Source organism: Burkholderia sp. 10_S31 (assembly GCF_056930375.1).
Window position 1 is genome coordinate 3388084 of record NZ_JBXOWK010000003.1, and the last position, 57417, is coordinate 3445500.

The 57417-nt window shown below is 66.4% G+C and carries 51 protein-coding genes and 2 tRNA genes (2 of these 53 cut by a window edge); 23 read left to right on the plus strand and 30 right to left on the minus strand.

All coding sequences use genetic code 11. From position 1 onward, the window contains the following. From mreD to rodA, 3 genes are all read left to right on the plus strand, one after another. Nucleotides 1–457: the 3' portion of a rod shape-determining protein MreD gene (gene mreD, locus AC1Z3W_RS35955; RefSeq protein WP_009687274.1), read on the plus strand. Its footprint begins 56 nt before the window's first position; the window shows 457 of its 513 coding nt (coding positions 57–513); its start codon lies beyond the left edge, outside the window; the stop codon is at nt 455–457. Nucleotides 458–837: 380 nt separating this feature from the next. Continuing rightward, complete coding sequence (mrdA, locus tag AC1Z3W_RS35960) at nt 838–3114, plus strand: penicillin-binding protein 2 (RefSeq protein WP_057924627.1); 2277 nt, start codon at nt 838–840, stop codon at nt 3112–3114. Between the two features lie 11 nt (nt 3115–3125). Next, on the plus strand, nt 3126–4274 hold the full coding sequence (gene rodA, locus AC1Z3W_RS35965) for a rod shape-determining protein RodA (protein ID WP_057924628.1): 1149 nt from the start codon (nt 3126–3128) through the stop codon (nt 4272–4274). Nucleotides 4275–4378: 104 nt separating this feature from the next. On the opposite strand, the gene AC1Z3W_RS35970 is transcribed toward rodA, so the two are convergent. From AC1Z3W_RS35970 to def, 14 genes are all read right to left on the minus strand, one after another. Then, the gene (locus tag AC1Z3W_RS35970) at nt 4379–5164 is read right to left on the minus strand and encodes a tetratricopeptide repeat protein (protein WP_057924629.1); all 786 of its coding nucleotides are present in this window, start codon (nt 5162–5164) and stop codon (nt 4379–4381) included. After that, nucleotides 5161–5946 carry an HpcH/HpaI aldolase family protein gene (locus AC1Z3W_RS35975; RefSeq protein WP_124833750.1) on the minus strand — a complete coding sequence of 262 codons (786 nt, stop codon included), beginning with the start codon at nt 5944–5946 and terminating at the stop codon, nt 5161–5163. Before AC1Z3W_RS35975 ends, AC1Z3W_RS35970 begins: the two co-directional genes overlap by 4 nt. Nucleotides 5947–6257: 311 nt before the next feature. Further along, entirely contained in the window at nt 6258–6710 is a 453-nt protein-coding gene (queD, locus tag AC1Z3W_RS35980) for a 6-carboxytetrahydropterin synthase QueD (RefSeq protein WP_057924631.1), read from the minus strand. Nucleotides 6711–6728: 18 nt separating this feature from the next. Next, nucleotides 6729–7361: a 7-carboxy-7-deazaguanine synthase gene (queE, locus tag AC1Z3W_RS35985; protein ID WP_057924632.1), complete on the minus strand. Its 633-nt coding sequence runs from the start codon at nt 7359–7361 to the stop codon at nt 6729–6731. A gap of 75 nt (nt 7362–7436) precedes the next feature. Next, nucleotides 7437–8171, minus strand: a complete 735-nt coding sequence (gene queC / locus AC1Z3W_RS35990) for a 7-cyano-7-deazaguanine synthase QueC (protein ID WP_057924633.1) — start codon at nt 8169–8171, stop codon at nt 7437–7439. Nucleotides 8172–8518: 347 nt separating this feature from the next. Further along, nucleotides 8519–8594, minus strand: a tRNA-Phe gene (locus AC1Z3W_RS35995). A 61-nt stretch (nt 8595–8655) separates the two neighbouring features. Continuing rightward, nucleotides 8656–9357 carry a response regulator transcription factor EsaR gene (gene esaR, locus AC1Z3W_RS36000; protein WP_057924634.1) on the minus strand — a complete coding sequence of 234 codons (702 nt, stop codon included), beginning with the start codon at nt 9355–9357 and terminating at the stop codon, nt 8656–8658. Next, on the minus strand, nt 9358–11772 hold the full coding sequence (esaS, locus tag AC1Z3W_RS36005; RefSeq protein ID WP_483509462.1) for a sensor histidine kinase EsaS: 2415 nt from the start codon (nt 11770–11772) through the stop codon (nt 9358–9360). Continuing rightward, the gene (locus AC1Z3W_RS36010; protein ID WP_057924636.1) at nt 11762–12352 is read right to left on the minus strand and encodes a DUF4390 domain-containing protein; all 591 of its coding nucleotides are present in this window, start codon (nt 12350–12352) and stop codon (nt 11762–11764) included. The genes esaS and AC1Z3W_RS36010 overlap by 11 nt, the downstream gene beginning before the upstream one ends. Further along, nucleotides 12349–13737 (minus strand): 16S rRNA (cytosine(967)-C(5))-methyltransferase RsmB, encoded by a 1389-nt coding sequence (rsmB, locus tag AC1Z3W_RS36015; protein ID WP_483509463.1) that lies wholly within the window; start codon nt 13735–13737, stop codon nt 12349–12351. The genes AC1Z3W_RS36010 and rsmB overlap by 4 nt, the downstream gene beginning before the upstream one ends. Nucleotides 13738–13912: 175 nt before the next feature. Further along, on the minus strand, nt 13913–14770 hold the full coding sequence (gene htpX / locus AC1Z3W_RS36020; protein WP_006485774.1) for a zinc metalloprotease HtpX: 858 nt from the start codon (nt 14768–14770) through the stop codon (nt 13913–13915). Nucleotides 14771–14870: 100 nt separating this feature from the next. Further along, complete coding sequence (locus tag AC1Z3W_RS36025) at nt 14871–15512, minus strand: LysE family translocator (protein WP_124833748.1); 642 nt, start codon at nt 15510–15512, stop codon at nt 14871–14873. Between the two features lie 110 nt (nt 15513–15622). After that, entirely contained in the window at nt 15623–16606 is a 984-nt protein-coding gene (fmt, locus tag AC1Z3W_RS36030) for a methionyl-tRNA formyltransferase (RefSeq protein ID WP_124833747.1), read from the minus strand. A 34-nt stretch (nt 16607–16640) separates the two neighbouring features. Further along, nucleotides 16641–17144: a peptide deformylase gene (def, locus tag AC1Z3W_RS36035; protein WP_057924826.1), complete on the minus strand. Its 504-nt coding sequence runs from the start codon at nt 17142–17144 to the stop codon at nt 16641–16643. 185 nt (nt 17145–17329) lie between these two features. Here def and dprA point away from each other — a divergent pair, with 185 nt between their 5' ends. From dprA to AC1Z3W_RS36050, 3 genes are all read left to right on the plus strand, one after another. After that, a complete protein-coding gene (gene dprA / locus AC1Z3W_RS36040; RefSeq protein ID WP_175825856.1) occupies nt 17330–18652 on the plus strand; it encodes a DNA-processing protein DprA in 1323 nt (440 codons plus the stop codon). Nucleotides 18653–18688: 36 nt separating this feature from the next. Continuing rightward, entirely contained in the window at nt 18689–19069 is a 381-nt protein-coding gene (locus tag AC1Z3W_RS36045; RefSeq protein WP_124833745.1) for a thioredoxin family protein, read from the plus strand. 191 nt (nt 19070–19260) lie between these two features. Continuing rightward, entirely contained in the window at nt 19261–21858 is a 2598-nt protein-coding gene (locus AC1Z3W_RS36050; protein ID WP_124833744.1) for a DNA topoisomerase III, read from the plus strand. Nucleotides 21859–21987: 129 nt separating this feature from the next. Here AC1Z3W_RS36050 and AC1Z3W_RS36055 read toward each other — a convergent pair whose 3' ends face one another. Continuing rightward, nucleotides 21988–23037, minus strand: coding sequence for a LysR family transcriptional regulator (locus AC1Z3W_RS36055; RefSeq protein WP_124833743.1), 1050 nt, complete (start codon nt 23035–23037; stop codon nt 21988–21990). Nucleotides 23038–23463: 426 nt separating this feature from the next. Between AC1Z3W_RS36055 and AC1Z3W_RS36060 the strand changes: the two genes are divergently transcribed. Continuing rightward, nucleotides 23464–24477, plus strand: a complete 1014-nt coding sequence (locus tag AC1Z3W_RS36060; RefSeq protein WP_124833742.1) for a D-2-hydroxyacid dehydrogenase family protein — start codon at nt 23464–23466, stop codon at nt 24475–24477. 39 nt (nt 24478–24516) lie between these two features. Here the strand turns inward: AC1Z3W_RS36060 and AC1Z3W_RS36065 are convergent, their stop codons facing one another. Continuing rightward, nucleotides 24517–25383, minus strand: a complete 867-nt coding sequence (locus AC1Z3W_RS36065; protein WP_057924644.1) for a patatin-like phospholipase family protein — start codon at nt 25381–25383, stop codon at nt 24517–24519. Nucleotides 25384–25391: 8 nt separating this feature from the next. Next, on the minus strand, nt 25392–25796 hold the full coding sequence (locus AC1Z3W_RS36070; RefSeq protein ID WP_057924645.1) for a PaaI family thioesterase: 405 nt from the start codon (nt 25794–25796) through the stop codon (nt 25392–25394). 191 nt (nt 25797–25987) lie between these two features. Between AC1Z3W_RS36070 and AC1Z3W_RS36075 the strand changes: the two genes are divergently transcribed. Together AC1Z3W_RS36075 and AC1Z3W_RS36080 are read left to right on the plus strand one after the other, a co-directional pair. Beyond that, nucleotides 25988–26063, plus strand: a tRNA-Lys gene (locus tag AC1Z3W_RS36075). Between the two features lie 204 nt (nt 26064–26267). Beyond that, entirely contained in the window at nt 26268–27317 is a 1050-nt protein-coding gene (locus tag AC1Z3W_RS36080) for a DUF3592 domain-containing protein (protein WP_124833740.1), read from the plus strand. 38 nt (nt 27318–27355) lie between these two features. Here the strand turns inward: AC1Z3W_RS36080 and AC1Z3W_RS36085 are convergent, their stop codons facing one another. Further along, on the minus strand, nt 27356–27970 hold the full coding sequence (locus tag AC1Z3W_RS36085; RefSeq protein WP_124833739.1) for a CGNR zinc finger domain-containing protein: 615 nt from the start codon (nt 27968–27970) through the stop codon (nt 27356–27358). 81 nt (nt 27971–28051) lie between these two features. On the opposite strand from AC1Z3W_RS36085, the gene AC1Z3W_RS36090 reads away from it, so the two are divergent. After that, the gene (locus AC1Z3W_RS36090; protein ID WP_124833738.1) at nt 28052–28855 is read left to right on the plus strand and encodes an alpha/beta fold hydrolase; all 804 of its coding nucleotides are present in this window, start codon (nt 28052–28054) and stop codon (nt 28853–28855) included. A 33-nt stretch (nt 28856–28888) separates the two neighbouring features. Here AC1Z3W_RS36090 and phnY read toward each other — a convergent pair whose 3' ends face one another. Together phnY and phnA are read right to left on the minus strand one after the other, a co-directional pair. Beyond that, nucleotides 28889–30343, minus strand: coding sequence for a phosphonoacetaldehyde dehydrogenase (phnY, locus tag AC1Z3W_RS36095; RefSeq protein WP_124833737.1), 1455 nt, complete (start codon nt 30341–30343; stop codon nt 28889–28891). 28 nt (nt 30344–30371) lie between these two features. Further along, the gene (gene phnA / locus AC1Z3W_RS36100) at nt 30372–31610 is read right to left on the minus strand and encodes a phosphonoacetate hydrolase (protein ID WP_483509464.1); all 1239 of its coding nucleotides are present in this window, start codon (nt 31608–31610) and stop codon (nt 30372–30374) included. 218 nt (nt 31611–31828) lie between these two features. Between phnA and AC1Z3W_RS36105 the strand changes: the two genes are divergently transcribed. The 7 genes from AC1Z3W_RS36105 to AC1Z3W_RS36135 all read left to right on the plus strand — a co-directional run bounded on the left by AC1Z3W_RS36105 (nt 31829) and on the right by AC1Z3W_RS36135 (nt 39554). Next, nucleotides 31829–32884: a putative 2-aminoethylphosphonate ABC transporter substrate-binding protein gene (locus AC1Z3W_RS36105; protein WP_057924651.1), complete on the plus strand. Its 1056-nt coding sequence runs from the start codon at nt 31829–31831 to the stop codon at nt 32882–32884. A gap of 111 nt (nt 32885–32995) precedes the next feature. Next, a complete protein-coding gene (locus tag AC1Z3W_RS36110) occupies nt 32996–34087 on the plus strand; it encodes a putative 2-aminoethylphosphonate ABC transporter ATP-binding protein (protein WP_057924827.1) in 1092 nt (363 codons plus the stop codon). Then, nucleotides 34084–35811 carry a putative 2-aminoethylphosphonate ABC transporter permease subunit gene (locus tag AC1Z3W_RS36115; RefSeq protein WP_057924652.1) on the plus strand — a complete coding sequence of 576 codons (1728 nt, stop codon included), beginning with the start codon at nt 34084–34086 and terminating at the stop codon, nt 35809–35811. The genes AC1Z3W_RS36110 and AC1Z3W_RS36115 overlap by 4 nt, the downstream gene beginning before the upstream one ends. A 48-nt stretch (nt 35812–35859) precedes the next feature. Then, the gene (locus tag AC1Z3W_RS36120) at nt 35860–36990 is read left to right on the plus strand and encodes a 2-aminoethylphosphonate--pyruvate transaminase (RefSeq protein WP_057924653.1); all 1131 of its coding nucleotides are present in this window, start codon (nt 35860–35862) and stop codon (nt 36988–36990) included. A 124-nt stretch (nt 36991–37114) separates the two neighbouring features. Further along, nucleotides 37115–38503, plus strand: coding sequence for an FAD-dependent oxidoreductase (locus AC1Z3W_RS36125; RefSeq protein WP_175825851.1), 1389 nt, complete (start codon nt 37115–37117; stop codon nt 38501–38503). A 476-nt stretch (nt 38504–38979) separates the two neighbouring features. Next, on the plus strand, nt 38980–39285 hold the full coding sequence (locus AC1Z3W_RS36130) for a hypothetical protein (protein WP_124833734.1): 306 nt from the start codon (nt 38980–38982) through the stop codon (nt 39283–39285). Next, nucleotides 39282–39554 carry a hypothetical protein gene (locus AC1Z3W_RS36135; RefSeq protein ID WP_124833733.1) on the plus strand — a complete coding sequence of 91 codons (273 nt, stop codon included), beginning with the start codon at nt 39282–39284 and terminating at the stop codon, nt 39552–39554. Before AC1Z3W_RS36130 ends, AC1Z3W_RS36135 begins: the two co-directional genes overlap by 4 nt. A 63-nt stretch (nt 39555–39617) precedes the next feature. On the opposite strand, the gene AC1Z3W_RS36140 is transcribed toward AC1Z3W_RS36135, so the two are convergent. Together AC1Z3W_RS36140 and AC1Z3W_RS36145 are read right to left on the minus strand one after the other, a co-directional pair. Further along, on the minus strand, nt 39618–40343 hold the full coding sequence (locus AC1Z3W_RS36140; protein WP_057924657.1) for a phosphonate utilization associated transcriptional regulator: 726 nt from the start codon (nt 40341–40343) through the stop codon (nt 39618–39620). Between the two features lie 275 nt (nt 40344–40618). Beyond that, a complete protein-coding gene (locus AC1Z3W_RS36145) occupies nt 40619–42259 on the minus strand; it encodes an L-lactate permease (RefSeq protein WP_057924658.1) in 1641 nt (546 codons plus the stop codon). 521 nt (nt 42260–42780) lie between these two features. On the opposite strand from AC1Z3W_RS36145, the gene AC1Z3W_RS36150 reads away from it, so the two are divergent. Beyond that, complete coding sequence (locus AC1Z3W_RS36150) at nt 42781–43092, plus strand: DUF4148 domain-containing protein (protein ID WP_175825849.1); 312 nt, start codon at nt 42781–42783, stop codon at nt 43090–43092. Between the two features lie 86 nt (nt 43093–43178). On the opposite strand, the gene gshA is transcribed toward AC1Z3W_RS36150, so the two are convergent. The 3 genes from gshA to ada all read right to left on the minus strand — a co-directional run bounded on the left by gshA (nt 43179) and on the right by ada (nt 47334). Next, entirely contained in the window at nt 43179–44792 is a 1614-nt protein-coding gene (gene gshA / locus AC1Z3W_RS36155; protein ID WP_483509465.1) for a glutamate--cysteine ligase, read from the minus strand. 479 nt (nt 44793–45271) lie between these two features. Then, complete coding sequence (locus AC1Z3W_RS36160) at nt 45272–46246, minus strand: DNA-3-methyladenine glycosylase family protein (RefSeq protein ID WP_057924661.1); 975 nt, start codon at nt 46244–46246, stop codon at nt 45272–45274. Further along, nucleotides 46243–47334, minus strand: coding sequence for a bifunctional DNA-binding transcriptional regulator/O6-methylguanine-DNA methyltransferase Ada (gene ada / locus AC1Z3W_RS36165; protein WP_057924662.1), 1092 nt, complete (start codon nt 47332–47334; stop codon nt 46243–46245). Before ada ends, AC1Z3W_RS36160 begins: the two co-directional genes overlap by 4 nt. 441 nt (nt 47335–47775) lie before the next feature. Between ada and AC1Z3W_RS36170 the strand changes: the two genes are divergently transcribed. Continuing rightward, nucleotides 47776–48189, plus strand: coding sequence for a VOC family protein (locus tag AC1Z3W_RS36170; RefSeq protein WP_034179392.1), 414 nt, complete (start codon nt 47776–47778; stop codon nt 48187–48189). Nucleotides 48190–48199: 10 nt separating this feature from the next. Here AC1Z3W_RS36170 and AC1Z3W_RS36175 read toward each other — a convergent pair whose 3' ends face one another. The 3 genes from AC1Z3W_RS36175 to speG all read right to left on the minus strand — a co-directional run bounded on the left by AC1Z3W_RS36175 (nt 48200) and on the right by speG (nt 50310). Then, nucleotides 48200–48754: a YaeQ family protein gene (locus AC1Z3W_RS36175; RefSeq protein WP_057924663.1), complete on the minus strand. Its 555-nt coding sequence runs from the start codon at nt 48752–48754 to the stop codon at nt 48200–48202. Between the two features lie 176 nt (nt 48755–48930). After that, on the minus strand, nt 48931–49278 hold the full coding sequence (sap1, locus tag AC1Z3W_RS36180; protein ID WP_057924664.1) for a surface attachment protein Sap1: 348 nt from the start codon (nt 49276–49278) through the stop codon (nt 48931–48933). Nucleotides 49279–49767: 489 nt separating this feature from the next. Beyond that, on the minus strand, nt 49768–50310 hold the full coding sequence (speG, locus tag AC1Z3W_RS36185; RefSeq protein ID WP_057924828.1) for a spermidine N1-acetyltransferase: 543 nt from the start codon (nt 50308–50310) through the stop codon (nt 49768–49770). 152 nt (nt 50311–50462) lie between these two features. On the opposite strand from speG, the gene AC1Z3W_RS36190 reads away from it, so the two are divergent. From AC1Z3W_RS36190 to AC1Z3W_RS36205, 4 genes are all read left to right on the plus strand, one after another. Then, complete coding sequence (locus AC1Z3W_RS36190; protein WP_162840546.1) at nt 50463–50633, plus strand: hypothetical protein; 171 nt, start codon at nt 50463–50465, stop codon at nt 50631–50633. A gap of 103 nt (nt 50634–50736) precedes the next feature. Further along, complete coding sequence (locus AC1Z3W_RS36195; RefSeq protein ID WP_057924665.1) at nt 50737–50985, plus strand: DUF2795 domain-containing protein; 249 nt, start codon at nt 50737–50739, stop codon at nt 50983–50985. Nucleotides 50986–51095: 110 nt separating this feature from the next. Continuing rightward, nucleotides 51096–52454, plus strand: a complete 1359-nt coding sequence (locus AC1Z3W_RS36200) for a GGDEF domain-containing protein (protein WP_124833729.1) — start codon at nt 51096–51098, stop codon at nt 52452–52454. A 149-nt stretch (nt 52455–52603) separates the two neighbouring features. Next, nucleotides 52604–52729 (plus strand): hypothetical protein, encoded by a 126-nt coding sequence (locus AC1Z3W_RS36205; RefSeq protein ID WP_260428269.1) that lies wholly within the window; start codon nt 52604–52606, stop codon nt 52727–52729. A 133-nt stretch (nt 52730–52862) separates the two neighbouring features. On the opposite strand, the gene AC1Z3W_RS36210 is transcribed toward AC1Z3W_RS36205, so the two are convergent. Then, entirely contained in the window at nt 52863–55205 is a 2343-nt protein-coding gene (locus tag AC1Z3W_RS36210; RefSeq protein ID WP_175825845.1) for a DUF5010 domain-containing protein, read from the minus strand. 841 nt (nt 55206–56046) lie between these two features. After that, on the minus strand, nt 56047–57417 hold the 3' portion of the coding sequence (gene mnmE / locus AC1Z3W_RS36215) for a tRNA uridine-5-carboxymethylaminomethyl(34) synthesis GTPase MnmE (protein ID WP_057924669.1). 24 nt of this gene lie beyond the right edge of the window; the window shows 1371 of its 1395 coding nt (coding positions 25–1395); the start codon falls outside the window, past its right edge — the gene reads right to left on this strand; its stop codon occupies nt 56047–56049.

A 57417-nucleotide genomic window follows, 5' to 3' on the forward strand; every position in this document is an offset into this window, starting at 1 on the left:
CCTCGCCGCCGCGTTCCTGCTGAACCTGATGCCGTGGGGCCGCCTGCCCGGCGTGCCCGACTTCGTCGCGCTCGTGCTGCTGTTCTGGAACATCCACCAGCCGCGCAAGGTCGGGATGGGCGTCGCGTTCGCGCTCGGCATCCTGATGGACGTGCATGATGCGGGGCTGCTCGGCGAGCACGCGCTCGCCTATACGCTGCTGTCGTACGGCGCGATCACGATCCATCGCCGCGTGCTGTGGATGCCGATCGGCGTGCAGGTGCTGTATGTCACGCCGCTGCTCGTCGTCGCGCAACTGGTGCCGTTCGTGATCCGCCTCGTGATGGGCGCCGCGTTTCCCGGCTGGCGCTATCTGGTGGACGGCTTCGTCGAGGCCGCGCTCTGGCCGATCGCGAGCCACCTGCTGCTGATGCCGCAACGCCGCCCGGTCGACCCGGACGATACGCGCCCCATCTGAGCCGCACCAGGACCGACCTTGAATACCCGCCGCCCCCACGCCCGCCGCGCGCTGCGCTCCGGGGCGGCCCCTCGCCCGCGCGCGTGCGACGCGCACGGGTCAGACCGACCCTAGGGTCTATTTACATATGGAACGTACATGCGAATGCCCGAAATCGCTCGTAGGGCAAGAAGTGAGGAGCGCCGTTTGGCCGAGCCAAACAAGTGACGAGCGACGCCGCCATACGGGCGATTTCGGGCATTCCCCTGGAATGAACTTTAAATTTGGGGTTGCCACGAGAACGGCCGCTCGCCGCGTTGCGCTCCTTGCGAATACGTCCAGCGAGCGGCCGTTCTCGTGGCAACGCATGCACGTTCCATATGTAAATAGACCCTAGCCGCATGACCGAATTCAACGACACCCAACAGCAGCTCTCGAAGTTCCGCCTGCGCGTCGCGGCGGCGGGCGTGTTCGTGTTCGTCTGCTTCGGGCTGCTCGCGAGCCGTTTCTTCTACCTGCAGCTGATGCAGCACGGCAAATACGCGCTGCAGGCCGAGGAAAACCGCATCTCGGTCGCGCCGATCGTGCCGAACCGCGGGATCATCACCGACCGCAACGGCGTGGTCCTCGCGAAGAACTATTCGGCGTACACGCTCGAGATCACGCCATCGAAGCTCGATGACACGCTCGACAACACGATCGACAAGCTGTCCGAGATCATCCCGATCGACGCGCGTGACCGCCGCCGTTTCAAGAAGCTGCAGGAAGACTCGAAGAACTTCGAGAGCCTGCCGATCCGCACGCGCCTCACCGACGCGGAAGTCGCGCGCTTCACCGCGCAGCGCTTCCGCTTCCCCGGCGTCGACGTGCGTGCGCGGCTGTTCCGCCAGTACCCGCTCGGCATGACGGCCGCGCACGTGATCGGCTACATCGGCCGGATCTCGAAGCGCGACCAGGATCGCATCGACGCGATGAGCGACGACAACGACAGCGACCAGGAGCACTACGATCCGCGCCGCGACGCGAACAACTACAAGGGCACCGACTACATCGGCAAGATCGGCGTCGAGCAGAGCTACGAAACCGAGCTGCATGGCCTCACGGGCTTCGAGGAAGTCGAGGTGACGGCCGGCGGCCGGCCCGTGCGCACGCTGTCGCGCACGCAGGCGACGCCCGGCAACAACCTGGTGCTGTCGCTCGACATCGGGCTGCAGCAGGTCGCCGAGCAGGCGTTCGCCGGCAAGCGCGGCGCGCTCGTCGCGATCGAGCCGAAGACGGGCGACGTGCTCGCGTTCGTGTCGTCGCCGAGCTTCGACCCGAATTCGTTCGTCGACGGCATCGACCAGCAGACCTGGGACGAGCTGAACAACTCGACCGACAAGCCGCTGCTGAACCGCCCGTTGCACGGCACCTACCCGCCCGGCTCGACGTACAAGCCGTTCATGGCGCTCGCCGGTCTGACGCTCGGCAAGCGCACGCCCGGCTGGGGCTTCCAGGATCCCGGCTACTTCACGTTTGGCGGCCACACGTTCCGCAACGACGTGCGCTCGGGCCAGGGCTGGGTCGACATGAACAAGGCGATCATGGTGTCGAACGACACCTACTTCTACATGCTCGCGCGCGACCTCGGCGTGAACGCGATCGCGAACTTCATGAAGCCGTTCGGTTTCGGCCAGATCACCGGCATCGACATCCTGGGCGAGGCGCGCGGGATCCTGCCGTCGACCGACTGGAAGAAGAAGGCGTTCAAGAAGGCCGCGCAGCAGAAGTGGTTCGACGGCGAGACGATCAGCCTCGGGATCGGCCAGGGCTACAACTCGTTCACGATCCTGCAGCTCGCGCATGCCACCGCGACGCTCGCGAACAACGGCGTCGTGATGAAGCCCCACCTCGTGAAGGAAGTCGAGGATCCGATCTCGCGCGCGCGCCATCTGACGGTGCCGAAGGAAAGCGAAGTGATCCCGCTCAAGCAGGCCGACATCGACGTCGTGAAGCGCGGGATGGAAAACGTGATCGAGAACCCGTCCGGCACCGCGTACAAGGTGTTCCGCGGCGCGTCGTACCTCGCGGCCGGCAAGACCGGTACCGCGCAGGTGTTCTCGCTGCAGGGCTCGAACTACAAGGGCCACCTGCTCGCCGAGCACCTGCGCGACCACGCGCTGTTCATTGCGTACGCGCCGGTCGACCATCCGCAGATCGCGCTCGCGCTGGTCGTCGAGAACGGCGGTTGGGGCGCGCAGGCCGCGGGTCCGATCGCCCGTCGCGTGCTCGACTATTACCTCGTCGAGCGCCAGAACCCGCAGAACGAGGCCGCGGCCGTGGCCGCCGCCGCATCGGCGACCGAGCCGGTGAGCGCGCCCGTGATCGGCGATACCTCGAAGCCCGCCGCCGTCGCGGCCGGCTTCACCGCGCTGCCGCAGCCGGTCGTGCCGATTGCAGCCAGTGCGGCAAACGACGCATCGGCACCCGATGCGTCGAGCGCAGCCGGCGCGAGCGCGGTGCAAGCGTCCGACGCGAGCGCCGCAGCGCCGAGGGCCGCGAGCCTGCCGCCGATCCGACGCCCGCACCGGCCACGCCGGCCCGCCAGTGACGCGCAGCCGCTCGCCGCGGCGCCACGCGACGACAACTTCCGTGCCACGGCCGCCGCGAAAACGGCCAATGCCGGCACCGCTCATTAACGGAGAAAGGCATGCAATTCGACAAGCGCGCCTGGCTCGACAAGATCAAGCAGATGTTCGCGGGCTTCGACCGCCCGCTCGCCCTCATCGTGTTTTTGCTGCTATGTGTCGGCATCGTCACGCTGTACAGCGCGGCGATCGACATGCCGGGCCGCGTCGAGGATCAGTTGCGCAACATCCTGCTGACGTTCGTGCTGATGTGGGTGATCGCCAACATCCCGCCGACGACGCTGATGCGCTTCGCGGTCCCGCTTTATACGTTCGGGGTCGCGCTGCTGGTCGCGGTCGCGCTGTTCGGGATGACCAAGAAGGGCGCGAAGCGCTGGCTGAACGTCGGCGTCGTGATCCAGCCGTCGGAGATCCTCAAGATCGCGACCCCGCTGATGCTCGCGTGGTACTACCAGCGCCGCGAAGGCGGGCTGCGCTGGTACGACTTCGTCGCCGCGTTCGGGATCCTGCTGGTCCCGGTCGGCCTGATCGCAAAGCAGCCCGACCTCGGCACCGGCCTGCTCGTGTTCGCGGCAGGCTTCTTCGTGATCTACCTCGCCGGCCTGTCGTTCAAGCTGATCGTGCCGGTGCTCGTCGCGGGCGTGATCGCGGTCGGCTCGATTGCCGTGTTCGAAGAGCGCATCTGCCAGCCCGAAGTGCAGTGGCCGCTGATGCACGACTACCAGAAGCACCGCGTGTGCACGCTGCTCGACCCGACCTCCGACCCGCTCGGCAAGGGCTTCCACACGATCCAGGCCGTGATCGCGATCGGCTCGGGCGGCGTGCTCGGCAAGGGCTACCTGAAGGGCACGCAGGCCCATCTCGAATTCATTCCGGAGAAGCACACCGACTTCATCTTCGCGGTGTTCTCGGAAGAATGGGGGCTCGTCGGCGGCCTCGTGCTACTGACGCTGTACATGGCGCTGATCGCGCGCGGGCTCTACATCGCCGCGCAGGGCGCGACGCTGTTCGGCCGGTTGCTCGCGGGCTCGCTCACGCTCGCGTTCTTCGTCTATGCGTTCGTCAACATCGGGATGGTGAGCGGCGTGCTGCCCGTCGTCGGCGTGCCGTTGCCGTTCATGAGCTACGGCGGCACCGCGCTCGCGACGCTCGGCATCGCGATCGGGATGATCATGAGCGTCGGGCGACAGCGGCGGCTGATGAAGAGCTGACGGCGCGGCACGGCACATGGCCGCAAGCAGTCGCAACAACGAAAAACGGCGCGTCGGGCGCCGTTTTTCGTTGGGCAAGGCCGAATGCAGCGCGTACCGCCCGCTCACTGCGGCGTCGCGCGCGGGCTCCCGTGGTCTGCACCGGCACCCGACGCCGGCTCCTGCGTCTTCAGCCGCGCGCTCAACTCCTTGAATTTCAGCTCGGCCGTCTCGTCGCCCTGCGCGGCCGCGGCCGCGTAATACGCACGTGCGATGTTCAGGTTCTGCGTGACGCCATCGCCGCCACGCTCGTAGAACGACGCGGTCACGTACTGCGCGGTCGGCTCGCCCGCGTCGGCCGCCTGCTTGTACCACGCGAACGCCTGCCGGTTGTCACGCGGCGTGCCGCGCCCGTCGAGGAACTGGTTCGCGAGCGACAACTCGGCCTGCACATGCCCCTGCTTCGCCGCGCGCAGGAACCAGCGGTGCGCTTCGGCCGGGTTGCGTGCGACGAACTCGCCGTCGTCGAACATCCGCCCGTACACGTACTGCGCATGCGACATATTCGCGTCGGCCGCCCGCTTGAGCCAGCGCAGCCCTTCGTCGACGTTCGCAGTCACGCCGACGCCGGTGAGCAGCATCATCGCGTAATTGAACTGCGCGAGCCGGTCGCCGCGTTCGGCCGCGTCGTGGAACTGCACCAGCGCCGCACGATAGTCACCGGCGTTGTAGTCGGCTACCGCCGATTGCGTCTCGTGCGCCGGGTCCGGTTTCTCGTGCGACGCGCCCTGCGCGGCCGCGGCAACGCACACGGCCCAGATGCCGAGCATCGCGCCGATCCGCCCACCTGCACCGGCCATACCGATCGCACGTCGCGTGCGTGCGCGGCCCGCGCCATTGCCACCGTTCATGACCGCACCTCCTGCAGCGCCTGCCGCGTCGCGCGCAGCAGCCAGCTCACATCCGCCGACAGTGTGATCATCCGGTAGCCGGCCTCGCGATACTGGCGTGCGGTCGCCGTATCGCTCGCGAAGATGCCGACCGCGACGCCAGCCTGTTTGCCGGCGGCAAGCACGCGCGCCATCGCGGTCTCGACGTCCGGGTGGCGGCTGTCGCCGAGATGCCCGAGGCTCGCCGCCAGATCGGCCGGGCCGACGAACAGGCAATCGACACCCGGCGTCGCGGCGATCCGCTCGACTTCGTCGATGCCGCGCGCCGATTCGATCTGCACGATCACCGCGACCTGTGCGTTGGCCGTCTGCAGGTAATCGCGGCGCATGCCGAACGCCGCCGCGCGCACCATCCCGGCCACGCCGCGCAGCCCGTCCGGGGAATCCGGCGACGGGAAGCGCGTGAGCCGCACCGCGTGCGCGGCCTCGTCGGGCGTCTCGATGCACGGGAACATCAGCGTGCGTGCGCCCGCATCGAGCGCGCGCTTCACGAGCCACGGCTCGCGCCCCGGCACGCGCACGACGGGCTCGCTCGGCAGGTGCGCGGCAGCCAGCGCGCGCAGTTGCGACGCGACGTCACGGCTGTCGTTCGGCGCGTGCTCCATGTCGATGCAGAGCCAGTCGTAGCCGGCGTGCGCGAGCGCTTCCGCGGCCGAATCGCAGCCGAGCGACAGCCACAGGCCGTACAGCGGCTCGTCGCCGTCATGCAGACGTTGTTTGAGGGAATTGGTGAGCGTGCTCATCGATACGGCCTCCTGGACGGAACGGCAATCGAACGGGACAAGCAACGGGCGAAGCGGGGCGCGACACGCCGGGCAATCGAATCACGGCGGTGGCGTCCAAGCGGACCCTCGACGTTAGTCGGCCGCGGGCGGCCGATCTGACAGCGCGAGCCGGCCGACGGCACACGGGCGCGTTTTCCGGTGCCACGCAACGATCATAGCGCGGCGTTGCGCGGAATGTGGGAACAGGCAGGGGACAGCGCCGGCGCGAGGCCGCGGGACGCGATGGCACGCAGCCCGCGCCGGCCGGCGGGGCTGCCGCGAAGGCAGGATCAGTTGCCGGGCTGGCGCTCGACGTCGGCCCAGCAGTTCGGCGTTTCGTACAGGCGCACGCGCTCCAGGCGCAGGTTCACGCCATAGTGCGCGTCGTACACGTTCGCGAGGATGTCGAACGCGATTGCCGCGAGGTTCTCGACGGTCGGGATCCGGTCGATCACGACGGTCTTGTGGTCGGCCATCTGCTCGAGAAACGAGCGCACGACTTCGTCGCGCGCGTAGACCAGGAACGCGTGGTCCCACTTGTTGACGAGGTGCTCGACCGCGAGCGCCTTCACGTCGGCGAAATCCATCACCATGCCGCGGTCGGGCGCCCCCTCGGTATCGACGAGATCGCCGCGCAGCGTGACTTCGAGCACGTAGCGATGGCCGTGCAGGTTCCTGCACTGGCTGCGGTGATCGGGAATGCGGTGGCCCGCGTCGAATTCGAGTTTTCGGGTAATCAGCACGATGTCAAAAGCCGTGGCTCAGGGAATGTTCAGATATTTGTGGGTCTGCATCGACAGCCGCCACTGCGGATGCCGCTTGCACCAGTCGATCGCGAGCTTCGTGTTGATGTCGCGCGACGGGCCGTCCATCGGCTGCACGAGAAAATACTCGAAATCGAGCTTCGCGTAGTCGGCAAGCCGCTGGTTGTCCTGCGGGATCACGACCTTCAGTTCGTTGCCCTTCGTGACGACGAGCGGCGCGTCGGCCTTCGGGCTCACGCAGATCCAGTCGATCGTCTCGAGCACCGGCAGCGAGCCGTTGGTCTCGATCGCGATCTCGAAACCCGCCGCATGCAGCGCGTCGACGAGCGGCTGGTCGAGCTGCAGCATCGGCTCGCCGCCCGTGCAGACGACGAAGCGGTGCGCTTCGCCGTCCGGCCACAGGCCGGCGATCGTCGCGACGAGCGCTTCGGCGTCCTTGAACTTGCCGCCGTTCTCGCCGTCGGTGCCGACGAAGTCCGTATCGCAGAAGCGGCACACGGCGTCCGCACGATCCTCTTCGCGGCCCGACCACAGATTGCAGCCGGCGAACCGGCAGAACACGGCCGGACGGCCCGCATTCGCGCCCTCGCCCTGCAACGTGTAGAAAATTTCCTTGACCGCGTAAGTCATCGTGCTTCGTCCGGCTCGCGCCGCTCGTTGTCGATCAGAATCCGTTGTCCATCAAGCGCTGCCGGCGCACCCGCGTCACAGCGGCGCTTCGGTCACCCGCTCGCCCTTCAGGTAGGCCTCGTAGCCGCGCTTGCGCAGCTTGCAGGCCGGGCATTCGCCGCAGCCAAAGCCCCAGTCGTGCAGTTCCGCGCGCTCGCCCACGTAGCACGTGTGCGTCTCGACGCGGATCAGTTCGACGAGCGCCTCGCCGCCGAGCTGCTCGGCGAGTTGCCAGGTCTGCGCCTTGTCGAGCCACATCAGCGGCGTCTCGAGCACGACGCGCGTGTCCATCCCGAGGTTCAGCGCGACCTGCAGCGCCTTCATCGTGTCGTCGCGGCAGTCGGGGTAGCCCGAGAAATCGGTCTCGCACATCCCGCCGACCAGCACGCGCAGTCCGCGGCGATAGGCAATCGCGGCCGCGATCGTCATGAACAGCAGGTTGCGGCCCGGCACGAACGTGTTCGGCAAGCCGCTCGCCGAGGTCTCGATCTCGATCGTGCGCGTCATCGCGGTATCGCTGATCGCGCCGAGCACCGACAGGTCGATCATGTGATCGTCGCCGAGACGGTCGGCCCAGGCGGGAAACTGATGCTTCAATGCGTCGCGCACGCCTTCGCGACATTCGAGTTCGACGCGGTGGCGCTGGCCGTAATCGAAGCCGAGCGTCTCGACCGTCTGGTAGCGTTCCAGGGCCCAGGCCACGCACGTGGCCGAATCCTGCCCGCCGGAAAACAACACGAGCGCGCCGTCTTTAGCGTCTGTCCGAATCACCGTGATACTCCGTGAATGTGTAGGCTCGCGTCGCGCTGCGCCCCGGGGCCGGCTGCCGCCGGGCGGCCCGACGCGTGCCGGCCTGCGCCGGCTCGACCAGTATAGGCAGCGCGGTCGGCCGCGAACGCGGCGGCGCGCTTATACCGCGCATCCCGCGGCATCGTTGCCGCGCGCCACGGCGGCGCCTGCGGGCAGCCAGCCGTGCGTATGAAGCGATGCGCTAAGTCATTGAGCGGGCACGGATTTTATCACGCCCCGCCGAATGCTGCCCGGCGCGCCGCCGATGCCGCGAATCCACCACAAACGAAAAACCCCAAGAACCTTCCGATTCTTGGGGTTGGAACTGCTGGTGGCCTGGGACGGAATCGAACCATCGACACGCGGATTTTCAATCCGCTGCTCTACCAACTGAGCTACCGGGCCAACGAAGAAGGGAAAGTATATCCAGCCCTCTTCACTTACGCAAGTGTTTTCGCGAAATATTTTATACGGCGCCTTCCGACGGCTTCTTGCCGAGCTCGACGCCCAGCTGCTTGAGCTTGCGATACAGGTGCGTGCGCTCGAGGCCCGTCTTCTCAGCGACGCGCGTCATGCTGCCGTTCTCGCGCGCGAGGTGATATTCGAAGTACGCGCGCTCGAACGCGTCGCGCGCTTCGCGCAACGGGATGTCGAACGGAATCGCGGCCGTCTGGCCCGCGAGGCCGAGCGCCGCTGCCATGTCGTCGCCGAGCGTCGGCAGCGCGGCGGCGGACGCGACCGCCGCCGGGCCCGAGGCCTGGCCGGCGCCGGCCTTCGCCGCCGCGTTGACGGACACCGGTGCCGCGCCGCGCGCGAGACCGTGCTCGACCGACTTCAGCAGCTTCTGCAGCGCGATCGGCTTCTCGAGGAAATCGAGCGCGCCGATCTTCGTCGCCTCGACGGCCGTGTCGATCGTCGCGTGCCCGGACATCATGATCACGGGCATCGTCAACAAGCCTTGCGCCGCCCATTCCTTGAGCAGCGTGACGCCGTCGGTATCGGGCATCCAGATATCGAGCAGCACGAGATCGGGCGCCTGATTCAGTCGGTATTCCCGCGCGGCCTGCGCGTTCTCCGCCGCCTCGACGACATGTCCTTCGTCGCTGAGGATCTCCGAGAGCAATTCCCGGATGCCCATTTCATCATCTACCACCAGGATGGTTGCCATTTACGCTGCCTTTGTCTGCACACTTGCTTTTGTCTTGGCGGGAGCCGCCCCACCCTGCGCGCCGGGTTCGGCGCCTGGCGTATCGCTCGCCATCTGCAGGAACAGGATCGACACCTGCGCACCCTCGACGGTCTCGCCGTGCATGCGATTGCGCAGATCGATCCGCGCGCCGTGCTCGTCGACGATTTTCTTGACCGTGGCCAACCCGAGCCCCGTGCCCTTCGCCTTCGTGGTCACGTAAGGCTCGAACGCACGGGTCAGGATGCGTGCCGGAAAACCGGGCCCGTTGTCGGACACGGTAAGACGTACCGCGACGCGCGTTTTGCCCTCGGCGTCGGGGTCGCCATATTCTACTGTCTTGGTTTCGATCAACACACGCGGATGCGCGACTTCCGCGACCGAATCCTGCGCGTTCTGCAGCAGGTTGTGAATCACCTGGCGCAGTTGCGTCGCGTCGCCGCGGATCACCGGCAGCGACGGCGCGAGTTCGGCGACGATGGCGCTCTTGCCTTCACCGACACCGTACAGCCCGAGCACCTCGCTCGCCAGTTCGTTCAGTTGCAGGTTCCCAAGCACCGCCGGCGGCGTGCGCGCATATTCGCGGAAGTCGTCGACCATCCGCTTCATCGCGGCCACCTGGTTGACGATCATCGTCGAGCCGCGCTTGAGCACGTCCGCGTCGTGCGGCGCGAGCTTGTCGGACAGCTTCATCTGCAGCCGTTCGGCCGACAGCTGGATCGGTGTCAGCGGGTTCTTGATCTCGTGTGCGAGCCGCCGCGCGACCTCGCCCCATGCGACCGAACGCTGCGCGGAAATCACGTCGGAGATGTCGTCGAACACGACGACGTAGCCGGACGTCTGCGGATCGTCGGCCTGCCCCTCGACCGTCGACACAAGGCGCGTGCCGCGCACGAGCAAGGTCAGCGGATCGGCTTCGCCCGGCACTTCGATCGCAAACTGCTGCTGCCAGTGGCCGCGATCGCCGCTGCCGCCGTCGGAAGCCGCTTCGCGATCGGCGAACGCCTTGCGCACCATCGCGCCGAATTCCGCCACGACGCCGATCCGGTCGAGCGCCGTGCCGATCATCGAGCTGAACGGCTGCCGGAAGATCCGCTCGGCGCCGCGGTTGGCTGTCGTCAGCCGGAACTGGCGGTCGAGCACGAACACGCCGGCGGTCAGGTTCGCGAGGATGCTCTCGAGATACGTCTTCGAATGCTCGAGCGCGACCCGGTTCTTCTCGACCGCGAGCCGCGCCTCGGACAGCTGGCGCGTCATCGCGTTGAACGACTGCGTGAGAAAGCCGAGCTCGTCGCGCGACTTGATCTCGCGCTTCGGCGTGTAGTCGCCCTCGGTGATTTCCTTCGTGCCCTGCGCGAGCAGGAACAGCGGCCGCGCGAGCTGCTGGCCGAGCGCGAGCGCGAGCATCATCGCGATGAAGGTGGCGAGGAACAGCGCGAGCGTCAGCGTGCCGATGTACATCTTGCGCAGCCCGGTGCGGCCGAGCGACTTTTCCTGGTACTCGCGATACGCGCGCTGCACCGCGTCGGCGTTGTGCGCGAGCGTGGGCGGCACCGGCTGCGTGAGCTGCAGGAACCGCTCCGCCGGCTGCAGCAGCGACGTGGTCGCGTCGGGAATCGGCCGCACGACGCGCAGCCGCAACGCGCCCTTCGCGCCGTGCGCGCGCGGGTCGCCGTCGACTTCGCCCTCGATCGCCGCATATGCGCCGTGTTCGCGCGCCTGGCTCAGCATCAGCGGCGTCGGCAGGTCGTCCGGAATCAGCGCGGCGAAATTGCCCGACGCCTGCGCGACGATGTGCAGGTCGGGCGCCGCACCCGAGCCGCCGCGGCTCGGCTCGACGATCGTCGCGTCCTGCACGCCGAACTGGTCGCGCAGGCGCAAGAGCGTGAGCGTCGTGCCGTTCGTGTTCGCATCGACGCTCGCGAGCTGGTCGGACATCAGCCGCGCCTTCGTCTGCAGGTCGGACAGCGACGCATCGAGCATCCCGCGGCCGAGGTTCAGGCCGGCCGTCAGCGCGGTCTCGACGTTCACGTCGAACCACGACTCGATACTGCGCGACACGAACTGGTACGACACGATGTAGATGATCCCGCCCGGCAGCACGCCGACGAGCGCGAAGAACACCGCGAGCTTCGCGAGCAGCCGCGTGCCGAACTTGCCCTTCCTCAGACGCGCGACGATCATCCCGATCAGCCCGAGCACCACCAGCAGGAACACGAGCGCGACGATGATGTTCATCGCGTACAGCCACGAGTAGTAGCGGTCGAAGAACTCGGTGTTCGCGCTCGCGGCCGCAAGCAGCACGAGCAGCAGCAGCGCGGTGAGCGCGACGGTCGAAACGATCACGCGAATGAGGATGCTCTTCCCGCTGGCCGCGCGGCGCACTCTATTTAGCACGTTCGGTCACCGTGAAGTTGAAGCGCTTCCAGTCCGAGCCGAGCGTCCAGTCGCGATTGTTCACCGCGTCGACCTGGAACGGCTTCGGCATCAGCGCCGTATCGAGCTGCATGCGCACCGAGGCCATGTAGGTTTCGCCGGCACGCACCTGGTTGCGGTCGATCACGTGCCACGACGTGATGTGCCGGACGACCGCGAGCGCGTCCTTCAGCGACGGAAAGCCGAGTTGCAGCCCGCCCGTCGACACGCGGTACTCGCGCGTGAGCGGCTGGAACGACAGGCGGATCGTCTGCGACACCGACACCGGCTGCTCGTCGAACCAGTACCAGCGCGCGCGGCTCAGTTCGAAGTCGGTCGTGAAGTAAAGCGGGATGCCCTTGTTGACGGCATCCTCGAGGTTCGGATTCAGCTCGAAATCGAAGCGGGCATCGAGGCTCCAGCCGCTTCCGTCAGCCTGCAGCGATGCGCGCTGCACGGCGATCGACTCGGCGCGCGCCGGCCGAACGACAGTCAGGCACAGCGCCAGCGCGACCAGCAGGACGGCCGCGAGCCGAAGTGGAAAAAGGTGTTTGATCGTCACCGTTTCTGAAACCGCGCGTAGAAAAATCCGTCGTGATCGGTGTTCTGGTCGAGTGCGGCGGCCGCCCCGCCGTGTACGCCGCCCGGCAGCAGTTGGCCGGGCGCGTCCAATCGTACCGCATCTTCACAGGCCGCTTCAAACCAGCGGGCCTGCAATTCTCCTTCTTCGGGAAAGATCGAACAGGTCACGTAGAGCAGTTCGCCGCCCGGCTTCACGAGCGGCCACAACGCCGTCAGGATGCGGCGCTGTTCCGCGACGAGCGCTGCGATGTCGGCTTCGCGGCGCAGCCAGCGGATGTCGGGATGACGGCGCACGATGCCGGACGCCGAGCACGGCACGTCGGCGAGGATGCGGTCGAACAGACGGCCGTCGTACCACGCGTGCGGCGCGCCTGCATCGCCGACGCGCACATCCGCCGCGAGCGACAGGCGCGCGAGGTTCTCGCCGATGCGCGCCGCGCGGGTCGCGTCGCTTTCGAGCGCGACGACGTCCGCATCGGCCAGCTCGAGGATATGGCCGGTCTTGCCGCCCGGTGCCGCGCATGCATCGAGCACGCGCATGCCGTCACGCGCGCCGAGCCATTCGGCCGCGAGCTGCGCGCCGGCATCCTGTACCGACACGACGCCGTCGACGAAGCCCGGAATGCGATCGACCGGCAACGCCGACGCGAGTCGCACCGCATGGCGCCCGATCGCGCTCGCGTCGATTCCGTTCGCGCGCAGCGTGTCGAGATATGCGTCGACGCTCGCGCGGCGCGCGTTCACGCGCAGCGTCAGCGGCCCCTGGCGCTCGCCGGCCGCGAGGATCGCCTGCCATGCGTCTGGCCACGCGCGCTTCACCGCATCGATCCACCACGGACGGTAGTTCCAGCGGGCGACCGGATCGTCCTGCAGCGCCGCGACGAGCACGTCGCGCTCACGCTGGAAACGGCGTAGTACCGCGTTGACCAGCCCCTTCGCGAACGCATATTCACGCCGTGCGCCGATCACGGTCACGGCCTGGTCGACGATCGTGAACGCCGGATACGCGGCCGTCTCTTCTGGATCGAGCAGCAGCGCAAGCGCGCCGGCGAGCACCGCCTGCACGTACGCGGGCGGCGCCTTGCTGACGAGCCGGCCGATCAGCCAGTCCGTGCTGCCGAGGCGACGCATCGTGCGGTACGCGACGTCCTGCGTCGCGCCGCGCGCCAGCGCCTGCGCACCGGCCGGCATCTGCGCGAACACCGCGGCCAGTGCCGCCGGCAGCGCGGTGCCGCGCCGGACCGCATCGACTGCCTGCGCGGCCGCGTCGAGCGCGAAGCCCAGCGAATCGGGCGCGAGATGCAGCGCGGACAGGCGCGCAGGACGGCCGGAGGAAGACGGAGCGGAGGAACGGGTTCGTGTCATCGGAGCAAAATCGGCAAACGGGCGCCGCGAGCGGCGGGAACCCTGCGGCCGCGTGGCCGCCGCGATTCCAAACCGCGCATTGTAGCGTGAGGCCATGCGGCCCCTTTACGGGGCGCACAAATGAAACACCCCGCAGCGCGGGGCGTGCGGGGCGATGTGTCGAGTGCGACGCGACTTAGTCGAAGCGGCCGGTACGCGCCATCTCCATCAGGCGGGCGATGCGCTCCTCGGTCGCCGGGTGCGTGGAGAACAGGTTCTGCAGACCGCCGCCGTGCAGCGGGTTCATGATCATCATCTGCGCGGTGGCCGGATGCGCTTCCGCCGCCTGGAACGGGATACCGGCCGCATAGCGATGGATCTTGTCGAGCGCGGTGGCGAGCGACTGCGGATCGCCGGAGATCTGCGCGCCGCCGCGGTCAGCCTCGAACTCGCGCGCCCGCGAGATCGCCATCTGGATCAAGGCGCCGGCGATCGGCGCGAGCAGCGCGACCGCAATCCCCGCAATCGGGTTGGCCGGACGGCCGTTTTCGTCGCGGCCGCCGAAGAACATCGCGAAGTTGGCCAGCGCCGAAATCGCGCCCGCCATCGTCGCGGTGATCGTCGAGATCAGGATGTCGCGGTGCTTCACGTGCGCGAGCTCGTGCGCCATCACGCCGCGCATCTCGCGCTCGGACAGCACGCGCAGGATGCCCGTCGTCGCGGCGACCGCCGCGTGTTCCGGGTTGCGGCCCGTGGCAAACGCGTTCGGCGCGTCCTCGTTGATCAGGTAGACGCGCGGCATCGGCAGGTTTGCGCGCGTGGCAAGCTCGCGCACCATCCGGTAGAACTGCGGCGCCGTGTTCTCGTCGACTTCCTGCGCGTTATACATGCGCAGCACCATCTTGTCGGAGAACCAGTACGAAAAGAAATTCATGCCGAGCGCGAACAGCAGCGCGATCGTCATGCCGCGCGAGCCGCCGATCATGCCGCCGATCACGATGAACAGGGCCGTGATCGCGGCCATCAGCATCGCCGTTTTGACCCAATTGAACATACCCACTCCTTATCCGTCAGGGGACCCGCCACACATCACCGCGCGCGGCAGAAAATTGTAAGTGATTTGTTAGATAAGGTCTTGCCGGAAAAATTCAATTTCAGCGTTGCGCCGCCGCGAGCCGCAGCCCGAGGCCGACGAACGCACTGCCGACCGTGCGGTCGAGCCATTTCTTGACGCCCGGCTTGCCGGAAAAGCGCTGTGTGACGCTGCCCGCGACCCACGCGACGATGCAGGTCCAGATCGTGCTCATCACGACGAACACCGAACCGAGGGCCAGGAACGCCAGCGCCTTGTGCGGGCTGTCGGCCAACACGAACTGCGGGAAAAACGACACAAAGAACAGCACGACCTTCGGGTTCAGCACGTTGGTCCAGAAACCCTGCATGAACAGCTGGCGCAGCGGCTTCGCGGCCGTGGCCTGCGCCGCCTCGGCGCCTGCCGATGCCGCGGCCTGCTTCACGAGGATCATGCGCACGCCGAGGTAAATCAGGTAAGCGGCACCGACCAGCTTGATGACCGTGAACGCGGCGGCCGACGCCGCGAGCAGCGCGGTCAGGCCGAATGCGCATGCAAGCGCGTGCACGCAGCAGCCGGTCGAGATGCCGAGCGCCGACATCAGCCCCGCGCCACGGCCCTGCGCGACGCTGCGGCCGACAATGTACGCCGTATCCGGGCCGGGCGTGACGTTCAGCAGGAAAACCGCGAGCACGAAGAAGCCGAAATGGGTGATGCCAAGCATGAAAACCTCGAAACCGGAAAGCGCAGGGAAATTCTACGCGCGCCTGCCGCGCCGCGCGACTCGGCCGTCCGGCCGATTGCGCGCGGCCGGCGTGCCGTGTCGAATGACGCTCAGGCCGCGTCGGGCAACGCGAAGCACTGGCCCGCGGCGAGCGGCGAGCCGGCCAGGAATTCGCGCGCCGGCAGCCGCTTGCCGCCCGGCTTCTGCAGTTGCGTGATGCGCAGCGCGCCGCTGCCGCACGCGACGATCACGCCTTCCGGCGCAGCCTCCACGATCGTGCCGGGCGCGGTGTCGCCGTGCGCCGCCACGGGCTCGGCCGCCCACAGCTTGATTGCCGCGCCGTCGAGCGTCGCGACGCCGCCCGGGAACGGGTCGAACGCACGCACCTGACGCGCGAGCACGTCGGCCGGCTTGCGCCAGTCGAGCGCCGCCTCGTGCTTGCCGATCTTTTCCGCATAGGTCACGCCGTCGGCCGGCTGCGGGGTCGCGGTCAGCATGCCGTCGCGCTCGAGCCGCACCAGCGCGTCGACGATCAGCCGCGCGCCGTCAGCGGCCAGCCGGTCGTGCAGCGTGGCGGTCGTATCGTCGGGCGCGATCGCGAGACGCGCCTCCTCGATCATCGCGCCGGTGTCGAGGCCGACGTCCATCTGCATCAGCGTGACGCCCGTCTCGGCGTCACCAGCCTCGATCGCGCGGTGGATCGGCGCGGCGCCGCGCCAGCGCGGCAGCAGCGACGCGTGGATGTTGATGCAGCCGGCGCGCGGAATGTCGAGCACTTCCTGCGGCAGCAGCAGACCGTACGCGGCGACCACCATCACGTCGTGCGGGGTCGTGCGCAGAAGCTCGATCGCATCGGCCGCCTCCGCCGGGTACTTGCCCGCGCGGCGCAGCGACGGCGGCTGCGCGACGGGCATCCCGTGCTCGACGGCATAGCGCTTTACCGCGCTCGCCTGCAGTTTCATCCCGCGCCCGGCGGGGCGGTCGGGCTGGGTAAGCACGAGCGGCACCGAAAAACCGGCCTCGTGAATCGCGGCGAGTGCGGCCGCGGCAAATTCCGGCGTGCCGGCAAAAATCACGCGCAACGTATGGGTCATGACAGCGTTCGAAATCGGGCTTGGCGAACGCGCGTCACATCGCGCGTTCGAGTTTCTTCATCTTCGTCTTGATGCGGGTCTGCTTCAGCGGCGACAGGTATTCGACGAACACGCGCCCCATCAGGTGATCCATCTCGTGCTGCACGCACACGGCCAGGAGGCCCTCGCAATCGAGCTCGAAGGTCTCGCCGTGCTCGTTGAGCGCACGCACGCGCACGTGGTCCGGACGCTCGACCTCGTCGTAGATCCCGGGCACCGACAGGCAACCCTCCTCGTAGACCTGCTTCACGTCGCTCGACCAGATGATCTCGGGGTTGATGAACGCGCGCAGCTCGTTCTTCTCCTCGGAAACGTCGATCACGATCACGCGCTCATGCACGTCGACCTGCGTCGCCGCGAGGCCGATGCCGGGTGCGGCGTACATGGTCTCGGCCATGTCGGCGACGAGCTTGCGGATCCGGTCGTCGACCTTGTCGACGGGCTTGGCGACCTTGTGCAGCCGCTTGTCGGGGTAATGAAGAATGTTCAGCAAAGCCATGGTGTTCGGTATTTCGGTGGAGCGGCGTGCCGCATCGGCCATCCGGCCGGCTGGCGCCATTGCCGGGATGCAATGAAGATGAGGCGGACACGCGGCATATCAACGCCGCAGGTCATGCCTCCTGCAATTGGCCGGACGCCGTGCGCGCGGCCCTGTCGAGTATTTCGGATGATGAAAATTTTATCATGGCGCCACGCCGTCCGCTGGCCACCTCATTCGAGGGGAACCTCATGTCGCCGCAAGCGCTGACCACCTCCGCGCTGCGCGCGTGGCTGCAGCTCGCGCATGCACCGGGCCTCTCGCCCGCCGTGCTGCACGCGCTGCTCGATGCATTCGGCTCGCCGGCAGCGCTGCTGCGCGCATCCGACCAGGCCATCGGCGCGGCGAGCAGCGCGGCCGCCGCGCGGGCGGTGCGCGCGAGCGAACGGGACGACCTCGACGCGCGCACCGACGCCGCGCTCGCGTGGCTCGACGCACCGGGCAACGCGATCGTCGCGCTCAACGACCCTGTCTATCCGCCCCGGCTGCGCGACCTGCATGATCCGCCGGCGCTGCTATATGTAAAGGGCAGGCTCGACCTGTTGCACGCCCGTGGGCTCGCCGTAGTCGGCAGCCGCCACGCGACGCCTCAAGGGCTCGCCGATGCGACACGCTTCGCGCATGCGCTGTCCGATGCGGGGCTCGCGATCGTCTCCGGCCTCGCGCTCGGCATCGACGGCGCCGCACATCGCGGCGGGCTCGACGGCCGCGCCAGCACGATCGCGGTGATCGCGACGGGCGCCGATCTCGTCTATCCGGCGCGGCACCGCACGCTCGCGCACGAGATCGCCGCACGCGGCGCGATCGTGTCCGAATGGCCGCTCGGCACGCCTGCGCGGGCGTCGCATTTCCCGCAGCGCAACCGGCTGATCGCCGCGCTCGCGCTCGGCGCGCTCGTCGTCGAAGCCGCACCGCGCTCCGGCTCGCTGATCACCGCGCGGCTCGCGAACGAGCTGGGCCGCGACGTGTTCGCGATGCCGGGCTCGATCCACGCGCCGCTCGCGCAGGGCTGCCATGCGCTGATCCGCGACGGCGCGAAGCTCACTTCGACGCCGCTCGACGTGCTGGAGGAATACGGATTGGGCGAACCGGGTGCTCAAGCCATCCACGCCACGGCGAGTTCAGGTTCGCGCCCCGATAACGACGAAGCAGCCGGCACGGCCGGTCACCGTGCGAGCGGGCACGTCGCGAAAGCGGACGCCGCCGGTGCAGCCGCCGCATCCGGCGGAATCGAACGCGCGCCGCCCGACAACCCGGCCGAGCAAGCCGTGCTCGCCGCACTGGGATACGGCCCCGTTACCTACGAGTGGCTCGCCGAGCACAGCGGCCTGTCCGACGACGTACTGCATCGCGCGTTGCTCGCGCTCGAACTGACCGGCCGCGTCGCGACCGTGCCCGGCGGACGCTTCGCGCGACTTGACGCAGCGCCCACCCCGCCTCGGTCCGGCGTGCTACATTCCCCCGCATAGGGGCGGCCGTGCCGCCGACGATACCCAAGGAATTCCATGCCCGCGCTGAATCTCGACACCGATGCCGATCGGATCGCCGAGCGCCTCGCCGATCCCGACACGCTGCTGGTCGCCTGCCTGTGCGCCGAGTGGTGCGGCACCTGCCGCGACTACCGGACGGCCTTCGAGCAGCTCGCCGATGCCCATCCCGACGCCTGCTTCGCGTGGATCGACATCGAAACCCATGCCGACCGGCTCGACGATCTCGACGTCGAGAATTTCCCTACGATCCTGATCGAGGACGCGAACACCGCGCGTTTCTTCGGCACGGTGCTGCCGCACGCGGCGATCGTCGAACGGATGCTGTCCGACCTGAGCGCGGTACCCGGCACGCCGCACGCACCGAAATTGCGCAACATCCTGAACGTCGAGGCGTAAGCCGCGCACCGGCCGGGCGGCTCGTCGCACCGTTGCGCGCGCCGCCGCGCCGGGCGCTTGCCGCCGTTGCGCCCCCCCTCTATGATGAGCCGCTTTTTGCACGCCGAGCCGCCGTCGCCGCGGCGTGTGCTATAAAGCCGTCGTAAAAGGGACCCACACCGGCGAACCCGGTCTACCAACACACACCTGTCATGTCCAAAGCTCTGATCATTGCGGAAAAGCCTTCTGTCGCGAACGACATCGCGCGCGCTTTGGGCGGCTTTACCAAGCATGACGAATACTTCGAGAGCGACGAATTCGTCCTTTCGTCCGCAGTCGGCCACCTGCTGGAAATCGCCGCCCCGGAAGAGTACGAGGTCAAGCGCGGGAAATGGAGCTTCGCCCATCTGCCCGTCATCCCCCCGCATTTCGACCTGAACCCGATCGCAAAAAGCGAGTCGCGCCTGAAGGTCCTTACCAAGCTGATGAAGCGCAAGGACGTCGATCGCCTGATCAACGCATGTGACGCGGGGCGCGAGGGCGAGCTGATTTTCCGCCTGATCGTGCAGCACGCGAAGGCGAAGCAGCCGGTCCAGCGTCTGTGGCTGCAGTCGATGACGCCGCAAGCGATCCGCGACGGTTTCGCGCACCTGCGCAGCGACACCGACATGCAGCCGCTCGCCGACGCCGCACGCTGCCGCTCGGAAGCCGACTGGCTCGTCGGGATCAACGGCACGCGCGCGATGACTGCGTTCAACAGCAAGGGCGGCGGCTTCTTCCTGACGACCGTTGGCCGCGTTCAGACGCCAACGCTATCGATCGTCGTCGAACGTGAAGAGAAAATCCGCCGATTCATCCCGCGCGACTACTGGGAAGTGAAGGCCGAGTTCGCATGCGCAGGCGGCTTCTACGAAGGCAAGTGGTTCGACCCGAAATTCAAGCGCGACGAATTCGATCCGGAAAAACGCGACTCCCGCCTGTGGAGCCTGCCGGCCGCCGAAACCATCGTCGCCGCGTGCCGCGACCAGGTCGGCACGGTCTCGGAGGAGTCGAAACCGTCGACGCAACTGTCGCCGCTGCTGTTCGACCTGACGAGCCTGCAGCGCGAGGCGAACAGCCGCTTCGGCTTCTCCGCGAAGAACACGCTCGGCCTCGCGCAGGCGCTGTATGAAAAGCACAAGGTGCTGACCTACCCGCGTACCGACGCGCGCGCGCTGCCCGAAGACTACATTTCGACGGTGCAGTCCACGCTCGAGATGCTCAAGGAGAGCCACAACTACCTGCCGCATGCGAAGCGGGTGCTCGACAAGGGCTGGGTGAAGCCGAACAAGCGAATCTTCGACAATTCGAAGATCAGCGACCACTTCGCAATCATCCCGACGCTACAGGCGCCGAAGTCGCTGTCCGAGCCGGAGCAGAAGCTGTACGACATGGTCGTGAAGCGCTTCCTCGCCGTGTTCTTCCCGGCCGCCGAATTCCGTGTCACGACGCGGATCACCGAAGTCGCCGGCCATCACTTCAAGACCGAAGGCAAGGTGCTCGTCGAGCCGGGCTGGCTGCAGGTGTACGGCCGCGACGCCGAAGGCGCGGATGCGAACCTCGTGCCGGTGCAGAAGGACGAGAAGGTGAAGACGGACGAAATCGCCGCCGTCGCGCTCGTCACGAAGCCGCCCGCACGCTACTCGGAAGCAACGCTGCTGTCCGCGATGGAAGGCGCTGGCAAGCTCGTCGAGGACGACGAGCTGCGCGAGGCGATGGCCGCGAAGGGCCTCGGCACGCCGGCCACGCGCGCGGCGATCATCGAAGGCCTGCTGGGCGAGAAGTACCTCGTGCGCGAAGGCCGCGAACTGATCCCGACCGCGAAGGCATTTCAGCTGATGACGCTGCTGCGCGGGCTCGGCGTGAAGGAACTGACCGCGCCCGAGCTCACCGGCGAATGGGAATACAAGCTGTCGCAGATGGAGCGCGGCAACCTCGGGCGCGACGCGTTCATGCAGGAAATTGCCCGCATGACGCAGCAGATCGTCAAGCGCGCGAAGGAATACGATTCCGACACGATCCCCGGCGATTACGCGACGCTCGAGACGCCGTGCCCGAACTGCGGTGGCCAGGTGAAGGAAAACTATCGCCGCTTCGCGTGCACGAAGTGCGAGTTCTCGATCTCGAAGATCCCGGGCAGCCGGCAGTTCGAAATCGCGGAAGTCGAGGAGTTGCTGCGGGAGAAGACCATCGGCCCGCTGTCCGGCTTCCGCAGCAAGATGGGCCGCCCGTTCTCGGCGATCCTCAAGCTGTCCTTCGACGACGAGACGAAGAACTACAAGCTCGAGTTCGACTTCGGTCAGGACCAGGGCGGCGAGGAAGGCGAGGCGCCCGACTTTTCCGCGCAGGAACCGGTCGGCGCGTGCCCGAAATGCAAGGGCCGCGTGTTCGAGCACGGGATGAGCTACGTGTGCGAACACTCGGTGGCCAACCCGAAGACCTGCGACTTCCGTTCGGGCAAGGTGATCCTGCAGCAGGAAATCACCCGCGAGCAGATGGCCAAGCTGCTCGCCGACGGCCGCACGGATCTACTGCCGAACTTCAAGTCGTCGCGCACGGGCCGCAACTTCAAGGCGTTCCTCGTGAAGCAGCCGGACGGCAAGATCGGTTTCGAGTTCGAAAAGAAGGAGCCGAAGGCCGCTGCCGCGAAGAAGACGGCAAAATCGGCGACGAAGGATGCCGAAACCGTGACGGAAGGCGCCGACGAGAAACCGGCACCGGCTCGCAAGACTGCCGCCCGCAAGACGACGGCGCGCAAGACGGGCTCGTAACAACCCGGCCGCCGGGGGTTTCCCCGGCGCATTGCACGCCGGTCAAACGGCAATAAAAAACGCGGATCGATCGCTCGATCCGCGTTTTTTCTTTGGTGCCGGCCGCCTCAATACGCGGCCGCCGCGCCGTTACAGCGGAGACGGCACCGCAACGCGCGCGCGCGGCGCACGCGCGAGACGCGGCTGCAGGTTCGGGTCGGTCGACTCGGCCGGCTCGGCACGCATCTCGACGCCGATCGGCGCAGGCGCCGCACCCTGTGCAACCCACTGTTCGCCCATCATCGCGTCGGTCGAGTGGCTGAAATACTCGACGAGGTGGTCGATGAACGTGCGCACCTTCGCGGGCAGGTGGCGCCGGCTCGGATACGCGATGTTGATCTCGACCTGCGGCAGCCGGAAATCCGGCAGCAGCCGCACCAGCGCACCGCGCGCGATGTCGCTGCCGATCAGGTAGCTCGGCAGGATCGCAACACCCATCCCGAGCAGCGCGAACTGGCGCAGCATCGCGGTGTTGTTCGCGACGATCACGTTGGTCGGGCGCACGCGCACTTCGCCATCCGGCCCCGTGAACACGCGCTCGTCGCCCCAGTATTCGGTCGGCAGGCTCAGCGCCGGATGCTCGGCGAGCTGTTCTGGGTGGGTCGGCACGCCGTGTTTTTCCAGGTAGCTCGGCGTCGCGCACACGGTCATGCAGCCCGTGGTCAGCCGCCGCGTGACGATGCTCGCGCTGCGCATCTGGCGCGTGACGACGATGCCGACGTCGAAACCTTCCTCGACGAGATCGACCTGGCGGTCGACCAGCGTCAGATCCGGCACCACTTTCGGGAAATTCTCCGTGTACGACTGCAGGACAGGAGCAAGGTTGTGCAGGCCGAACACGACCGGCGCGACGATGCGCAACGTGCCGACCGGCTCGTGATTGCGCGCGACGACCATCTGCTCGACATCTTCGAGCTCATCGAGAATCTGGCGCGCCCGCTCCAGATAGACCTGGCCCGACTCCGTCAGTGAAAGGCTGCGCGTGGTGCGGTTCAGCAACCGCGTGCCGAGCCGGCCTTCCAGATCGGCAACGTGACGCGTCGCGACCGCGTTGGAGATATCCATTGCACTCGCGGCCCGCGCGAAACTGCCGAGATCCGCAACCTTGACGAACACGCGCATCGACTGCAAATGATCCATAAACGACTCCTGCCGCTGTTACAACTTCAAAAAGTTGAAGCAAATGCGTAATTCTCCTACGACAGCGGAAATGATGCAGAGTTGCTCAACAACGCCGCGGTTGACGATAAAAATAGTCAAAAATCCTCACTCATCGCGAATGGATGATCCAATTATTCTGATTGGAGCAACAATTGGGTGAACCTCGTCGGGTAAACGGCCGAATCAGGAAGGACGTGTTTGATGCGACACAGCAGCGCACCCCGCCGCCCCGTACGAGAGCGCCGCGGAGTCAGGCCGGCGCCGATTGCGGCGGAGCGTAACAACCTGTTAAAAAGACACCACGATGTGCGCCGACGTAGCATCATGTCGGCCCCGGCCGGGCGGGACGGGTGCGCGACGTGCGCCGCCGCCACCGCCGCTTTCAACGCGCGACTCCCGCTGATCATGAAAATTGCCATCCTCGACGACTACCAGGACGCCGTCCGCAAGCTGAACTGCTTCGAGATGCTTGCCGAGCACGACGTGAAGGTCTTCAACAATACGGTGCGCGGCCTGGGGCAACTCGCGAGCCGTCTCGCGGAAGTCGAGGCGCTCGTGCTGATTCGCGAACGCACGCCGATTTCGTCGCAACTGCTCGCCAAGCTGCCGAACCTGCGCATGATCAGCCAGACCGGCCGTATCTCGAGCCACATCGACCTCGAAGCGTGTACCGACCGCGGCATCGCGGTGCTCGAAGGCACGGGTTCGCCGGTCGCGCCGGCCGAACTGACCTGGGCGCTCGTGATGGCCGCCCAGCGCCGCATTCCGCAGTACGTCGCGAACCTCAAGCAGGGTGCCTGGCAGCAGTCGGGCCTGAAGACGTCGGCAATGCCGCCGAACTTCGGCCTCGGCCAGGTACTGCGCGGCCAGACGCTCGGCATCTGGGGCTACGGCAAGATCGGCCGGCTGGTCGCCGGCTATGGCAAGGCGTTCGGGATGAACGTGCTGATCTGGGGTCGCGAGCATTCGCTCGAAGCCGCACGCGCCGACGGCTACACGGCCGCCGAAAGCCGCGAGGCGCTGTTCGAGCAGAGCGACGTGCTGTCGCTGCACCTGCGCATGCACGATGACACGCGCGGAATCGTCAAGCAGGAAGACCTGATGCGGATGAAGCCGACGTCGCTGCTCGTCAACACGAGCCGCGCGGAGCTGCTCGAGGAAAACGCGCTCGTCAACGCGCTGTCGCACAACCGCCCGGGGATGGTCGCGATCGACGTGTTCGAAAGCGAGCCGATCCTGCAGGGCTACAGCCTGCTGCGGATGGAAAACGTGATCTGCACGCCGCACATCGGCTACGTCGAACGCGAAAGCTACGAACTCTATTTCAGCGCGGCGTTCCGGAACATCCTTGCGTTCGACCAGGGCGACCTGTCGAGCGTCGTCAACCCGGAAGCGCTGACGCCGCGCCGCGTGCGTTGACCAGTGCGGGCCGCGCGCGCCGCGGCCCCGCTCCCGCCTTCAGGCCGTCACACGGCCGCCCGTCCTCGCGTCGACGCGCGTGAGGAAATGCTCGCCGTCGCGCCGCCCGAGGTCGTATGCATGCCGCATCTGCGACGGACTCGTGTAATCCCAGCTCGAAATCGGCACCTTGCTCGACGGTTGTACGTATAGCCGCCGCTGGTCGCCATGCGCAACCGTGAACATCTGCGGGCGCGGATACAGCCGCGTGACGAGCACCAGCACGTCGCCCGGCGACGGGTCGAGCGCGTCGACCGGCACGTTGTCGACCATCCCGCCGTCGAGCACCGGCCGGCCGCCGCGCCGCAGCACCGGCGTGAACGGCGGCGTGCACGACGACTGCAGGATCAGGTCGGCGAGTTCGTCAACGCTCGTGCAGGCCTGCGCGCGCACGAACTCGGGCCGGAAGCCGAGCGTGCGCCCGAGCGTCGGGTGCAGCGTCTTGCGCACGTACTTTTCGATGTTGTACGCGACGAGGCCCGCGGCGACCGCGCTGCGTGCGCCGAGCCAGCGCGGCACGTGCGACACGCCGATGCGGATCTCCGGTGCGCCGGCGAGCTGCGCGAACGGCTCGCCGTAGATGTCGAGCAGCGCCTGGCGGTAGATCCGGTAATGCGGGAACACGGGCTCGCGCCCGAACAGGTTGCCCCAGTACGCGTTCTTGCGGTTGTGGCGCAGCGCTTCCTCGTAATAGCGCATCACCCACGCGGCGTCGCGCGTATACAGCATGCAGGCCGTCGCCGCGCCGGCCGAGATGCCGGCAATCACGCGCGGGCGCAAGCCGAGCGCCGGCTGCGCGACGTCCCAGAAGCCGGCCTGCCACCAGCAGCGATTGCCGCCTCCCGCGAAGACGATCTGGTCGAACATCGCGCGGCTCAGCCGACGAGCGCGTAGGTCGACGTCGCGTGAACGGCCATCTTGCCGTCCTCGTCGAACAGCTCGACTTCGCCGAATACCAGGTTGCGGCCCATCCGCAGCACGCGCGCGGTGACGAGCACGTCGCCCTTGCGCACCGGCCGCATGAAGTTCGTGTTCAGCGATACGGTCGTCATCGGCCGGAACTCGCCGAGAGCGGCCGAGATCGCCACCACCATCGCGGTGTCGGCGGCGGCCGTGAACACCTGGCCGCAGATGATGCCACCCGAATGACGGAATTCGCCGGAAAACGGCAGGCGCATCGTGACGCTGTCGTCGCCGATCGATACGGGGACCAGACCAAGCGAGCGGACCCACGGGGCCAGCAGGCGATCCAGCAATTCGCGGACTGCGTTTTCGTCCATCTTCGAATGTCCAGAAAACGTTGCGCGACCGCCGCGCAACGAGTGTGGACGTCATCATACCGGGAGCGCGCCAACTGCGATGGCTCGTTACCGCGCCGACAGCCGCCGTAGGGGTCACGAAATATTTTGAGGGAATTTGCAGAAAGCACTTGCCAAGACCGAAATACCCATGCATAATCTTTCTTCTGTTGGGGGCGTTAGCTCAGTTGGTAGAGCAGCGGACTCTTAATCCGTAGGTCGAGTGTTCGAGTCACTCACGCCCCACCAGGAATTCCGAAGCCCGGTTAGCGAAAGCTAACCGGGCTTTTTCCATTGGTTTCGCACACCTTTCGGCGCCGCCCGGCCGCTGTCGCATCACGGCAGGCAATCACATACATGCCTCCTCGCCCATACACTTTCCGCTAGAATCGTCCGATAAATATCACATGGCCGTCACGGTGATCGCCGTATCGCCGCCGGCTCTGAGAGAGCATGGGACGTTACACATGGAATCATCCGAGCGAGACGCGACCATTCAAAGGGCATGGTCGCGCCGATATCGGCGCGCACGTCGAGTCGCGCCCGCCCCCCGATCGCATCCGGACCCGTCGCACGACGCGCGCAGCGGATCCGCTCATGCTGCGTAAGGACGCCCTCGTCGCGTTCGCGCTCGGCATTGCGCTGCTCGTGGTCGCGGCCGCGCTCGCCGTCATCGCGAGCCGCGCGGCCGGCCATCTGCTCCGCGCGCCGGGCACGGTCGTGCGCATCGTGCAGGACAACGACGCGATGCGTGCATATCGTCCGATCGTCACCTATCTCGCGAACGACGGCCAGCGCCACGAAGTCGTCGGCAATACCGCATCGACGGTCCCGGCGTACGACATCGGCGAAAGCGTCGACATCCTGGTCGACCCGGACCATCCGAACCGTCCCGTGCTCATCGACGATTTCGCGCAACGCTGGTTTCCCGTCGCGGTCCCGGCACTGCTCGCGGTCGTGTCGCTTGCGATCGGCAGCCTGCTGTACGTGAACGAGCGCCGCAGCCGGCAACTCGACACGCTTTCCGCACTGGCCGCACGCAAGGCGGTCCGGCGCCGCTGGAACATCGCGATCGTGCTGGTACCGATCGCGATCGGCACCGGCTTCCTGGCCAGCGCCGGCGCAGTCGGGCTGCGCCAGTGGCAGATCGCCCGCCATTACGCGCACTCGACCGGTCATGTCGTCGAGATCGCCGAAACAACACACTCGCCCCGCGCCCGCACATCACTCTATTCAGTGAGCATCGCGTTCACGACCGACAGCGGCCGCCTGGTCACGTTCGCACAAGACTCGACGTCATCGCATCCCGGGCTGTACGAAGGCGAAATCGTCAACGTGCTGTACGACCCGGTCACGCCCGAGCGCGCAGTCGTCGACCGGTTCTGGGATCGATGGGAACTCACGGCAATCCTGTTCGCGATCGGCACGCCGTTCCTCGTCGCCGGACTGTTCGTCGCAGGCGTGCTGTGGCCGGAGCACCGGCCGCTCGAAATCGCCGAATGACGAACGCGAAGCCGAGCCGTCAACGTCGCGCCCCACCCTCACCGCTCCCTGAACGCCTCCACCTTCGCGCGGTTCCCGCACGTGCGCATGTCGCACCAGCGTCGCCCGACGCCGCGGCCGCGATCGACGAAGAACCAGGTACAACGGCCGCACTGCCGCACACGCGCGAAGTCGTCGCCGCGCAGGAGATGCTCGAACCCGAGCGCGGCCGCATCGATCCAGCGCGACGCGGCGCGCGCATCAGGGCGCCACGCGAAGCGGCCATCGACCACGTCGAATGTGCTGCGCCCGATCGCATCGCGAATCGCCACGGCGAGCCGGTCCACCGCTCGCGCGCCTGCGCTGCCGCCGTCGCCGGCCGTGAGGTACGTGAGCGCCGCATACGCATCCTCGCGAAATCCATGCAGCGCGGAGAGTTCATCTGCGCCATCCTGCCGCGGATGACGCAGGAACCGCGTCAGGTCGGCCGCCTCCAGCAACCCTGACTTTCCGGCCCACGCACGCACGGCCAGCCAGTCGACGAACTTGTCGTCGGCGCGCGTCCTGCCCGTGTCGGCCACCGTGTTCAGGAAATCGAGCGCCGGATGGCCGCCGACGAAATCGGCCGCGCTCCATGCGTGCGCCTGTCGCGCAGGCTCGCGTCGAGTAACCATTTATTTCCGCCTATAGGTTTCATATCCGGATGAACAGGCGTAACCTGTTAATAACCAAAACAGGTTAGCACGGAGGCGCCGATGCTCGATCTCGCCAATCGCTTCATTTTCGAAGGTCACCGGATCGCATGGGGTACGCTCGGCGAAGGCCCCCCGCTCGTGCTCGTGCACGGCACGCCGTTTTCATCGCAGGTGTGGCGCCGGATCGCACCGTGGCTTGCGCGGCGCCATCGCGTGTTCTTCTACGACCTGCTCGGCTATGGCCAGTCGGACATGCCCGACGCGGACGTATCGCTCGGACGGCAGAACGTGCTGTTCGGCGCGTTGCTCGACGAATGGAATATTTCGCGCCCGCGCGTGCTTGCGCACGATTACGGCGGTGCGACCGTGCTGCGCGCGCATTTCCTCGACGGCATCGCATATTCGGACCTGACACTCGTGAACCCGGTCGCGATCGCGCCGCAAGGCTCGCCGTTCGTGCGGCATGTCGCGCAGCACGAAGCCGCGTTCACCGGATTGCCGGCCTATGCGCATCATGCGCTGGTGTCAGCCTATATCGGCAATGCGGTCGCGCAGCCGTTGAGCGACGACGTGCTGTCGATCTACCGCTCGCCGTGGCTCACGCCGGCCGGCCAGGCCGCGTTCTATCGCCAGATCGCACAGATGCGCCAGCGCTACATCGAGGAAGCGGAGGCCCGCTATGCGCCGCCGGACTTTCCGGTGCACATCGTATGGGGCGAGGACGACGGATGGATTCCGCTCGAACAGGGGCAGGCGCTTGCCGATCGCATCGCGAACGGCAAGCTGATCAGGGTGCCGCGCGCGGGTCACCTGGTCCAGGAAGATGCGCCGGAGGCGATTGTCGCCGCCGTGCTCGACCGGTAGGCGCACCCGCGCGGGTGCATCGGGAAGTGCGGCTTACCAGGGCAGCGAATAGGTTTTCGTATTCGTAAAGCTCTTCATCGCCTCCTGCACGCCTTCCTTGTAGCCGAGGCCCGAATCCTTCACGCCGCCGAACGGCGTGAGCTCGAGCCGGTAGCCCGGCACCTCGCGCACGTTCACGCTGCCGACCTCGAGCTCCGTGATGAAGCGCGTGATGTTGTCGAAGCGGTTCGTGCAGACCGACGACGACAACGCGTAGTCGGTGCTGTTCGACATCCGGATCGCCTCGTCGATGTCGCGAAAGCGCATGATCGGCGACACGGGCCCGAACGTCTCGTACTTCACGAGCGGCATGTCGGGCGTCACGCGATCGATGACGGTTGGCGAGTACAGCGCACCGTCGCGCACGTTGCCGACCAGCAGGCGCGCGCCGCGCGCGATCGCGTCGTTCACCTGCTGCTCGCAGAACTTCGCGGCCGCTTCGTCGATCACCGTGCCCATGTCGACCGACGGATCGGCCGGGTTCCCGTAGCCCCAAGCGCGGGTTTTCTCGACGACCAGCTCGGTGAAGCGATCGGCCACCGCCTCGTGCACGAGCATCCGCTTGATCGCGGTGCAGCGCTGCCCCGAGTTCTTGTACGAGCCCGACACGGCGAGCGTGCTTGCCTCGTCGAGATCGGCGTCTTCCATCACGATGATCGGATCGTTGCCGCCGAGCTCGAGCACCGCGCGCCGGTAGCCCATCCGCGACGCGATCGACTTGCCGATCGACACGCCGCCGGTGAAGGTGATCAGGTCGATCGCCGAGTTCGTGATCAGCTCGTCCGCGATTTCCTTCGGGTCGCCGGTAATCACCTGCAGCATCTGCGGCGGCAGGCCGGCTTCATACAGGATGTCCGCGAACAGGTAGCACGACAGCGGCACCTTCTCCGACGGCTTCACGACGATCCGGTTGTTGGTCGCGATCGACGGCACGACCTTGTGCGCGACCTGGTTCATCGGATGGTTAAACGGCGTGATCGCGGAAATCACGCCGAGCAGCGGCTCGCGCTGCGTGTACACGCGGCGTTTCTTGCCGTGCGGCGTCAGATCGCACGAGAAGATCTGCCCGTCGTCCTTCAGCACTTCGCCCGCGCCGAACGTGAGCACGTCGGCGACGCGCCCGGCTTCATACGTCGAATCCTTGATGCACAACCCGGCCTCGGCCGTGATCAGCGCCGCGATCTCGGCGGTGCGCGCACGCACGATGTCGGCCGCGCGGCGCAGGATCGCCGCACGCTCGTGGCGCGTGAGCGACGGCCGGTATGCACGCGCGACCGCGAATGCGCGCCGCACGTCGTCGAGCGTCGCCTTCGGCACGGTGCCGACGAGCGAGCCGTCGTACGGGTTGCGCACGTCGATGACTTCGTCGCGATAAATCCGCTCACCGTCGATTCGCAGTGCTTCACGATGAAGCGCGCGGACACCCGTCGATGCTGCAATGGCGTTCATGAGTATCTCCCTGGCGGATACGTGCGTATCACTGCAGATGGTTGAGCGCGATGTCGATGATGTCGAAGTTGCGCAGCCGCGCGCGGCCCGAAACGTCGGTCGCGACCGGCTTGCTGAAGATCAGCGGCACGATCTGCTCGGAGATCCCGCCGTGCGAGCGCAGCGGCACGTCGAGGCCGGACAGGTCGTGCTTGATGCGGCGCGTGCCGAGCACGACATCCTGCTTCGAGATCACGATCAGGTCGCCCATCCGCGCCGGCGGCAGCTCGAACCGCGCGCAGCCTTCGGCGCCCGTCAGCACGACCTCGATGCCGTCCACCGCGGCGAGCCGCGCGCGCAGCACGTCGGCATCGGCGGAACCAGGCACGTAGACCGTCGCGAACGAGCCGAGCGCGCCGTGGTGCACGACGTACGGATCGGTGATCGGCAGGATCACGCGCGCCGCATCGTGGCCGAGCCACTCGTCGAACAGCTCCTGCAGGTAGATCACGTTCGGCTCGCCGGTCTCGCCGTCGTGCTTCGCGTTCATCCCGTGGTCGGCCGTGATCGCGACGATCGCGCCGAGTTCGTCGAGCCGCTTCAGGTACGTGTCCATCATCTGGTAGAACGCGTTCGCGCCGTCCGTGCCGGGTGCGCACTTGTGCTGCACGTAGTCGGTGGTCGACAGGTACATCAGGTCGATCGGGCGCGTCTCGAGCAGGCGCACGCCGGCCGCGAACACGAATTCCGACAGGTCCGCGCTGTACACGCTCGGCACCGGCTTGCCGACCAGTTCGAGCACGTTGTCGATGCCGTTTTCCTCGATGCTCGCCTCGTCGGCCTTTTCCGACGAGAAGCAGATGCCCTTGAGCCCCTTGCCGAGCAGGCGCCGCAGCTTGTCCTTCGCGGTGACGACCGCGACGCGCGCGCCCTGTTCGGCGAAGGTCGCGAGCACGGTGGGCGCGACGAGGTACTTCGGATCGTTCATCAGCACCTCGGCGCCGGTGTCGCGATCGTAGAAGTAGTTGCCGCTGATCCCGTGGATCGCCGGCGGCACGCCGGTCACGATCGACAGGTTGTTCGGGTTCGTGAAGCTCGGCACCACACACTCGCCCTTGAGCGCCGTGCCCGGCTTCAGCAGCGTGCGCAGGAACGGCGCGACGCCGGCCTCGGCCGCCATCTCGAGATATTCATAGGCGCAGCCGTCGACGCAGACGACCACCACGGGGCGGCTCATCCAGTTGTAGCGGCGGCCGTTCACTTCCACGGATACAGGCGTTTCAGTCATGACGTTCAGTCCTTTCGGTTCGAAGGGGGTTGAGCTGTCGGCGCCCGCGCCGCGCCGAGGAGGTGTTTTCCATGCTTGACATTAAAATGGATGATTTGTAGATTGTCAACAACATGCAGAGAACAGAAAGCAAAATACGAAAGCACGAGGAAGCACAAAGAGGGCTGGTCTCCACTCATCCGCCGCTCGCCGCGGCGCCACAGTCAAGGGGTCTGAAGATGAACGAAGTGCCGGTACACAAGCGTTTGAATGGATGGGCGACGGGCGTGGCCCGTCTCGCGCTGGCCGCCGCAGTCGCACTGGGCGCGGCGCAGGCGGCCCACGCGAAGACGTCGCTGCTCGTCTACACCGCGCTGGAAGACGAGGCGATGAAGCCCTACAAGGACGCGTTCGAGAAGGCGAACCCCGACATCGAGATCCGCTGGGTGCGCGACTCGACCGGCTCGGTCACTGCGAAACTCCTCGCCGAAAAGAACAACCCGCGCGCGGACGTCGTGCTCGGCCTCGCCGCATCGAGCCTCACGCTGCTCGACCTGCAGGGGATGCTGATGCCGTATTCGCCGAAGGGCTTCGACCAGCTCACGCGCAAGTACAGCGATGCGAACACGCCGCCGCACTGGGTCGGCATGGACGTGTGGGGCGCGACGATCTGCTACAACCGCGTCGCCGCGCAGGCGAAGAACATCCCGAAACCGACGTCGTGGGAAGACCTGACGAAGCCGATCTACAAGGGCGCGATCGTGATGCCGAGCCCGGTGTCGTCGGGCACCGGCTACCTCGACGTGACCGCGTGGCTGCAGACCTTCGGCGACGACCGTGGCTGGAAATTCATGGATGCGCTCGACAAGAACGTCGCGCAGTACGTGCACTCGGGCTCGAAGCCGTGCACGCTCGCCGGCACCGGCGAATTCCCGATCGGCATCTCGTTCGAGTTCCGCGGCCATGAACTGCAGGCGCAGGGTGCGCCGATCGACCTGGTGTTCCCGAAGGAAGGGCTCGGCTGGGACATGGAAGGCACCGCGGTCATGAAGACGACGAAGCAGCCTGACGCCGCGAAGAAGCTCGCCGATTTCATGGCCAGCAAGGACGCGAACGAGATCACCGCGCGCTGGTGGGCGATCGTCGCGTACCCGGGCGTCGCGCGCAAGCTGACCGGCATCCCCGACAACTATTCGGACCTGCTCGTGAAGAACGACTTCGTGTGGTCCGCGAAGAACCGCCAGTCGATCCTCGACACCTGGCAGAAGCGCTACGGGGCGAAAACCCAGCAATGACGCAGCAGTAACGCCACAACAGGCAGCGGGGCTGCGCGACGCGCCGCCCCGCATCCCTTCCCTTCGTCGTATCCGGCCCGCTTGCGGGCCACCCGCAGCGTGGAGGCGTGCATGGCACCCTATCTGAGCGTAGAACGCATCGAAAAGCGGTACAACGACACACAGGTCCTCACCGACATCAACCTGAGCGTGATGAAGGGCGAGATGATCTGCTTCCTGGGGCCGTCCGGCTGCGGGAAAACCACGCTGCTGCGGATCATCGCAGGGCTCGAGGCGCAAAGCGCCGGCCACATCACGCAGGACGGCCGCGACATCTCGCGGCTGCCGCCGCAACTGCGCGACTACGGCATCGTGTTCCAGTCGTACGCGCTGTTTCCGAACCTCACCGTCTACGACAACGTCGCGTACGGGCTCGTGAACCGCAAGATGAAGCGCGACGAGATCCACAAGCGCGTGCATACGCTGCTCGCGCTGGTCGGCCTGCCCGACAGCCATCGCAAGCATCCCGGTCAATTGTCCGGCGGCCAGCAGCAGCGCATCGCGCTGGCACGCGCGCTCGCGACGTCGCCCGGCCTGCTGCTGCTCGACGAGCCGCTGTCGGCGCTCGACGCCCGCGTGCGCGTGCGACTGCGCCAGGAAATCCGCGCGCTGCAGCAGCGGCTCGGCGTGACGACGATCATGGTCACGCACGACCAGGAAGAAGCATTGTCGATGGCGGACCGGATCGTCGTGATGAACCACGGCGTGATCGAGCAGATCGGCACGCCGCTCGAAATCTACCGGCAGCCCGCGTCGCCGTTCGTCGCGGACTTCATCGGCCGCGTCAATACGATTGCCGCCGAAGTCGCGCAGGACGGCACGCTGCGCGCGGGCGGCGTCGGCTTCGACTGCCGGCACGGCACCGCCCGGCCCGCACAGGGCGCGGCCGTGTCGGTCTACGTGCGGCCCGAGGACCTGCGCATCCGCATTCCGGGCGAGACGGCCGACAACGTGCTGGCCGGCCGCGTCGAGAAGCTCGAGTTCCTCGGCGCGTTCTGCCGCGTGAGTTTCCGGATCGACGGGCTCGACGGCCAGGAGATCGTCGCCGACCTGTCGTATCACGACGTCGACCGCACCGGCGTGCAGGCCGGCGCGCGCATCGACCTCGCGCTCGATCGCGAGCATGTCCGCGTGTTCCCGAGCGCAAAGGAGCGACTGCAATGAGCACGGTCCTCACCGAACGCCGCCGCGGCGCGGCCGCCCCCGCCGACGTGCGGCAGATCACGCACTGGCACGACCGCATCGCGCAACTCGCGCTCGTCGCGATGGCTGCGCTGATGTCGTTGTTCTTGCTGCTTCCGCTCGCGCTCGTCGTGCAGAAATGCTTCGTCGATGCGGACGGCCATTTCGTCGGCGCGCACAACTTCGTCGAATATCTCGAGGACAGCGGCGTGCTGCGCTCGATGCTCCATTCGCTGACGGTCGGCGCACTCGTCACGTCGATCGTCGTGCCGATGGCGTTCACGTTCGCGTATGCGCTCACGCGCTCGTGCATGCCGCTGAAGAACGCCGCACGCACGATCGCATTGCTGCCGCTGCTCGCGCCGACGCTGCTGTCCGCCGTGTCGTTCATCTACTGGTTCGGCAACGCGGGGCTGCTCAAGCCGCTGCTGCACGGCCATTCGATCTACGGGCTGCCGGGGATCGTCGCGAGCATGGTGTACGCGTCGTTCCCGCACGTGCTGATGATTCTCGTCACCGCGCTGTCGCTCGCCGACGGCCGGCTTTACGAAGCCGCCGACGCAATGGGCACGAGCCGCACGCGCAAGTTCTTCACGATCACGCTGCCCGGCGCGAAGTACGGGCTGATCAGCGCGACGATGGTGGCGTTCACGATGTGCATCAACGACTTCGGCGTGCCGGTGGTGATCGGCGGTTCGTACAACGTGCTGTCGACCGACATCTACAAGCTGATCATCGGGCTGCAGGACTTCAACCGCAGCGCGGTCGTGAGCCTGATGCTGCTGTGCCCGGCCCTCGTCGCGTTCGGCGTCGACTTCTTCATCCGCCGCCGCCAGCAGTCTCAGCTCGGCGCACGCTCGACGCCGTACCAGCCGAAGCCGTCGCGCGGTTTCGACTTCGCGATGCTCGCGTACTGCGCGCTCGTCTGCGCGTTCTTCATCGCGGTCGTCGGCATCTCGGTGTTCGCGTCGTTCGTGAAGTTCTGGCCGTACCAGATGAGCCTCGGGCTGCAGCACTACAAGATGGGACTGATCGGCGCCGGCATCTTCGATGCGTACAAGAACAGCCTGCGGATGGCCGCGACCGTCGCGCTCGGCGGCACGATCGTCGTGTTCGGCGGTGCGTACCTGATCGAGAAGACTCGCGGCGCGCGCTGGCTGCGCGGCTTCATCGCCCTGTGCGCGATCCTGCCGATGGGCGTGCCGGGCCTCGTGCTCGGCATCAGCTACATCTTCCTGTTCAACGCGCCCGGCAATCCGCTGAACGGGCTGTACGGGTCGCTGTGGCTGCTCGCGATCGTGACCGTCGTCCACTACTATGCGTCGAGCCACCTGACCGCCGTCACCGCGCTCAGGCAGATCGACAGCGAGTTCGAGGCCGTGTCGGCGTCGCTGAAGGTGCCGTTCTACAAGACCTTCCTGCGCGTGACCGTGCCCGTGTGCCTGCCTGCGATCCTGCTGATCGCGCGCTACCTGTTCGTCAACGGGATGACGACGGTCTCCGCCGTCGCGTTCCTGTACTCGCCGGACACGCAGCCCGCTTCCGTCGCGATCCTGAACCTCGACGACGCGGGCCAGATGGGCCCGGCCGCCGCGATGGCGACGCTCGTGCTCGCGACCTCGTCGTTCGCCTGCGTGCTGTTCGCCTGCATCTCGCACCGGCTGTTGCGCCGCACGCAAGCCTGGCGCACCCCGCATCGCCGTTGATCCGTTAGCCGCATTCACGTGACGTCCCGACTTCACCAAGGAGACACCATGACGCTCGCCACCCAGCCCATCCTGCTCACCCCTGGCCCCCTCACGACCTCGGACCGCACGCGCGACGCGATGCTGCGCGACTGGGGTTCGTGGGACAGCGACTTCAACGCGATCACCGCTCGACTGCGCGAACGGCTGCTGCAGATCGTGCACGGCGAAGGCACGCACGAATGCGTGCCGCTGCAGGGCAGCGGCACATTTTCGGTCGAGGCCGCGATCGGTACGCTCGTGCCGCGCGACGGCCACGTGCTGGTGCCGAACAACGGCGCGTACTGCGCGCGCCTCGCCAAGATCTGCCGCGTGCTCGGCCGCAAGCTCACGACGATCGACTACAGCGAGGACCGCCGCGTCGATCCCGCCGACGTCGAACGGGCACTCGTCAGCGATCCGACCATCACGCACGTCGCGCTCGTGCACTGCGAAACCGGCGCCGGCGTGCTGAACCCGCTGCATGACGTCGCGCAGGTCGTCGCGAAGCACGGCCGCGGGCTGATCGTCGACGCGATGAGCTCGTTCGGCGCGATCGACATCGACGCGCGCACGACGCCGTTCGACGCGGTGATCGCGGCATCCGGCAAATGCCTCGAAGGCGTGCCGGGGCTCGGCTTCGTGATTGCGAAGCGCGCGACGCTCGAACGCTGCGAAGGCAATAGCCACTCGCTCGCGATGGACCTGTACGACCAGTGGGTGTACATGCAGCGCACGACGCAATGGCGCTTCACGCCGCCGACGCACGTGGTCGCGGCGCTCGACGCGGCCGTCGCGCAGTACGTCGACGAAGGCGGCCTGGCCGCACGCGGCGGCCGCTACCAGCGCAACTATCGCGCGCTGATCGACGGGATGCGCGCGCTCGGCTTCCGGCCGTTCCTCGATCCGGCGATCCAGGCGCCGATCATCGTCACGTTCCACGCGCCGGACGATCCGAACTACGACTTCAAGCGGTTTTATCAGGAGGTCAAAAAGCGCGGCTACATTCTGTATCCGGGCAAGCTGACCGAAGTCGACACGTTCCGCGTCGGCTGCATCGGCCACTTCGGCGAAGCCGGTATTCCGGGCGCGGTCGCCGCGATCGCCGACACGCTGAAGGCGATGGGCGTGCGCCGCGTGTCCGCCGAAGCGGCGGCCTGACGCGACACACCCGGCCGCACTGCGGCGCGCGGCCCACCCGCCGCGCGTCGCCGTACGGCGGTTTCGTTTTCGCTTTCCCGCCGTGCGCGGCACGGCCATCCGACCCTTACCGGCACGACACCCGATGCGACCTTTCTGGATCGAACAAGCACTGTTCAACGACGGCGATCTCGCCCCCGCGCTGCAGGGTGCGACGCAGGCCGACGTCTGTATCGTCGGCGGCGGCTTCACGGGGCTCTGGACCGCGATCCAGGCGAAGCAGCAGAACCCGGCGCTCGACATCGCGATACTCGAGGCCGATCTGTGCGGCGCCGGCGCGAGCGGACGCAACGGCGGGTGCCTGCTCACATGGTCCGCGAAATTCCTGACGCTGCGGAGGCTGTTCGGCGAAGCGGAAGCGATCCGGCTCGTGAAGGCGTCGGAGGCAGCCGTCCAGCACATTGCCGACTTCTGCCGCGCGCATCGGATCGGTGCCGAACTGCGGCTCGACGGCACGCTGTACACCGCCACGTCGCGCGCGCAGGTCGGCACGCTCGCGCCGGTGCTCGACGCGCTCGCCGCGTGCGGCATCCACAGCTACGAGCCGCTGCCGGCCGCCGAAGTCGTGCGCCGCTCGGGCTCCGCGCGCAATCTCGACGGCGTGTACTCGCCGATCGCCGCGACCGTGCATCCGGGCAAGCTCGTGCGCGGGCTGCGGCGCGTCGCGCTCGACATGGGGATCCGGATCTACGAGCGCACGCCGTTCGTCGACTTCACGCCGGGGCAGCCGGCCGTCGTGCGCACACCGTCGGGCAGCGTGCGGGCGGACAAGCTGGTCTTCGCGATCAACGCGTGGATGGCGAGCCGCTTCCCGCAGTTCGAACGCACGATCGCCGTCGTATCGAGCGACATGGTCATCACCGAGAAATGCCCGGAACTGCTCGAGCAGACCGGGCTCGTGGACGGCGTGTCGGTGCTCGATTCGCGGATCTTCGTGTACTACTACCGCACGACCGCCGATGGCCGGCTGATGCTCGGCAAGGGCGGCAACACGTTCTCGTGGCGCAGCCGCATCGCGCCGGTGTTCGACCGGCGCTCGCCGTACGAGGCGCAGCTCACGCGCAGCCTGCGCGAATTCTTCCCGTCGCTCGCGGGCGTGCCGGTCACCGCGAGCTGGAACGGCCCGTCGGACCGCTCGGTGACGGGCTTCCCGTTCTTCGGCCGCCTCGACGACGCACCGAACGTGTTCTACGGCTTCGGCTATTCGGGCAACGGCGTCGGACCGACCTACATGGGCGGGCAGATTTTGTCGTCGCTGGTGCTCGGCCTCGATAACGCGTGGACGCGCAGCCCGATCGTGCGCGGCCCGCTTGGGGCTTTCCCGCCGGAGCCGATTCGTTATGTCGGCGCGCACGTCGTGCGCAACGCGATCCGCCGCAAGGAGCGAGCGGAAGACGAGAGCCGGCAGCCGGCGCTCGTCGACACGTGGCTCGCGAAGTTTGCGAGTGCGGCGGGGAAGGCCGACAAGGCGTGACTGACGAGCACGATGTGATGGGGGTCAAGAAACGCACCCGGCTCGCCAGGGCTGCCGCATCACCGACTTCGATTCGAGCTCGCGCACCGCACGGATAACAAGGAAGGGAAAGTCCTTCAATAGAACAAGTCAAATCGTCGATGCCTTGCCTTCTCTAAATCAATCAGTCCGCCATGTAATTAACTGCAAATCAATAAGACCCGTCCCGATGCCGAGCGGATTAACGATACATTCATTACGCGACATACCACCCTTCCATTATCTCGATTTTATTGACAAAACCGACATGATAGGATTTCACGTTTTCAACAAAAAATGGATTCCTCGCATTTTTCATGCACCGGTCATCCACTATCGAAATCTTGATTAGCGACTCCCGATCCATCTCAAGGGGATCACAGTTCGGACATGCAGCGATCGCAGTCGATGGAGTTGTATACGGCAGAGCCCATCCGGGATGGGACGTTGATAATGTCTTGAACTACCTGAATCGTCAGCAAACCAAGATGCAACGCGATACGGTCGGCTATCTCGTCAACGCCTCCGAGGCCGAAAAAGGGATTATTATTTCCGAGATAATAAAGAGGCGGAATGAAAACAAGCACCACTCTCTTGTCGACAACAACTGCTCATCAAATATAGCCGAAATACTCGGCAAGGCGGGAATACTGGCTTACGACCCGAGATGGCAGCTCCCGGGTATCATATCCCCAGCGGATTTGATGACCGGTCTGCACCATTCGAAACGATTGATTGGAATCAGACGATACCCAAAGAAATGACGCGCTTTCTGCTATTAGCCGCACTCGTCGTGATGTTCAGTGCGTGCTCGAAATATAGAGATGAGCAATGGACGGCGCTTCAAGACATGCCTGCCTTCGCCGAGCCCAACGACGATAGAACCCAGCCAATCTTTACGATCGGGAAAGGCGAGTCCTGCGTTCCTCTGACGGATCGTGTTGCCAAAATTTACGCATACACTCAAGTGCGCTGCGAATCCGGTACCGGCTGGGTCCTCGACGATTTCTTCGACAAACGAGGCGGCAAATAGTCGCTTACCGGCGATCGCCGCATTCTTTCGTCATGGATGTGCGGCGACACGTACCGCGTCCGCTCACGCGCCGGCCCTCTCCCGCGCCGCCTTGCCCGCTCCCGGCAGCCCCTGCTCATGCGTGCGGCGCATCCGTGCGAGGCCGTGCGAGACGTGCTCGCGCACCAGCGCGACCGCTTTCTCCTCGTCGCCGCTCGCGAGCGCCTGAACGATCTTGTCGTGCTCGGCCGCCGACACCGCGATCGCATCCTCCTCGGCCTCGATCGCGGCCTGGCGCAGCAGCCCGAGCTGGCGCACGAGCCGGCGATAGGTGTCGGTGAGGTGCGTATTGCCGACGCCGACCACCATCGCGTCGTGGAACTGCACGTTCAGCTCGGTGTAGCGCGTGACGTCGTGCGTCTTCGCCGCATCCTTCATCGACTGGATGATGCCCTTCAGCACCTTCAGCGTGTCGGGCGAAATGCGCTTCGCGAGCGCGCGCGCGACCGACTCGTCGAGCATCGCGCGCACTTCGTAGATCTCCTCGGCCTCGCGCAGCGGCACGACGCGCACCGTCACGCCGCGGTTCTTCTCGTTGCGCAGCAGCCCGGCCTGCTCGAGCGCGCGGAACGCCTCACGCACGGGACCGCGCGACACGTTCAGCTTGGTCGCGATATCGACTTCGTTGAGTTTCTCGCCCGGCGCGTATTCGCCGGATACGATCGCACGCTCGAGCATGTCCTGGACAATCATCGCGAGCGACTGGCTTTGCAGGAGTTCGATGGCGTTGAGCGCGTTCGGGGCAGTCATGGTCGGGCAGGCAGCGCAGCTGCGGGTGAAAAAAACGAGGGCGCCATGTCGGCGAATGATCCTTGTATACCCTCGCCCCGATAGATTGTCAACAGTTTTCAGTTTCCAAAAGTCAATCGCGCGGCCGGCGAACGCGCGTTGAGCCGCCGCGCGCGTTCACCGGTTTCGCGAATTTCGGATCGCACTTTCGGGCACTTTCCTGCACTTTCCGGCGCTTTTCCCACGCCTTCTCTCGTTGGCTTTCCTCGTGCTTCGTCGCGGCTTCCCGCCGCGCGTCACTTCGGCAGCGCGGGGATCATCCACGTCAGCACGTGCTGCTGCAGAAACACGAGCACGCCGAGCAGCAGCGTGAGGATCACGCTGTGCCAGAAGGTGCGCGCGAACACGACACCTTCCTGCCCCTTCAGGTCGGTCGTCGACACGCCCGTCGCGATGTTCTGCGGCGAGATCATCTTGCCCATCACGCCGCCCGACGAATTGGTCGCGGCCATCAGCACCGGATCGAGGCCGAGCTGCCTGGCGGCGACGACCTGCAGGTTGCCGAACAGCGCATTGCCGGACGTGTCGCTGCCGGACAGGAACACCGCGATCCAGCCGAGCGACGCCGACACGAGCGGGAACAGCGCACCGGTCGACGCGACGCCGGTGCCGAGCGTGTAGCTGATCCCCGAGTAGTTCAGCAGGTAGGCGAGCCCGACGATCATCATCACCGTGACGATCGCGATCCACGTCTGCCGCCACGTCTTGACCACGCATTCGAAGAACGCGCCGACGCCGGTGCGCGTCAGCACGGCCGTGATGATCGCCGAGATCAGGATCGCGGTGCCGGTGCCGAGCGGCTGGAAGTCCCAGATCGCCGCATATGGCTTGTGGTACAGCGACACGAACACCGTGTTGTGCAGGCCCGGCCACTGGATCTTCACGTCGCCGATCGCCGCGATGTTCGCGTGCACCCAGACGATCACGACCACCGACACGACGATCCACGGCAGCCAGCCGCCAAAGCCCGCGCGCGCAGCGCCGGCCGTGGCGGGCACGCTGCGCGCGAGCGCGTATTGCGGATCGGGCTGGGGCTTCCATACCTGCAGGAAGCCGATCGTGACGATCAGCGACGTGAGCGACGACAGCACATCGGTGAGCTGGTAGCCGAGGAAGTTCGACGTGACGAACTGGGCGATCGCGAAGCTGGCACCCGACACGAGCAGCGCGGGCCACAGCTTCGAAATCGAGCGCAGGCCGCCGTATGCGCCGACCACGTAGAACGGCAGCAGCAGCGCGAAGAACGGCAGTTGCCGGCCGACCATCGCGCCGAGCGTCGCGGGCGGCAGCGACGTGACCGCACCGAGCACGGTGATCGGCACGCCGAGCGCGCCGAACGCGACCGGTGCCGTATTGAACAGCAGCGTGTAGGTGAGCGCTTCGAGTGCGGGGAAGCCGAGTGCGATCAGCAACGCGCTGGTGATCGCGACCGGCGTGCCGAAGCCGGAGATCCCTTCGAGCAGACAGCCGAACGAGAACGCGACGACGAGCAGCACGAGGCGGCGGTCGTCAGGCAGGTTGTCGAGCATCCATTGCCGGAACTGGTCGAAGCGGCCCGACTTCACCGCAATGTTGTACAGCAGCAGCGCGTTGAACACGATCCACATCACCGGCACGACCGCGAGCGCCATGCCGGCGCCGACCGCGTTGAACGCGAGGCCGGCCGGCATGCCCCAGGCGCCGATCGCGACTGCGAGGCCAGCGACGAGCCCGGCCAGCGACGCTTGCCACGCCGGCCGGCGCAGCACGCCGAGCGCGATCAGTGCGACCGCGATCGGGATCACGGCGACGAGGAACGACAGGAACAGCGAGTTGGCGACGGGCGTCAACGGCTGCGCGAACAGGATGCCGGGCGGCAGGGTTGCGGTGGGATTCATCGTGTCTCGTGTCTCCGTGTCGACCGGAGTTAGCGCTTTAGCGCTTACTCCGGTCCCATGCTTCGCGGTCGACCGGAGTTAGCCCTTTAGCGCTTGCTCCGGTTCCATGCTTCGCCTTCGACTGAAGCGAACGCCCTGACGCCTGCGCATGCCCCGGTCCCGTATCAAACGTGTGTTCCACGGCTGCGACGATCATCCATCCAACGCTTGTGCATGCAACCATGCCGCAGCGCCGACCGATCGGTCGCTTAAAAGAGGTTAGGAGGCACATCGCGCTTTCACAAGGAGGGCAAGCCCCATACGCGTGGCGCCGATACACGGCATCCGCGGCACGCTGAACGGCGGCTGACGGCCCGCTGACGCGCGCGCCAGCAAGCCGGCGGCGCAATGTTGCTCAGTCGACAAAGGTGACTGACGGCGAGCGGGGTGTTTCGTTTGGCATCCGAAGCCTAGACTGGCTGCATCGATTCCGCCCGCGCCGGAAAACGGCACGGCTCCGGAGACCTCACGGAGCAAACACGATGAAAACCATGAAACTTGCTGCCTGCGCGTTACTGCTGATCGGCTCGGCTGTCGCCGCCCAGGCCCAGGCCGCGTCGGCGCTGACGCGTGCGCAAGTTCGCCAGGAACTCGCGGAACTGCAGGCAGCCGGCTACCGGCCGAGTCTCGCCAGCAGTCCCGACTTTCCGCAAAACATGCAGGAGATCATGCAGCGCGCCGCGCAGGCGCGCGGCGACGCGGCCGGCTACGGCCGAGACGGCCATGCGAACGTGGAATCGGGGAAGCCGGCGCTGCCGCACGTGGTCGATCGCGACACGTACGCCCATCACTGAAGCGGACGAAACCGGGCCGGGCGCGTAAATACGCGACCACCCGCCGGCGGCCTGCCCGCCGCGCGACGCGCAGCGGGCAGCTGCCATTACACGCTGAAGCGGTTCAGCGTGTATGCACGATAGGCCGCGACGAATGCGTCAAATGATCCGGCCTCCTTCGCTTCCAGCTCGGCCTGCTCGGCCAGCGTCTTTGCCGCGAGCGCCTGCTCGGTGCGCATCGTCTCCGCCGACGGCGGATTCGCGCGGAAGTGCGCGGCATGCGCTTCGCTGTGCGCGCGCGCGAACGCGAGGAACGACTGCCCGTTCTCGCGCATCTCGCGCAGCACGCGCGCCGACGGCGTGCGCTCCGGATCGGCGAGCTTCTCGCGCTGCGCGGCGATCGCACGCGTATGCTCGTCGCCGCCGCGAATCTCGTCGAGACGGCGCCCGATTGTTTCGATGTCGGTCATCAACTCGTCGGCCCATGCCTGCAGCGTGACCGGCTGGCCGTCGCGCATCAGCGTGAGTCCCGGCTTGCGCCCGTCCATCGTCACGCTGCCGAAGTTCGCATTTGCTTCCTTGTATGCGTCGCAATCGAGCACGGGACTCTCGTCGAGCGCACACGCGAGCAGGAATGCGTCGATGAAGCGGGCGGTATCGAGCGCGATGCCGGTCGGCTCGAACGGATCGATGTCGAGGCAACGCACTTCGATGTACTGCACGCCGCGCGACGCAAGCGCATGAAGCGGACGCTCGCCCGAATACGTGACGCGCTTCGGCCGGATCGTCGAGTAGAACTCGTTCTCGATCTGCAGCACGTTCGTGTTGATCTGGATCCACTCGCCGTCGCGATGCGTGCCGATCGCCTCATACGGCGGATACGGCTCGCTCACGGCCTTCGACAGCGCGTCGAGATAGCCGGGCAGCGTGTTGTAGTCGACTTGCAGCGCGGCCTGCGCGGTCGTGTTCGAGTAACCGAGGTCGCTCATCCGCAAGCTCGTCGCATAGGGCCGGTACAGCGTATCGGCGTCGAACGTGTCGAGCTTGTGCGGCTTGCCGCGCAGGAATTTCGCGTCGAGCGCGGGCGACGCGCCGAACAGGTACACCAGCAGCCAGCTGCGGCGGCGGAAGTTGCGAACCTGCGCGAGATAGCGCTCCGACTGATAGTCGACGAGCGTGGCCGTCGAGCCTTCGTCCGCATGCAGACGTCGCCACACTTCCTCGTGCAGCGAGTAGTTGTAGTGGATGCCGGCAATGCACTGCATCGTGCGACCGTAGCGATACGCGAGGCCACGGCGGTACACCGTCTTCAGGCGGCCGATATTCGACGTGCCGTAATCGGCGATCGGGATTTCATCGTCGGCCGGCAGCAGGCCCGGCATCGAGTCGTTCCACAGCATCTCGTCGCCGAGCGACGCATACACGTAGCGGTGCAGATCGTCGAGACGTTCGAGCGTGAGCGACGCGTCGGCTTCCGCCGGCGTGATCAGTTCGATCAGCGCTTCGGAATAGTCGGTCGTCAATGACGGGTGCGTGAGGGCCGAACCGAGCGCGCGCGGATGCGGCGTAAACGCGATCATCCCGTCGCGCGTCACGCGCAGGCTTTCCTTTTCGATGCCGCGCAGGCCGTCGGGCAGATGCTGCCGCGTCGGGCCCGAGCTCAGCGCTTCGAGACGATTCAGCAGCAGTTCGGACTGGCGGTGAGTCATGGTGTTCGACATGGAGACGCAAGTGCGTGACGGCCGCGCGCAGAACGCCACGCGCGGCCGGCTGGATTATTGGTCGCTTCGTTGGTAGCGGGCACTTTAACATCTCGCCGAAACACGCGCTTGAGGTGGCTCAGGGCGGTGCGCGACGGCCGCCGCTGGCCGCCGGGCGGACCGATGGCGACGATCGCCGCGCGCGCGGCCGACCGCCGTCGGCACCGACGAACGCTGCGAACACGCGCAATTCGTCGGAAGGAACGCGAACGGTGCGCGAAGCGGCGCCGACAGGTGCAACCCGCTTAGCCGAACCGGCCATACGATACGGTCGAGGCTTGGTCGACCTCACATCAGGGGCAACAGGCACAGGAGCGGTTCGATCGCCGCCCGGCGTCGCAACCATGAGGAGGACCGACCGATCGCCGCCGGGCCCGTGCCCGCCGCAGGTTGCATCGCGGTCTTGCCCGGCCGCACCCGCCGGCCGGCCGCTGCGACCATCACCCGCCGCGCGCGCCGCCGGCCCGGTCCGCCACGTCGTTCCACAGATGAAGCGCCGCATACGCGCGCCACGGCCGCCAGTCTTCGGTACGCCGCTTCTGGCTCGCGAGCCGGTCGAGCGACGGATCGCGCGCGGTAATCGACTGCATCAGCACGAGATCGGACGCCGGCCACGCGTCGGGGTCGCGCCACGCACGCATCGCGATGTATTCGACGGTCCACGGGCCGATGCCGGGCAGATCGAGCCACGCGCGGCGCAATGTTTCGAGGTCGGCCTGCGCAGGATCGAGCGGCACGTGGCCGGCCGCCACCGCACGCGCCATGCCTGTCAGCGCCGCGGCCCGCTTGCCGGGCATCCCGATCTTCTCCAGATCGCATGCGGCAAGCGCATCCGGTGTCGGGAAACGCCAGGCGGGCGCGCCGTCCGACGCCGGCATGCCGTCGTCGTGCACCACCCGCTCGCCAGCCCGCTGGACGAGCCGGCCGACGATCGTCGTTGCCGCCTTCACGCTCACCTGCTGGCCGACGATCGCGCGCACCGCGAGCTCGAATCCCGACCAGGCGCCCGGCACGCGCAGCCCCGGCGCCGCTTCCACGAGCGGCGCGAACCACGGATCACGCGCGAGCCCGCCGCCGATCGCGGCCGGATCGGCGCCGAGATCGAACATCGACGCGACGCGGTGCGCGAATGCATCGTCGACACGGCGCGCGGCCGCCCCTTCGACCGTCGCGATCAGGCAATGCCGACGCGGATGCTTCGTGACGGTGAGCCGGCCCGCATCGCCGTACAGATCGACGATGCGGCGATACACACCATCGACGACCTGTTCGACACCCGGAATCGCACGTCCGCTGAAGAAGCGCAGCACGCGCGCCCAGTCGTACGGCGCCTTGAAGCGCAGTTCCATCTGCGCGGACGGCGGCACCTGGCCGCCGTCCGCGATCGACGTAATGGTGGTGGTTTCGATGCTCAAACTGCGTTGCCCTCCGCAACGGCTTCGGTTTCATCGTCGCGCACATGGCGCGCCTCGGACGCGAGCAGCGTCGCCTTGCGGCGCACGCCCCAGCGATATCCTGCCAGCGCGCCGCCCTTCTGCACGACACGGTGGCACGGAATCGCGAGCGCGACCGGGTTCGATGCGCAGGCCGATGCGACGGCGCGCACCGCACGCGGAGCGCCGAGCGCCTCGGCGATCTCCGAGTAGCTGCGCGTCTCGCCGTACGGGATGTGCGTCAGCGCTTCCCAGACGCGCTGCTGGAACGCGGTCGGCGCGATGTCGAGCGGCAGGTCGAACGCGTGCCGCGTGCCGTCCAGGTATGCGCGGATCTGCGCGATGAACGGCGCGAGCCGCGACGACGCTTCGACCAGCTCGGCGCGCGCGAACGCGTCCTTCAGCTCGCCGACGAGCGACGCCGGTTCGTCGCCAAACGCGATCCGGCAGATGCCCTGTTCGGTCGCGGCGACGAGCACCGTGCCGAGCGGCGTCGACGCGGTCGCAAAGTCGATCCGCAAGCCGGCGCCCTGGCGACGGAACGCAGATGGTGCCATCCCCAGTTCGCGCGGCACCGATGCGTAGAGCCGCGACGGCGAATTGAAGCCGGCGTCGACGGCCGCTTGCGTGACAGGCTGCCCGCTTTGCAGCGCCTCGCGCAGCGCGGCGCCGCGCTGCGCGGCCTGATACTGCCGCGGCGACACGCCGACCACGCGCTTGAACAGCCGCTGCAGGTGGAACGGACTCACGTGCACGGCGTCGCTCAGCTGCTGCAGCGTGAGCCGCTCCGGATGCGCGTCGAGCACCGCGCACGCGCGATTGACGATTTCGAGTTCGCGCGGCAGCCCTTCCGGCTGGCAGCGCTTGCATGGGCGGAAGCCAGCCGCGCGCGCGGCGGCCGGATCGGCGAAGAAGGACACATGCTCGCGCCGCGGCAGCCGCGACGCGCAGCTCGGGCGGCAGAACACGCCGGTCGTGCGCACCGCATAGAAGAACGCGCCGTCCGCATGCGGATCGCGGGCGGTCACGGCGCCCCAACGGGCATCGTCGGTCGGATAGGCGGTTTTCATCTGAACCTCGCACTCTCTAGTGTAGATGGTGCCTACTCTAGACATCGGCCTGGGCCGTCGCGCCCTGAATCTTGCTCTGTGATTCGCGCCGACGAAATCGGGGGCGTATCGCAATCGATCGATCGGACGAAAAGCCGCGCGAGCGCTGCTTCGGCGCCGCCTTTGTCACGCTTTTGTCATTGCCTCACCATCATTTTGCTGCAGTGCAGCTGCGACAAATCGCCGTCCTGACCATTTTTTACACTCGGAATATTGCAACGCACCATCGCCGTGTGTATAGTTGGAACTGTCTCCTCCATGTCTCCTCCTGATATGGATTAAGCCCGTTCCGCTTTGCGTGAACGGGCTTTTTTTTCGTCCGTCGACCGTGGCGCTTTCCGGCATCCGCTGCCGGCGCGGTCTACACTCGGTGCACGCCATCCGCGAAGGAGTGCACCGCTCATGAAACCGACCATCCGCGCGATCGATCACATCGTGCTGCGCGTGACCGACATGGCTGCGATGACGCGCTTTTACTGCGATGCCGTCGGCTGCCACGTGGAGAAGGAACAGCCCGACCTGGGCCTCGTGCAGTTGCGCGCCGGCGACGCGCTGATCGACCTGCTATCGGTCGGCGGCCCCATCGACCGTCCCGACAGCGGCCCGCCCGGCACCGGCCGCAATCTCGATCATCTATGCCTGCGCGTCGAGCCGTTCGACCCCGACGCGCTGATTGCGCATTTCGCCGCGCATGGCGCGCGCCCCGGCGCCCCCGCCGAACGCTACGGCGCCGGCGGCTACGGGCCGTCGATCTATCTGTTCGATCCCGAAGGGAACATGCTGGAATTCAAGGGGCCGCCCGCCGCGATCGGCTGAGCGCCGGCCGTCACGCGTCGGCGCGCGCCTTCAGCACGGTCCATTCGACCGCGACCGGATCGTGGTCGGCGCTCGAGATCCACGCAGTGCCGTCCTGCACAGTGCACTGCAGACGCATCGTGCGCTCGGCGAGGCGCCCGAGCGCTGCCGCGACGCCGTCGGCCAGCGACAGCACCTGCACGTTGCGCAGCCGCTCCACCTTGCTGCGCACACCCTGCCACCAGATATCCGAGGTCTTGCCACCGTATGCGATCACCGTGACCTGTCCGGCACGGCCGGACGCCTTCGAGATGCGCCGTTCGTCGGGCTGGCCGGCTTCGATCCACACGTCGATCGCGCCCGTCAGGTCCTTTTGCCACAGATCGGGCTCGTCGACGTCCGACAGCCCCTTGCAGAATTCGAGACGCTCGTGCGCGAACAGCGCGAACGCGACGATGCGCACCATCATCCGGTCGTCGGTTTCCGACGGGTGACGGGCTACCGTCAACGCGTGATCGGCGTAGTAGTGCCGATCCATGTCGGCGATTTGCAGCTCGGCTTTGTAGATCGTGGATTTCAGCGCCATGCGGATACGGCCCGGGTGGGCATTCGGTTCGGTCGGGCCGTGATGATACCGAATGCGCGCCGCCTGGCGCTCGACATGCGTTCCACAGCACGACGGCCCGGCATCGGCCGGGCCGTGTGGGGCCGTGTCGCCGGCGGCTCGGGCCGGCGCACGGGTGCGAGAGGTGCGCGTGCGGGTTACTGCTTGACGAAGCGCGAATCGGTCCAGAGACCCTGCTGGTCGCCGTTGTCGGCGCTGACGAACTGGACGTCGCCCTGATCGACCGACACCACGCGGAAGCGCTGGCCTTCCGGCACCGACAGGCAACGGTAGTCGTCGAAGTACTGCTGCTTCGCCTGCGACTTGCCGTCACGTTCGTGACTCAATACGGAGTCCAGATTGTCTTTCGACAGACAGCCCCACGCATTCTTCGTCAGCTGGATTTCCTGCTTCGGCTGGACAGCCGCATCGCCGCCCGCCTGGGCGATCGACACCACGGAAAATGCACCGACGAGGGCAAAAAGGACACCGGTTCGCTTCATCATGTTCTGTCTCCAGGCTTGCAGGCAGGCTGGGTTAGCTATGTGTTTAAAGGTGATCGTGAACCCGCGTTTTTCACTTTAGAAGACCGGCAAGCGATATCAAGCACATTTGTTGTGCGATCGCAATAGCGGCGAATTGTCGCACCCTGTGCGCACGCGCTTTTCGCGTGCCGCGCAGCGCCTGCCGGCCGGCGACCCGCCCCGTGTCGCCGGGCGCAGAGCGTTGTCCGACAACGCTTTCAGCAAAGTTACAATGCACCCGTTGAACGGTTTGGATAATTCATTTCGATATCAGGACCATTTTGATGCATTGCACACAAAGTCATCCGAAACGATATGAATTTACCGCAGTGCAAGAGCCGATTTACCTGATACAAGAAAAATGCCAGGTATAAGCGCGTTCGTATTTACCCGTATTTTCCCGAGTGGTCCGGGGCCTGCGGCAGCGGGGCCGCAGGCCATGTTCGTCCGTGTTTTTTTACCCGGCGTTATTCAGACCGATTGCGGACGCTCGAAATAATCGCGCTGGAAGATGCACATGCGATATGCGTTGTGATACGCGCCGTTTCCGAAAAATTCTTCCTTCAATTCCGCCTCGTGCTGGAATCCGCATTTCTCGTACACGTGGATGGCCGCCGCATTAGACGTATCGACGATCAGGTACAGCTTGCGCATGTTCAGCACCTTGAACGCGTATTCGATCGCGAGACGCGTCGCCTGCCCTGCATAGCCACGCCCCTGGCATTGGGGCGCGATGATGATCTGGAACTCGCCGCGACGATGGATGTAGTCGAGCTCGATCAACTCGACGAGACCGACCAGTTCGTCCCGCGGATCGACCGCGACGAAACGGCGCTCGCGCTGGTCATGCACGTGGCGGTCATACAGTTGCGACAGCTCGGAGAAGGTTTCGTACGGCTCCTCGAACCAGTAGCGCATGATCTTTGCGTCGTTGTTCAGCTCGTGAACGAAACGCAGGTCCTGGCGCTCCAGCGGCCGCAGTGCAAGCGTGTGCTTGTCGTTCTGAAGTTGCATGTTCGTGTCCTTTTTGATGCCCGCGCGTACGTGAAACACCCGTGAGGCGCCGCTGCGAAGGGCGCGCGTTCCGCACTGTAAGAAGTTGACCGCGGGCGAGGTTCAGAGCCTAGAATGGGAGTAAGGGTTCCTGCCACCGCAAGGAGGCTATCGTGATCGAGCAAGTCATACTCGGCATCTTTCTCGTGCTGCCACTCGTGATCGTGGCTGCGCTGTTCTCCGACGAACTGTGGCAGGAACATCGGCGCCAGCATCCGCGCGACGAAAATGCACCGCATATCGACTGGAAGCATCCGTGGCGCCGGGCGCGGCGCGGACACTGAGTCGATCGCCCTCACCGCAGGACTCCGTTCGGGCGGAGTACTCCGAACGGTGCAGCCCCCTTCCGCAACGAACCGATTCCCGCTCAATCAGCGAGACGCCGACGTGAACGACAAACCCGCTCTCCCTCCGCACGACATCCCCAGCGAAGCGATCGACCTGCAGATCGCCGACGTGCTGGCCGCCGTCCGCTACCCCGCGAACAAGGATGCGATCGTCGACGCCGCGCGCGACGCCGGCGCGAGCAACGAAGTACTGTCGATGCTCGACGGCCTGCCCGAACAGGACTATGCGGACGTCGATGCCGTCACGCGCTGGGTCGCCGGCAACTTCGGTCCCGGCCTCGGTATTTGAGCGCACGCGAATAACGCGATAGGATCGGGCCGCACCGGTCGCGCCGCGGCCGGATGCATGCTGCCCGGCGCCAAGACCGGGTGTGACCGCACGAGCGCCCGGGGGAATCCATGGAAGGTATCCTGATCCAGCATACGACGCGTCGTCAGCTGTGGTTCGGCGCGCTGACAGCGCTCGTCATCGTGCTCGCGCTCGGGATCGCCGTGCCGCGCGCGAACGTCGCGCTGCCGGCCGTCGAGCCGTTCATGCCGATGTGCGCGCTCACCGTGTTCACCACCGCGAGCATCGCCGCGTTCTTCCTCGGCGCGCAGTTCACCGTGACGCGCCAGCCCGTGCTCGGTGCGCTCGGCGGCGCCTATGCGTTCACCGCGCTCGCCGTCGCGCTGCAGCTGCTCACCTTTCCCGGCGTATTTGCGCCGCATGGCTTGCTTGGCGCGCGTCCGCAAACCGCCGCGTGGATGTGGATCTTCTGGCATGCGGGCTTTCCGTGCTTCGTGATGGCCGCGCTGCTCGCGCGCGAGCGACTCACGCGTGCGCCGGTCGGCGCGGCGCAGACACGCCGGTGGGCCTTCGCGCTGGTCGGCGGCCCGGCCGTCGCGGCCGCGCTGTTGTGCGTGCTCGCGCTGAACGTCGCGCTGCCGCCCGCGTTCCATCCGCCGGGCGACGCGGCCGTACTACCCGTCAACGGGATTGCACTGGCCGTGTGGAGCCTCAATGCGCTCGCGCTCGTTGCCGTGGTGGCCTCGGGCCGGCTGCGCACGACGCTCGATCTGTGGCTCGCGATCGCGGTGCTCGCGTGCCTCACCGACACGACGCTGAACCTGCTGACCACCAACCGCTTCACGATCGGCTGGTATCTCGCGCGCGTGTTCAGCATGTTCACGCCCGGCGTGCTGGTATGCGTGCTCGCCTGGGAAGTGACGAAGTTGTATCAGCAACTGTTCGAGGCGCACGCGACGCTGGTTCGATCGTCCGCGCGCGACGGGTTGACCGGTGCGTTCAACCGCAACCACTTCAACGATCACTTTCACACGCTGTTCCTGCAGGCGCGCCGGCAAGGCGAATCGCTGTCGCTGCTGATGGTCGACGTCGATCACTTCAAGGCATACAACGACGCGTTCGGCCACGTGAAGGGCGATGCTTGCCTGATCGCGGTCGCGAATGCGCTGGCCGGTGCGGTACGGCGTCCTGCGGATATCGTCGCGCGCTACGGCGGCGAGGAGTTTGCGATCGTGCTGCCGAACACCGGCGCGCGCGGTGCGCGGGTCGTGGCCGAAGAAGCGCGCGAAGCGGTGCTGCGGCTCGATCTCGCGATGCCTGCGTCGCAGCCAGGACGCGTGAGCGTCAGCGTCGGCTGCGCGACCGTGGCGGCCGATGACCTGTCGACACCCGATGCGTTGATCGAAGCCGCCGATGCCGCGCTGTACCGCGCGAAGGATGCGGGGCGAAACCGCGTCGTCGTGGCGTGAAAACGTCTGCGGATTGGGAAATTGTTACGGTCATTGTGACCGGAATAATCCGCCGTTACGGATTGCGGGTCAGGGAAACGATCGCTTACAGCCAGTGTTGAGGACGCTCGCTATGCTGGGTTCATGTCGAATCCGAGCAGGTGAACGTGATGAAGAAAGCCCTTTTGCTGATTGCCGGCGTGGTCGTGCTGTTGAGCGGCTGCGTCGTGGTACCGGATGGTGGCGGGTATTACGGTGGTGGCGGGTATTACCATCATCATCGACATTGGGATTGATGTTGCCGGTTCCCGTCTTCGCCCCCGCGCGCCTGCAGTCGCGCGACGGGCGCCTCGACTGGCCCGTTCTCTCATCCGAGCCAGTCGCCTGAGCATCGCACGCGGTCGCGCGACTGCGACGTCGGCAACTTGCTCACGTCGCCTTGTACCGCTTCGCATACTCCGCAGTGAGTTCGATATATTGGCGGCCGTACTCCTTGCTGTCGCAGATCGCCGTCCCCTCGAAAAACTCGTTCCACGTCTCGATGTGCACCATCGTCGGCCGAGGGTCCATCGCGAGGATTCGCTCCCAGTTTCGTCGATACAGCGCGCCTTTCTCGCGTGGCACTTCGATCGGATGACGTGACGACAGGTTCTTCTGGCTGTAGCCGGGCCCGATAGACACGACGCCTCGGAAAGTCGGACAGATTGCCGCGCTCCAGTAAAACGTGCTGTCGAACGGACCTGGATAGAAACGGCCGAGATAATAGAACAGTGCATACGACACCAGCGCGTCCGCGGTCGGATACTGCTTCACGAAGGCGAGTAGCGCCGATCTCCGGTCCCGCATCTTCAGGCGAACGCGCAATTCGTCACGCATCGCACCGTCGGTCGACGTGGTCGAACAGGTTCGGCACTGCGGATTCGTGCATCGCCACAGCACACGCTGCAATACGCCTTCGACCAGTGCATCCGTGCTCGAGCCGCTGAATCGGTAGAACGCGTCGGACGCCAGCAGGTCGGCGAGCAGCACGTAGTAATCGCCGCCCTGGACGAACCTGCGGACCGGTGCATGTGACGTGAGCTGGGTCTGCAGCGTATCGAACGACTGCCCGATCGGCATGAGCCGCTGATGGAGATCGGCGGCGAGCGCCACACGCGCAGACGCCGTTCCCAGCAGCGTGTGCGCTGCCGCGACCCGCCCTCGTGCATTCGCGATCGGCCCGAGCGCCCGCAACTCGTCCTGCGTCGGCGCGCGGCGATAGATCTTTTCATAGAGGCGATTGACGAAACCGGTCGTCGACTGGCCGGCCCGGCCAAAGAACTCGTTGCCGCCAAGCAGATCGGCAAGCTGATCCAAATAGGACGTGTTCACGAAGCGCGATGCGATCGACTTCAGGCCGCGCGGATCCGTGACGCGTGGCGCCTCCTCTTCGGAGGCCGACACGATATACGGATCCACACCGAACTCGAGCTGGAACCGGTGACGCACGAACGGATAGAGATCCTCGCCGACGTGCTTTGCGAAGCTCGGGTGATACACGTAGATGACCGGCCGCCCTTCGATGCACGCCCAGTGCTCGGGCGGCACGATCGAGAAGAAGTTTCGAACCGTCTCGTAGAACCACGCCTTGCCCGCATACACCGCCGAATCGACGTGCCACGACTTCGCATTGTTCGGCGTCAGCGTCGTGGTGTCATAGAACATCCCGACCCGCGGCACCGCCTGCCCGCTCTGCTTGCGCCGGTTCAGCGCCGCGACGATCTGGACGAGCCCCGGATCGCTGAAACGGGATGGCCGGTTCGCACTGATTTCGGCTTGCGTCAGGTCATCCGCGCTCGCGAAGGGCGAGCCGAAATACACCGGGAGGATCACGTCGATGCCGGCACTGACGACGTCGCGCAATTGCTCGTCGTGCCAGGCCGGCAACGTGTAGCTCAACCCCTTCAGGTCACTTGGCGTGACCGCGAACGCATACTCGTCGCCGCTCGCTTGCGCACCATCCGGGTTCTTCAGGTAGTCCGCGCCGTTGATCACGTCATACCAGTAGAAATACGTCGTGCAGACGACGCGCTCGTCGCCGCAATAGCTAGGCGGCGGATCCTGCAGATCGACCGGCACGTTCAGTTCGCCCGACGCGTCCCGCCAACCCGGCGGCGCCCTGCGCAGGACCGACGGATCCCATCCGAGGCACGCGGTCGATGCCAGATAGGCCGCCGCCTTCGCGCGCGATGCGCGGGTATCGGCGACCTGCCCGGCACGCGCCACACGCGCGCCCTTCGGCGCGGGCAATGCATGCGCCTTCGATTCGTCACGCCGGCTGACGGATACCGCCCGCTCCGCCAGCTTCAGACGCCTCGGCGACAATCGCGACACTAGCGGACGCGCCTCCATCAACAGTTCGTACGCGACGACATTCAGGCCGATGTCGCCGCTGAGGTATTGTTCGGCCCGGCGCTGCAACCGTGCCCGCACCGCCGGATCGAGCGAGTCGACGCCCGCGGCGGCCATCAGGCTGCCGAGAATGCGCATGCTGTCGTTGCCGGCGATGAACGACGTGCGTGCCGCTCGCTGATAGAAGGCGTCGCTCGCCAGCACCGCGGCGATCACGCGCCCCGTGGAACCATCGCCGCCGAACTGGGTGACATCCGCTGGAACCGCGGCACGAGACAGGTATGCGCCGACTGCATACTCGACCTTCGTCGAGACAGCGGCCCGGCTCCCCAGCAACTGTCGCGCGATTCGCCCCGCCGTCGAGCCTGCCGACGATGGCATCCATGTCGTCGACGCTCGACCGCTCGAGCACATCGCACGCGAGTGCCGTCACGTACATGCGGTTGCTGCTGCCTGCCCGGACCTCGTAATACTCGTCGGATGACAGTATCGCGACGATGGCATCGTCGAGGCCGCTCGTGCGCGCCACCTCGCTCAGCGATTGCCCGCCGCCCTGATCGGGTTCGCGCCCGAGCAAGCCCCGGTAGAGATTCGCGACCAGAAACCGGCAGCAATCCGGACTGACCAGCACGGAATGAAGCAGCGCCTCCCTCCCGCTAGTGTCCAGCACGCGCTGCCATTGTTCCTTCTCGTCCTCGGTCGGCACGCGCCCGGTTGTCGCAATGGCGACCGCATTGATGTACATCCCATCCAGCCCGCCCGAGCGGGCATCGGCCGGCAGTGAAATCAGAATCGAAGGAGAAAGGGCGAGCGTCCCGATAAATGCCCGTCGCGTAGTCAAAGCCGTCTCCGTAATTTGTCTGTTTATGGATTTGTTGACGGCTCTATCAGCGCCCAGCGGATTCAGGTCACGCAACACGTCCTCGTCGCTTCGGGAAACGAAGCGACGAAATCGCGAAAAAACACCAGACAATTTGCCGTCGAAAGGACAGTAATTGGAGCGCGTTACTTTGACAACCCCGGACAGTGATCAGCTGTTTCAGCTGTGGCATGGGGTATTCGGATGACCGCCGTCGTGTGGTTCGCTCCCAGTGCAGCAGGCCCGGATGAATCGCAAACGAAAATCTTTTACCCGGTGGGATAACGCGGAAAACCCGGCCCGGATTACATCGTCGATCACGACGGCACTCATCCCGGCAACGGGACGGTTTTTCGTGACGCGTTACTTCCCGATACAAAACCTGCTGAAAATCACCCCCAGCAGATCATCCGAAGTGAACTCGCCGGTAATCGCATTGAGCTGCTCCTGCGCGAGCCGCAACTCCTCCGCAAACAGATCGAGCGACTGCGCGCGCTGCTCCGCATGATCGGCCGCCTGCGCCAGATGCTCCCGCGCCGCCCGCAACGCGATCAGATGCCGCTCGCGCGCCAGATAAACGCCTTCGGCACCCGCCTGCCATCCCGCGATGCGCAGCAGCTCCGCACGCAGCATGTCGATCCCGTCGCCACGCTTCGCCGACAGATGCACCTCGGTTAGATCACCTTCCGCCGCCGGATGCTCGACGCACGCCGGCACGCCAGTGAGATCGGTCTTGTTCAGCACGCGCACCACCGGCACGCCGCCCGGAAACCGCGCCGCGATCGTCTCATCATCCGCCGTCATCCCCGTGCGCGAATCGAGCAGATGCAGTACGACGTCCGCGCGCTCGATCTCGCTCCACGTGCGTGCAATCCCGATCCGCTCGACTTCGTCCTCCGTCTCGCGCAACCCGGCCGTATCGATGATGTGCAGCGGAATCCCTTCGACCTGGATCGTCTGCGCGACCTTGTCGCGCGTCGTGCCGGCGATCGGCGTGACGATCGCCAGCTCCGCGCCGGCAAGCGCATTCAGCAGCGACGACTTGCCGACGTTCGGCTGCCCCGCCAGTACGACCGACAGCCCCTCGCGCAGCAGCGCACCCTGCCGCGCATCGCCGAGCACGTGCGCCAGTTGCTCGCGGATCTTCGCGAGCTTGCCGCGCGCATCGGCCGCCTCCAGGAAGTCGATTTCCTCTTCCGGGAAATCGAGCGTCGCCTCGACCAGCATCCGCAGCGTAATCACGTCCTCGACGAGCGCATGGATCTGCCGCGAAAACGCGCCGTCGAGCGAGCGCCCGGCCGAGCGCGCCGCCGCCTCGGTACTCGCCTCGATCAGGTCCGCGACGGCCTCGGCCTGCGCGAGGTCGAGCTTGTCGTTCAGGAACGCGCGCCGCGTGAACTCGCCCGGCTCCGCGAGCCGCAGCCCGAAGCTTCGCCCCGCATCCAGGCAACGCTGCAGCAGCAGCTGCATCACGATCGGCCCGCCATGCCCCTGCAGTTCCAGCACATGCTCGCCGGTGTACGAGTGCGGCGCGGGGAAATACAGCGCGATCCCGCGGTCGAGCGGCGCGCCGTGCTCGTCGAGGAACGGCACGTAGCTCGCATGCCGCGGTGCGAGCCGCTGCCCGCACAACACTTCGATCAGCGGCCGCGCGGCCGCCTCGCCGACGCGCCCGAACGATACGCGGACGACGCCGATGCCGCCCCGGCCGGCAGCAGTGGCAATGGCAACGAT

Coding starts and splice junctions, on each gene's coding strand:
- fmt (WP_124833747.1), bottom strand. CDS start 16,606: ATGACCCATACGTTGCGCGTGATTTTTGCCGGCACGCCGGAATTTGCC.
- AC1Z3W_RS36140 (WP_057924657.1), bottom strand. CDS start 40,343: ATGACTGCCCCGAACGCGCTCAACGCCATCGAACTCCTGCAAAGCCAG.
- AC1Z3W_RS36210 (WP_175825845.1), bottom strand. CDS start 55,205: ATGCCATCGTCGGCAGGCTCGACGGCGGGGCGAATCGCGCGACAGTTG.
- ada (WP_057924662.1), bottom strand. CDS start 47,334: ATGAAAACCGCCTATCCGACCGACGATGCCCGTTGGGGCGCCGTGACC.
- rodA (WP_057924628.1), top strand. CDS start 3,126: ATGCAATTCGACAAGCGCGCCTGGCTCGACAAGATCAAGCAGATGTTC.
- AC1Z3W_RS36045 (WP_124833745.1), top strand. CDS start 18,689: ATGCCCGCGCTGAATCTCGACACCGATGCCGATCGGATCGCCGAGCGC.
- phnY (WP_124833737.1), bottom strand. CDS start 30,343: ATGAACGCCATTGCAGCATCGACGGGTGTCCGCGCGCTTCATCGTGAA.
- AC1Z3W_RS36025 (WP_124833748.1), bottom strand. CDS start 15,512: ATGCTTGGCATCACCCATTTCGGCTTCTTCGTGCTCGCGGTTTTCCTG.
- rsmB (WP_483509463.1), bottom strand. CDS start 13,737: ATGACACGAACCCGTTCCTCCGCTCCGTCTTCCTCCGGCCGTCCTGCG.
- AC1Z3W_RS36120 (WP_057924653.1), top strand. CDS start 35,860: ATGACGCTCGCCACCCAGCCCATCCTGCTCACCCCTGGCCCCCTCACG.
- def (WP_057924826.1), bottom strand. CDS start 17,144: ATGGCTTTGCTGAACATTCTTCATTACCCCGACAAGCGGCTGCACAAG.
- AC1Z3W_RS36125 (WP_175825851.1), top strand. CDS start 37,115: ATGCGACCTTTCTGGATCGAACAAGCACTGTTCAACGACGGCGATCTC.
- dprA (WP_175825856.1), top strand. CDS start 17,330: ATGGCGCCACGCCGTCCGCTGGCCACCTCATTCGAGGGGAACCTCATG.
- AC1Z3W_RS36110 (WP_057924827.1), top strand. CDS start 32,996: ATGGCACCCTATCTGAGCGTAGAACGCATCGAAAAGCGGTACAACGAC.
- AC1Z3W_RS36135 (WP_124833733.1), top strand. CDS start 39,282: ATGACGCGCTTTCTGCTATTAGCCGCACTCGTCGTGATGTTCAGTGCG.
- AC1Z3W_RS36115 (WP_057924652.1), top strand. CDS start 34,084: ATGAGCACGGTCCTCACCGAACGCCGCCGCGGCGCGGCCGCCCCCGCC.
- sap1 (WP_057924664.1), bottom strand. CDS start 49,278: ATGATGAAGCGAACCGGTGTCCTTTTTGCCCTCGTCGGTGCATTTTCC.
- AC1Z3W_RS36055 (WP_124833743.1), bottom strand. CDS start 23,037: ATGGATCATTTGCAGTCGATGCGCGTGTTCGTCAAGGTTGCGGATCTC.
- phnA (WP_483509464.1), bottom strand. CDS start 31,610: ATGACTGAAACGCCTGTATCCGTGGAAGTGAACGGCCGCCGCTACAAC.
- AC1Z3W_RS36175 (WP_057924663.1), bottom strand. CDS start 48,754: ATGGCGCTGAAATCCACGATCTACAAAGCCGAGCTGCAAATCGCCGAC.
- AC1Z3W_RS36080 (WP_124833740.1), top strand. CDS start 26,268: ATGGGACGTTACACATGGAATCATCCGAGCGAGACGCGACCATTCAAA.
- AC1Z3W_RS36060 (WP_124833742.1), top strand. CDS start 23,464: ATGAAAATTGCCATCCTCGACGACTACCAGGACGCCGTCCGCAAGCTG.
- AC1Z3W_RS36070 (WP_057924645.1), bottom strand. CDS start 25,796: ATGGACGAAAACGCAGTCCGCGAATTGCTGGATCGCCTGCTGGCCCCG.
- htpX (WP_006485774.1), bottom strand. CDS start 14,770: ATGTTCAATTGGGTCAAAACGGCGATGCTGATGGCCGCGATCACGGCC.
- AC1Z3W_RS36065 (WP_057924644.1), bottom strand. CDS start 25,383: ATGTTCGACCAGATCGTCTTCGCGGGAGGCGGCAATCGCTGCTGGTGG.
- AC1Z3W_RS36105 (WP_057924651.1), top strand. CDS start 31,829: ATGAACGAAGTGCCGGTACACAAGCGTTTGAATGGATGGGCGACGGGC.
- mrdA (WP_057924627.1), top strand. CDS start 838: ATGACCGAATTCAACGACACCCAACAGCAGCTCTCGAAGTTCCGCCTG.
- AC1Z3W_RS36200 (WP_124833729.1), top strand. CDS start 51,096: ATGGAAGGTATCCTGATCCAGCATACGACGCGTCGTCAGCTGTGGTTC.
- AC1Z3W_RS36170 (WP_034179392.1), top strand. CDS start 47,776: ATGAAACCGACCATCCGCGCGATCGATCACATCGTGCTGCGCGTGACC.
- esaR (WP_057924634.1), bottom strand. CDS start 9,357: ATGGCAACCATCCTGGTGGTAGATGATGAAATGGGCATCCGGGAATTG.
- speG (WP_057924828.1), bottom strand. CDS start 50,310: ATGCAACTTCAGAACGACAAGCACACGCTTGCACTGCGGCCGCTGGAG.
- queE (WP_057924632.1), bottom strand. CDS start 7,361: ATGACTTACGCGGTCAAGGAAATTTTCTACACGTTGCAGGGCGAGGGC.
- AC1Z3W_RS35975 (WP_124833750.1), bottom strand. CDS start 5,946: ATGAGCACGCTCACCAATTCCCTCAAACAACGTCTGCATGACGGCGAC.
- AC1Z3W_RS35970 (WP_057924629.1), bottom strand. CDS start 5,164: ATGAACGGTGGCAATGGCGCGGGCCGCGCACGCACGCGACGTGCGATC.
- AC1Z3W_RS36205 (WP_260428269.1), top strand. CDS start 52,604: ATGAAGAAAGCCCTTTTGCTGATTGCCGGCGTGGTCGTGCTGTTGAGC.
- AC1Z3W_RS36050 (WP_124833744.1), top strand. CDS start 19,261: ATGTCCAAAGCTCTGATCATTGCGGAAAAGCCTTCTGTCGCGAACGAC.
- AC1Z3W_RS36085 (WP_124833739.1), bottom strand. CDS start 27,970: ATGGTTACTCGACGCGAGCCTGCGCGACAGGCGCACGCATGGAGCGCG.
- AC1Z3W_RS36145 (WP_057924658.1), bottom strand. CDS start 42,259: ATGAATCCCACCGCAACCCTGCCGCCCGGCATCCTGTTCGCGCAGCCG.
- gshA (WP_483509465.1), bottom strand. CDS start 44,792: ATGTCGAACACCATGACTCACCGCCAGTCCGAACTGCTGCTGAATCGT.
- AC1Z3W_RS36090 (WP_124833738.1), top strand. CDS start 28,052: ATGCTCGATCTCGCCAATCGCTTCATTTTCGAAGGTCACCGGATCGCA.
- AC1Z3W_RS36150 (WP_175825849.1), top strand. CDS start 42,781: ATGAAAACCATGAAACTTGCTGCCTGCGCGTTACTGCTGATCGGCTCG.